The sequence below is a fragment of the Aeromonas sp. MdU4 genome (assembly GCF_041929505.1).
Lineage (GTDB): Bacteria > Pseudomonadota > Gammaproteobacteria > Enterobacterales > Aeromonadaceae > Aeromonas.
The window spans coordinates 1-56838 of the sequence record NZ_JBHFMW010000018.1; the positions used below are offsets into that span (position 1 = coordinate 1).

Annotated in this window: 54 protein-coding genes (1 of these 54 only partly in view); 20 read left to right on the forward strand and 34 right to left on the reverse strand. The window is 58.5% G+C overall.

Translation table 11 applies throughout. From position 1 onward, the window contains the following. The coding region (locus ACE1BR_RS09285; protein ID WP_374869577.1) for a hypothetical protein at nt 1–191 on the forward strand (191 nt) is incomplete at its 5' end. 132 nt (nt 192–323) lie between these two features. Here ACE1BR_RS09285 and ACE1BR_RS09290 read toward each other — a convergent pair. The 3 genes from ACE1BR_RS09290 to ACE1BR_RS09300 all read right to left on the reverse strand — a co-directional run bounded on the left by ACE1BR_RS09290 (nt 324) and on the right by ACE1BR_RS09300 (nt 2354). Further along, nucleotides 324–1367, reverse strand: coding sequence for an NAD(P)H-dependent flavin oxidoreductase (locus tag ACE1BR_RS09290; RefSeq protein ID WP_374869579.1), 1044 nt, complete (start codon nt 1365–1367; stop codon nt 324–326). Then, nucleotides 1364–1642 (reverse strand): helix-hairpin-helix domain-containing protein, encoded by a 279-nt coding sequence (locus tag ACE1BR_RS09295; protein WP_374869581.1) that lies wholly within the window; start codon nt 1640–1642, stop codon nt 1364–1366. Before ACE1BR_RS09295 ends, ACE1BR_RS09290 begins: the two co-directional genes overlap by 4 nt. Before the next feature lie 70 nt (nt 1643–1712). Continuing rightward, nucleotides 1713–2354 (reverse strand): ribonuclease, encoded by a 642-nt coding sequence (locus tag ACE1BR_RS09300; protein WP_374869583.1) that lies wholly within the window; start codon nt 2352–2354, stop codon nt 1713–1715. A 203-nt stretch (nt 2355–2557) separates the two neighbouring features. On the opposite strand from ACE1BR_RS09300, the gene ACE1BR_RS09305 reads away from it, so the two are divergent. Beyond that, nucleotides 2558–3118, forward strand: coding sequence for a carbonate dehydratase (locus ACE1BR_RS09305; protein ID WP_005343397.1), 561 nt, complete (start codon nt 2558–2560; stop codon nt 3116–3118). A 71-nt stretch (nt 3119–3189) separates the two neighbouring features. On the opposite strand, the gene ACE1BR_RS09310 is transcribed toward ACE1BR_RS09305, so the two are convergent. Next, entirely contained in the window at nt 3190–6228 is a 3039-nt protein-coding gene (locus ACE1BR_RS09310; RefSeq protein ID WP_374869585.1) for a cytochrome c peroxidase, read from the reverse strand. 191 nt (nt 6229–6419) lie between these two features. Further along, a complete protein-coding gene (locus ACE1BR_RS09315) occupies nt 6420–7328 on the reverse strand; it encodes an S-adenosyl-l-methionine hydroxide adenosyltransferase family protein (RefSeq protein WP_374869587.1) in 909 nt (302 codons plus the stop codon). Nucleotides 7329–7524: 196 nt separating this feature from the next. On the opposite strand from ACE1BR_RS09315, the gene ACE1BR_RS09320 reads away from it, so the two are divergent. From ACE1BR_RS09320 to ACE1BR_RS09330, 3 genes are all read left to right on the forward strand, one after another. Next, nucleotides 7525–7992 (forward strand): hypothetical protein, encoded by a 468-nt coding sequence (locus ACE1BR_RS09320; protein ID WP_374869589.1) that lies wholly within the window; start codon nt 7525–7527, stop codon nt 7990–7992. 240 nt (nt 7993–8232) lie between these two features. Further along, on the forward strand, nt 8233–9624 hold the full coding sequence (locus tag ACE1BR_RS09325) for a GGDEF domain-containing protein (RefSeq protein ID WP_374869591.1): 1392 nt from the start codon (nt 8233–8235) through the stop codon (nt 9622–9624). Between the two features lie 98 nt (nt 9625–9722). Next, nucleotides 9723–10973: a DEAD/DEAH box helicase gene (locus ACE1BR_RS09330; protein ID WP_374869593.1), complete on the forward strand. Its 1251-nt coding sequence runs from the start codon at nt 9723–9725 to the stop codon at nt 10971–10973. Between the two features lie 291 nt (nt 10974–11264). On the opposite strand, the gene ACE1BR_RS09335 is transcribed toward ACE1BR_RS09330, so the two are convergent. Then, a complete protein-coding gene (locus ACE1BR_RS09335) occupies nt 11265–12539 on the reverse strand; it encodes a hypothetical protein (RefSeq protein ID WP_374869595.1) in 1275 nt (424 codons plus the stop codon). Between the two features lie 215 nt (nt 12540–12754). Continuing rightward, nucleotides 12755–13516, reverse strand: a complete 762-nt coding sequence (locus ACE1BR_RS09340; RefSeq protein WP_374869597.1) for a CphA family subclass B2 metallo-beta-lactamase — start codon at nt 13514–13516, stop codon at nt 12755–12757. A gap of 465 nt (nt 13517–13981) precedes the next feature. On the opposite strand from ACE1BR_RS09340, the gene ACE1BR_RS09345 reads away from it, so the two are divergent. Next, on the forward strand, nt 13982–15115 hold the full coding sequence (locus ACE1BR_RS09345; protein WP_374869599.1) for a hypothetical protein: 1134 nt from the start codon (nt 13982–13984) through the stop codon (nt 15113–15115). A gap of 203 nt (nt 15116–15318) precedes the next feature. Here ACE1BR_RS09345 and ACE1BR_RS09350 read toward each other — a convergent pair whose 3' ends face one another. Both ACE1BR_RS09350 and aguA read right to left on the reverse strand, forming a co-directional pair. Then, complete coding sequence (locus ACE1BR_RS09350) at nt 15319–17022, reverse strand: amidase (RefSeq protein ID WP_374869601.1); 1704 nt, start codon at nt 17020–17022, stop codon at nt 15319–15321. Between the two features lie 124 nt (nt 17023–17146). Further along, nucleotides 17147–18244: an agmatine deiminase gene (aguA, locus tag ACE1BR_RS09355; RefSeq protein WP_374869603.1), complete on the reverse strand. Its 1098-nt coding sequence runs from the start codon at nt 18242–18244 to the stop codon at nt 17147–17149. A gap of 155 nt (nt 18245–18399) precedes the next feature. Here aguA and ACE1BR_RS09360 point away from each other — a divergent pair, with 155 nt between their 5' ends. Further along, nucleotides 18400–19353 carry a LysR family transcriptional regulator gene (locus ACE1BR_RS09360; protein ID WP_374869605.1) on the forward strand — a complete coding sequence of 318 codons (954 nt, stop codon included), beginning with the start codon at nt 18400–18402 and terminating at the stop codon, nt 19351–19353. Nucleotides 19354–19421: 68 nt separating this feature from the next. Here ACE1BR_RS09360 and ACE1BR_RS09365 read toward each other — a convergent pair whose 3' ends face one another. Next, nucleotides 19422–19988, reverse strand: coding sequence for a TetR/AcrR family transcriptional regulator (locus tag ACE1BR_RS09365; RefSeq protein ID WP_374869607.1), 567 nt, complete (start codon nt 19986–19988; stop codon nt 19422–19424). A 199-nt stretch (nt 19989–20187) separates the two neighbouring features. On the opposite strand from ACE1BR_RS09365, the gene ACE1BR_RS09370 reads away from it, so the two are divergent. Then, a complete protein-coding gene (locus ACE1BR_RS09370; protein ID WP_374869609.1) occupies nt 20188–21225 on the forward strand; it encodes an alkene reductase in 1038 nt (345 codons plus the stop codon). 121 nt (nt 21226–21346) lie between these two features. On the opposite strand, the gene rpoS is transcribed toward ACE1BR_RS09370, so the two are convergent. The 10 genes from rpoS to putP all read right to left on the reverse strand — a co-directional run bounded on the left by rpoS (nt 21347) and on the right by putP (nt 29719). Next, on the reverse strand, nt 21347–22339 hold the full coding sequence (gene rpoS / locus ACE1BR_RS09375; protein ID WP_374869611.1) for an RNA polymerase sigma factor RpoS: 993 nt from the start codon (nt 22337–22339) through the stop codon (nt 21347–21349). Nucleotides 22340–22389: 50 nt separating this feature from the next. Beyond that, on the reverse strand, nt 22390–23463 hold the full coding sequence (locus ACE1BR_RS09380; protein ID WP_374869613.1) for a peptidoglycan DD-metalloendopeptidase family protein: 1074 nt from the start codon (nt 23461–23463) through the stop codon (nt 22390–22392). Nucleotides 23464–23472: 9 nt separating this feature from the next. Next, nucleotides 23473–24054: a YqaA family protein gene (locus ACE1BR_RS09385; RefSeq protein ID WP_374869615.1), complete on the reverse strand. Its 582-nt coding sequence runs from the start codon at nt 24052–24054 to the stop codon at nt 23473–23475. After that, on the reverse strand, nt 24051–24668 hold the full coding sequence (locus tag ACE1BR_RS09390) for a protein-L-isoaspartate(D-aspartate) O-methyltransferase (protein WP_005335507.1): 618 nt from the start codon (nt 24666–24668) through the stop codon (nt 24051–24053). The genes ACE1BR_RS09385 and ACE1BR_RS09390 overlap by 4 nt, the downstream gene beginning before the upstream one ends. A 7-nt stretch (nt 24669–24675) precedes the next feature. Continuing rightward, entirely contained in the window at nt 24676–25422 is a 747-nt protein-coding gene (gene surE, locus ACE1BR_RS09395) for a 5'/3'-nucleotidase SurE (RefSeq protein ID WP_374869617.1), read from the reverse strand. Beyond that, nucleotides 25403–26461 (reverse strand): tRNA pseudouridine(13) synthase TruD, encoded by a 1059-nt coding sequence (truD, locus tag ACE1BR_RS09400; protein WP_374869619.1) that lies wholly within the window; start codon nt 26459–26461, stop codon nt 25403–25405. Before truD ends, surE begins: the two co-directional genes overlap by 20 nt. Next, nucleotides 26461–26937 carry a 2-C-methyl-D-erythritol 2,4-cyclodiphosphate synthase gene (ispF, locus tag ACE1BR_RS09405; protein ID WP_374869621.1) on the reverse strand — a complete coding sequence of 159 codons (477 nt, stop codon included), beginning with the start codon at nt 26935–26937 and terminating at the stop codon, nt 26461–26463. Before ispF ends, truD begins: the two co-directional genes overlap by 1 nt. Nucleotides 26938–26991: 54 nt before the next feature. Continuing rightward, nucleotides 26992–27684 (reverse strand): 2-C-methyl-D-erythritol 4-phosphate cytidylyltransferase, encoded by a 693-nt coding sequence (gene ispD, locus ACE1BR_RS09410; protein ID WP_374869623.1) that lies wholly within the window; start codon nt 27682–27684, stop codon nt 26992–26994. Next, nucleotides 27677–27994, reverse strand: coding sequence for a cell division protein FtsB (gene ftsB, locus ACE1BR_RS09415; protein WP_203132727.1), 318 nt, complete (start codon nt 27992–27994; stop codon nt 27677–27679). The genes ispD and ftsB overlap by 8 nt, the downstream gene beginning before the upstream one ends. Nucleotides 27995–28198: 204 nt before the next feature. Next, nucleotides 28199–29719, reverse strand: coding sequence for a sodium/proline symporter PutP (gene putP, locus ACE1BR_RS09420; protein ID WP_374869625.1), 1521 nt, complete (start codon nt 29717–29719; stop codon nt 28199–28201). A gap of 316 nt (nt 29720–30035) precedes the next feature. Between putP and ACE1BR_RS09425 the strand changes: the two genes are divergently transcribed. Continuing rightward, nucleotides 30036–30929 (forward strand): VirK/YbjX family protein, encoded by an 894-nt coding sequence (locus ACE1BR_RS09425; RefSeq protein WP_374869627.1) that lies wholly within the window; start codon nt 30036–30038, stop codon nt 30927–30929. Between the two features lie 68 nt (nt 30930–30997). Here the strand turns inward: ACE1BR_RS09425 and ACE1BR_RS09430 are convergent, their stop codons facing one another. The 8 genes from ACE1BR_RS09430 to ACE1BR_RS09465 form a co-directional block, all read right to left on the reverse strand. Continuing rightward, nucleotides 30998–31924, reverse strand: a complete 927-nt coding sequence (locus ACE1BR_RS09430) for a L,D-transpeptidase family protein (protein ID WP_374869629.1) — start codon at nt 31922–31924, stop codon at nt 30998–31000. 187 nt (nt 31925–32111) lie between these two features. Next, the gene (locus ACE1BR_RS09435; RefSeq protein ID WP_374869631.1) at nt 32112–33353 is read right to left on the reverse strand and encodes a mechanosensitive ion channel family protein; all 1242 of its coding nucleotides are present in this window, start codon (nt 33351–33353) and stop codon (nt 32112–32114) included. 143 nt (nt 33354–33496) lie between these two features. Then, nucleotides 33497–34696 carry an acetate kinase gene (locus ACE1BR_RS09440; protein ID WP_374869633.1) on the reverse strand — a complete coding sequence of 400 codons (1200 nt, stop codon included), beginning with the start codon at nt 34694–34696 and terminating at the stop codon, nt 33497–33499. Nucleotides 34697–35028: 332 nt separating this feature from the next. Further along, the gene (locus ACE1BR_RS09445) at nt 35029–35499 is read right to left on the reverse strand and encodes a YhcH/YjgK/YiaL family protein (RefSeq protein WP_374869635.1); all 471 of its coding nucleotides are present in this window, start codon (nt 35497–35499) and stop codon (nt 35029–35031) included. Between the two features lie 314 nt (nt 35500–35813). Further along, nucleotides 35814–36920, reverse strand: coding sequence for a 1-acyl-sn-glycerol-3-phosphate acyltransferase (locus ACE1BR_RS09450; RefSeq protein ID WP_374869637.1), 1107 nt, complete (start codon nt 36918–36920; stop codon nt 35814–35816). A 129-nt stretch (nt 36921–37049) separates the two neighbouring features. Then, nucleotides 37050–37748 (reverse strand): aspartate/glutamate racemase family protein, encoded by a 699-nt coding sequence (locus tag ACE1BR_RS09455; RefSeq protein WP_374869639.1) that lies wholly within the window; start codon nt 37746–37748, stop codon nt 37050–37052. A 56-nt stretch (nt 37749–37804) separates the two neighbouring features. Next, nucleotides 37805–38395, reverse strand: coding sequence for a LysE family translocator (locus ACE1BR_RS09460; RefSeq protein WP_374869641.1), 591 nt, complete (start codon nt 38393–38395; stop codon nt 37805–37807). A 124-nt stretch (nt 38396–38519) separates the two neighbouring features. Continuing rightward, nucleotides 38520–39116, reverse strand: coding sequence for a LysE family translocator (locus ACE1BR_RS09465; protein ID WP_374869643.1), 597 nt, complete (start codon nt 39114–39116; stop codon nt 38520–38522). 116 nt (nt 39117–39232) lie between these two features. Here ACE1BR_RS09465 and ACE1BR_RS09470 point away from each other — a divergent pair, with 116 nt between their 5' ends. From ACE1BR_RS09470 to ACE1BR_RS09480, 3 genes are all read left to right on the forward strand, one after another. Continuing rightward, nucleotides 39233–40624, forward strand: a complete 1392-nt coding sequence (locus tag ACE1BR_RS09470; RefSeq protein ID WP_374869645.1) for a PLP-dependent aminotransferase family protein — start codon at nt 39233–39235, stop codon at nt 40622–40624. Between the two features lie 34 nt (nt 40625–40658). Continuing rightward, nucleotides 40659–41123 (forward strand): hypothetical protein, encoded by a 465-nt coding sequence (locus tag ACE1BR_RS09475; RefSeq protein ID WP_374869646.1) that lies wholly within the window; start codon nt 40659–40661, stop codon nt 41121–41123. Between the two features lie 126 nt (nt 41124–41249). Then, nucleotides 41250–42911 carry a hypothetical protein gene (locus ACE1BR_RS09480; RefSeq protein ID WP_374869648.1) on the forward strand — a complete coding sequence of 554 codons (1662 nt, stop codon included), beginning with the start codon at nt 41250–41252 and terminating at the stop codon, nt 42909–42911. 152 nt (nt 42912–43063) lie between these two features. Here the strand turns inward: ACE1BR_RS09480 and ACE1BR_RS09485 are convergent, their stop codons facing one another. After that, a complete protein-coding gene (locus tag ACE1BR_RS09485; RefSeq protein ID WP_374869650.1) occupies nt 43064–43477 on the reverse strand; it encodes a CBS domain-containing protein in 414 nt (137 codons plus the stop codon). A gap of 153 nt (nt 43478–43630) precedes the next feature. Here ACE1BR_RS09485 and ACE1BR_RS09490 point away from each other — a divergent pair, with 153 nt between their 5' ends. From ACE1BR_RS09490 to ACE1BR_RS09525, 8 genes are all read left to right on the forward strand, one after another. Next, complete coding sequence (locus ACE1BR_RS09490) at nt 43631–45541, forward strand: ABC transporter ATP-binding protein (protein WP_374869652.1); 1911 nt, start codon at nt 43631–43633, stop codon at nt 45539–45541. Continuing rightward, nucleotides 45534–45995, forward strand: coding sequence for a DUF2390 domain-containing protein (locus ACE1BR_RS09495; RefSeq protein ID WP_374869654.1), 462 nt, complete (start codon nt 45534–45536; stop codon nt 45993–45995). The genes ACE1BR_RS09490 and ACE1BR_RS09495 overlap by 8 nt, the downstream gene beginning before the upstream one ends. Next, a complete protein-coding gene (locus tag ACE1BR_RS09500; RefSeq protein ID WP_374869656.1) occupies nt 45989–46843 on the forward strand; it encodes a 23S rRNA (adenine(2030)-N(6))-methyltransferase RlmJ in 855 nt (284 codons plus the stop codon). Before ACE1BR_RS09495 ends, ACE1BR_RS09500 begins: the two co-directional genes overlap by 7 nt. A gap of 580 nt (nt 46844–47423) precedes the next feature. Beyond that, a complete protein-coding gene (locus ACE1BR_RS09505; RefSeq protein WP_374869658.1) occupies nt 47424–47972 on the forward strand; it encodes a hypothetical protein in 549 nt (182 codons plus the stop codon). Between the two features lie 239 nt (nt 47973–48211). Then, nucleotides 48212–48829: a nucleotidyltransferase domain-containing protein gene (locus ACE1BR_RS09510; RefSeq protein ID WP_374869660.1), complete on the forward strand. Its 618-nt coding sequence runs from the start codon at nt 48212–48214 to the stop codon at nt 48827–48829. Nucleotides 48830–49310: 481 nt separating this feature from the next. After that, on the forward strand, nt 49311–50129 hold the full coding sequence (locus ACE1BR_RS09515; protein WP_374869662.1) for an alpha/beta fold hydrolase: 819 nt from the start codon (nt 49311–49313) through the stop codon (nt 50127–50129). 51 nt (nt 50130–50180) lie between these two features. Beyond that, complete coding sequence (locus ACE1BR_RS09520) at nt 50181–50642, forward strand: NUDIX pyrophosphatase (protein ID WP_374869664.1); 462 nt, start codon at nt 50181–50183, stop codon at nt 50640–50642. Nucleotides 50643–51276: 634 nt separating this feature from the next. Next, nucleotides 51277–52182 (forward strand): LysR substrate-binding domain-containing protein, encoded by a 906-nt coding sequence (locus ACE1BR_RS09525; RefSeq protein WP_374869666.1) that lies wholly within the window; start codon nt 51277–51279, stop codon nt 52180–52182. Nucleotides 52183–52337: 155 nt separating this feature from the next. Here ACE1BR_RS09525 and cobO read toward each other — a convergent pair whose 3' ends face one another. From cobO to ACE1BR_RS09550, 5 genes are all read right to left on the reverse strand, one after another. Beyond that, nucleotides 52338–52940: a cob(I)yrinic acid a,c-diamide adenosyltransferase gene (gene cobO / locus ACE1BR_RS09530; RefSeq protein WP_374869668.1), complete on the reverse strand. Its 603-nt coding sequence runs from the start codon at nt 52938–52940 to the stop codon at nt 52338–52340. A 141-nt stretch (nt 52941–53081) separates the two neighbouring features. Then, nucleotides 53082–54386 (reverse strand): dicarboxylate/amino acid:cation symporter, encoded by a 1305-nt coding sequence (locus ACE1BR_RS09535; protein ID WP_374869810.1) that lies wholly within the window; start codon nt 54384–54386, stop codon nt 53082–53084. A 181-nt stretch (nt 54387–54567) separates the two neighbouring features. Beyond that, the gene (locus ACE1BR_RS09540; protein ID WP_374869670.1) at nt 54568–54885 is read right to left on the reverse strand and encodes a DUF4387 domain-containing protein; all 318 of its coding nucleotides are present in this window, start codon (nt 54883–54885) and stop codon (nt 54568–54570) included. Continuing rightward, nucleotides 54882–56252, reverse strand: coding sequence for an acyclic terpene utilization AtuA family protein (locus ACE1BR_RS09545; RefSeq protein WP_374869672.1), 1371 nt, complete (start codon nt 56250–56252; stop codon nt 54882–54884). The genes ACE1BR_RS09540 and ACE1BR_RS09545 overlap by 4 nt, the downstream gene beginning before the upstream one ends. A 3-nt stretch (nt 56253–56255) precedes the next feature. Beyond that, a protein-coding gene (locus ACE1BR_RS09550; protein WP_374869674.1) for a methylaspartate ammonia-lyase crosses the window boundary here: on the reverse strand, nt 56256–56838 show its 3' end. It continues 659 nt past the right edge of the window; the window shows 583 of its 1242 coding nt (coding positions 660–1242); the start codon falls outside the window, past its right edge; its stop codon occupies nt 56256–56258.

Here is a 56838-nt window from a genome sequence, read left to right on the forward strand (position 1 = left end):
TTTTCAAAGGCTTTTCGAGGCTACCGACGAGGTTGTTTGCGTTGCCGCTTGCCCTGTCGATGTGGCGCATTATAGAGATCCAGCTCACATTGGCAAGGCTTTACCGCAATAAAATTGCAAAAAAGTGCAATTTATTAGTTATTCATATCAATACACAGCCTTTATACAGACTTATCCACAGACAAGGGTGAGGTGCGGGGTTTTGTCTCCGGATATGCGCCTCAAAACGGTACAAGCCCCCATCCATCATCGCCGCACCGTCGCGTCTGACGCACAGCACCAACGGCCTCTTCTATATAAAGAGGCATATATAGAGGCGCTTATCACAATCCAGCCTCTTTGACCCAGCACGCCATCAGCTCGCTGGCGGGAAGATCCCGGCAGCCCGATACATTCTGCCCAGCCCACAGCGGAGAGAACCCGCTATCGCCCCGGGACTCGGCGGCGGTGCGCAGCGGTGCCAGTGCGCCACTGGCATAGGGGAAGTGAGGGGCAAACTCCGAGAGTGGGCCCAGATCCCGCATCAGACGGTTGACGATACCCCGCGCAGGACGGCCGCTGAACAGATTGGTCAATGCCGTCTGCTGGCCCTGTGGCGAATGTAGGACGGCGCGATGCAGCGCCGAGGTTGTCGCTTCATGGCTGCAGAGAAAGGCAGTGCCCATCTGCACGGCGCTAGCCCCCAGCATCAGCGCGTTGGCGATCCCCTTGCCATCGACGATACCGCCAGCGGCAATCACCGGCAGATCGGTTGCCGCGAGGATCTGTGCCAGCAGGGTCAAGGTGCTCTGCTGCAAAGCGAGATCATTAGAGAGGAAGTGGCCACGATGACCACCCGCCTCCAATCCCTGGGCGATGATGGCATCGGCGCCATGGTGAGCGAGCCATACGGCCTCCGCCACCGTGGTGGCACTGGCAAATACCTTGGCCCCCGCATCCTTCACTTGGACAAGCAGCTCGGGCGCGGGCAAGCCGAAGTGAAAGCTGACCACCGCCGGTCTGAACTCAGCCACCATGTCTGCATGATCCTCATTGAAGGGGGCACGGCTTGGCGCCATCGTAACGGCTGGAGGCTGTACGCCGAACTCGGCGTAGTAGGGAGCAAGGCGCTGCTGCCAGCAGGCCAGTGCAACGGGCTCCGGTTCCCGTTGCCGGTGGCAGAAGAAGTTGATGTTAAATGGCCCAAGGCCGCTTTGGGAAAGACACTCCAATTCGCCGCGCAGCTCCGCAGGCGTGAGCATGGCGGCAGGCAAGGAGCCCAAGCCGCCCGCACGGCTCACGGCCAGAGCAAGATCGCTTCCCTGCACACCAGCCATCGGCGCCTGAATAATGGGATAACGCATTCCCAGCTCGGTAAAGAGGCTCATCCATTCACCCCGTTTGTCGCGTCCGCCGCCAGATGTGCGCGGGCCAGCGCAATGGCGCCGTCGATGGCACTGCGGGCCTGTGGGCTGTTCTGCCAACAGGTCGAGCCCAGCATGCTGGCCACCAGCTGGACGATATGGGTAGTATCGACCTCGGCCAAGCTGGCCAGGGTATGGTAGCCCAGCTGTTCGAGCCGCCCGATAACGGTCGGCCCCACCCCTTTCACGCTGAGCAGCAGGGCCCGCTCTGTCGGGCCAAACCGGTTGTTGCCATCCATCTGTCAGACTCCTTTCCGATAGCCGTGGTTGTACATCAGGCCCGCAAGGGGCCCAATGGTGAGTGAAGACTTAACGCACGCTGCGCAGCAGGAAGTCCGGCTGACCACAGGAGCGGCGCTCGCGCTTTTGCATCTCGGCAGAGCAGGTGACCGCATCCGCCCCCTCTTTATTGACGCAGATATAGATCTCCCGCAGGAAGCGGCCACCATCGGCACAAGCCACTGTAATGTTGTCGGGGGCCAGCCACTCGTTGGCGCTCGCCAGATCGGCCTTGAGCTGGAAGCTGCTCTTGCGCAACGGCTCTTCCGGCGATTGATAGGCCGCCGGGATCTTCACCTTCTGGCGCAAATCGCTCGCCAGCTGATGGAAGGCCTGCTGGCTCAGCCCGGAGCAAGTGCCGTGCTTCTCCCACTCATGGCGATAGAGAAAACGGCTGGGGTAGAGGTCGGCAAACTCGCTCTCCATATCGGGATCGAGCCGTTCGCGGGTGCAGTTGCTGGGGTAACCGCGATCGTACTGGGGCCAAAGACCGTGCAGCACAAAGCCCAGCTTGCGAGAACACTGGTCCCGATCGGCCGGTTTGACGGCGCAATGCTCGGGCGACCAGGAGAGCGCCATGGCGTAATAGTCAAACTCCCCCGCCTCCCCTTTGGCCTGCACGGCCGAGGAGAGCAACAAACCACCCGCCAACAGGGCAATCATCTTCTTCATCTATATATGTCCATCTAATGCGACTCGGGATGACAGCCATGCTCCCATATTCTGACGGCGGGAAACAGCCATGCCGAGACGGCGCGCGACAAGGGTCAGACCAGTCAGGGGGTTTCACCAGAGGGCGAGCGGGGGTAAGCTGACCGACCGGTAGGCTCCTCGCCCACCACCAGATAATCCTCTTGGCAACCACAGGATGTAACATGATCCGCAAGAATCCCTCCGGCCACCTGCCTGTCATCGACGAATCCGCCTATATCGACAAGACCGCCATCATCTGCGGCAAGGTGATCATCAAAGAGAATGTCTTTGTCGGCCCCTATGCGGTGATCCGCGCCGACGAGGTGGATGCCAACGGCGAGATGGAGCCCATCGTCATCGGCGCCAACTCCAACATCCAGGATGGCGTGGTGATCCACTCCAAATCCGGCGCCGCCGTCACCATCGGCGAGTACACCTCCATCGCCCACCGCTCCATCGTCCACGGGCCCTGCGAAGTAGGGAACCGGGTCTTTATCGGTTTCAACAGCGTGCTGTTCAACTGTCATATCGGCGACGGTGCCGTGGTGCGTCATAACTCGGTGATCGATGGCTGTGATCTGCCGCCGGAGTTCTACGTCCCCTCCACCACCCGCATCAACCAGCAGAGCGATCTGACCCATATTCCGCGGGTTTCGGTCGACGCCGCCGAATTTTCCGAGGACGTAGCCCACACCAACATCGATCTGGTCAAAGGGTACAAGGCGCTCTCCAACGAGTTCTAAGCCCTTCTTTTATTACCAGAGAACAAAACGGGCGCCGAGGCGCCCGTTTTTCATCTGACTATATATGAAGGCTAGATGGCCCTGACGCAGGTGGCGGCATGGGCCTCATCCGCCAGATCCCACAGCGGGTCGCCAGTGCTCAGATCGAGCAGCGGCAGCTCACCAGTCTCGTTAGCAGTAGCATCGCTGCTCCAGTAGCGGTTGTAGAGCGGCCACCCCTGCTGCTGGAGCAACTGATCCGTCGTTCCATCCTTGTTGTAGGCGGCAAACAGCACCTCCAACTCGGCCCGGGTCGGAAGACGCCAGTCATCATGACCGCGCGCCACCAGCTGCTGGCAGTAATCCCGCGCCCGCGCCTGACCCATGGTCACATACTCCAGCGGGAAGGGGTTGTAGTCACCATCGCTGTCACTGCTCACACCGTCATAGGAGATGGACAGACGCTCCGCCTCGTCCCTGGTCAACTGGCAGACAAAGGCAAGCTTGCCCGCAACCAGCTCGGGTTGACGGCAGCCCCGGGCAAAATCGGGCTGGGCATCCACCACCTGCACCGTCACGGTCAAGGTGTGACGAGCCGTGGTCGCCACCAGTCGTGCCGTACCGACCGCCACACCGCGCACCTCACCCTCCGGGCTCACGGTGACGAACTCCGGCTGTTCGCTGCGCCACGCCACTGGCGCATCAAGCGGGCTGAGAGAGCCATCGCTCAGTTGCCACTGCAGTTGCAGAGGGAGTGAGCGCCCCACTTCCAGCTGTGGCTGGGCAGGCAGCACCGCCAAGCCGGTGATCACGGCTCCCACCGGGGTCGGATCATCCGCCTCACTCACCCCCAGCTCAGCGACCGTGGCCGGGATGCGGCGCGGCTCGGCCGAGGCACTGCGCAGAAACTCGCCGATGGCATCCAGCTCGTCATTGCTAAGGCCAAGAGCATGCAGGTGATCGGAGGCTTTGGGGAAGAAGGGATCGTATTGATCCGCGCCGGTCGGGAAGCCGACCCCGCTGCTCCACTTGGTCACGCCAAAGTTGTACATGGCCACCACCCCCTGCACCGAACCACCGATGCGCTGAGCCAGGATCGGGAAGATGCCGTTGTGCATATAGGGGCCGGTAAAAGCGACGTCCCGCAAGCTGGGGGTCTTGAAGCGACCGATATCTGCTTTGTCACGGGTCTGCAGGAAGCGCCCGCGATCTTCCAGCTTGCCACGACCGTAATAGGTGAGCCCCACACTCTCGAACCCGTGCTGACTCAGCAGCGGGCCGGAGTGGCAGTTCATGCAGCGGCCATCGGTACGGTAGAGGTGCATCCCCCACAGCGCCTTGTCACTGAGCGCCTGACTATCCCCTTTGACGAAACGCTCAAAATCGCTGTCGCGGCTGATGATGGTGCGCTCGAAAGTGGCGATCGCCTTGGCGATCCGCTCCAGCGTGATCCCCTGATCGCCAAAGGCGGTGGCAAAAGCAGCCTGATAGTCGGGGCTGGCCTGCAAGCGAGCCAGCAGCTCGTCATGACTCAGCGCCATTTCGATGGGATTCTGGATCGGATGAAGCGACTGCTCCTCCAGCGTGGCGACCCGCCCGTCCCAGAACTGGGTCGAGCTGAAAGCGCTGTTGAGAATAGAGGGGGCGTTGCGATTGCCCTTCTGACCCAGATGACCGACCGATACGCTCAGGCCGTCGCTCCACCCTTTTTGCGGATCGTGGCAACTGGCACAGCTGATGTCCCGCCCCCTGGAGAGCTGCTTGTCGAAAAAGAGCTGTTGACCCAACACCACCTTGGCCCGGCTATAGGGGTTGTCGGCCGGGAAGGGAACGGCCGGTAGCGGCCCCAGCTCCTGCCATTCCACCCCTTCATCCACCCGGGCGGCGGGCCATTGGGCTGACGCGCCGCTGTATTGGGCACGCAGAACCGCCATGTCCGGCTTGCTGCTGTCGCGCACCACGGAGGGTCGCACCGGATAAGGAGCCAACGCATACCAGAGCAGACTGCCCTCCCCCTCATCCAGCCAGGTTCGGGTCGCCAGCTGATAGAGACGGGGCTGACCCGCACCATCCTGCAGCCAGAGCTGGGCAGGCAGGGTGACGGCAAAGGTGTTGGGGTAACGCCATGCCGACTTGTCACTGCTCAGCAATCGCTCGAATTCGGAGAGGGTCGGCAGGCGCCAGTCGCTGCGGCCGCAACCGCTCGGCACCGCCGCCACTTGTGTCTGATTGGCAATCGTCAACGCATTGGAGTCACTGCCATAAAGCCAGTACTGGCTGCCCTTGACCCCGCTGACCGTGCGCACATCGTGCAGGCACTGCCAGGAGCCCCGCACCACCAGCTGACCCTGCTCATCGAGGCGAAGCAGATCCGCCGTCTCCGGCTCGTCCGGCTGACTGGGATTGGCAGGATAGAGCTGGGTGCGAGCGGACTGGATCTGGGCGCTGTTGCTGCGCTGATACCAGCTGCGCGCCTGCTTGTCATCGCGCAGGACCAACAGCATCTGCCAGCTGTCGGCATAGTCGAGCACAGCGCCCGGCTGGCGTTGGGCCAACAGGAAAGCGGCGTAATCCTGAATAACAGCCTGTTGTTGCAGGCGGATCTCCTCTGCTCTGCCCCACTCGGCCTGATTGAGAGAACCATCTCCGCTCTGATCCGCCAGCAGGAAGAGCGCAGTCTCCTCCTCGTTCAACACCAGCCGCGGTACGCTGTTGCGGCGCGCCAGAGTGATCCCGGCCGAGAGATCCGCCACCCGCACCGATACCGCACGCAGCAGATAGCCCTCGTCGCTACCGAGCAGCTCCAGCGGCTGATCCAGTTGCAGACCCGCAGGCAAGGTGATGCTGACAGGCTGGCCCGGTTCGATGATCTGTTGCACGCTGATCCCGGTTGCCACCTGTTTCACCTCGAGCCGTGCCCCCGCCCCCAGCCGATCGGCCACATTGATCTCTATGGTCAGGGGCACCCGGGTATGGGTTTCTGGCGGCACGATTGGTGGCGTTATGGGCGGTTCGGTCGGCTTGACGACCGGCGGGGTCACCTCGAGTGAGGGGGCCACCGACGTATTGCTGTGATTGTCATTACATGCGGTCAGTGCCAGCAGGCTGAGCAGTAAAAGGCTGGTTTTCATTCGTTATGGTTAGGTGGTCAGACAAGTGCGCGATTATCCAATCAAACGCCAATCATTATCAATTGCATTTAATTAATATGCTTTTTAACAACAACGCCTTATCAGCAACTCCTTATCAGCCAATGAGAGAGGGCAGCCTCTTTGGCTGCCCTCGCTTGCTTCAAACCCGCTTGTCGAAAGTCCGACAATCTTCAGGAGCACTTCTTCAGGCTGATATGCCAGTTGGCACCGGATTGCACCTGATGTTTGGCGGCGAAACTGTCCATGTTCAGCGCCACCGACACCTGCAGCAGGCTGTTTAGATAGACCAGCGGTTGCCCTTCCGCCACATCGCCAAAGCTGCTGACGTAGGGGGCCTTGCCGTCGTATTTCAGCGCAGACCCTTCGCTGATCTTGATGCAGGCGGTATCCCCCTTGTTGATCCCCGCCTTGGTCAGCAGTGCATCGTCGATGTTGGTCCAGACGTTGCCGTACTGCACATCGAGGATCGGGATAGTGCCCTTGAGTGTGCCATCCTTCTCGGCCACCGCTGGCTGATAGGGGATCTTCACCACCTCGGCAGGCAGTTTCGGGCCTACCTGCTCGTAGCTGATGGCGCCGGAGGCGAGCCGTGCGCCGGTGTAGGCATACACATCGCGGCCATGGAAGGTGTAGGACTTCTCGGAGCCCTTGAGGCGGTTGGTCTTCTCGTCGATCTGGCGCACGGTGTCGATGCCGAAGTGCTCCGCCACCAGAGTCAGGGTGCCGTTATCCGGGCTGACGATGTAGTGGCCGCTCTTGGTCTTGATCACCACCGACTTGCGATCGGTGCCGACACCCGGATCCACCACGCTGACGAATACAGTGCCCTTGGGCCAATACTGCAGGGTCTGATAGAGGCGGTAGGAGGCTTCCCAGATGTTGTAGGCCGGGATCTCGTGGGTCAGGTCATAGAGCGGCAGGGTACGATCCACCCCGAAGGCGACCCCCTTCATGGCCGAAACGGCACCATCTTTCAGGCCGAAATCGGTCTGGATCACCAGCGCCTCATTGGCGGCAGCGATGCCGCTGGCCAACATGAGGGCGAGCGCAATGGCGCGGGGAGCGGTACGAATATCCATATCTGAACTCCTGAATCGTATAAGGATGAACAACAAAACAGCCATTTAGACATCCAGACTGCCATTAATGGATTTTTTTGCAAGAGGTTTGCACCAAAGTGAGCCACGGCTCGCAGAAAATGTGCTCGCCAAACGGCGACAGCGGGGGTATCAAAGACAGAATGGGAAAACGTTTACAATACAGGAGCCCAGCACCATGACACAACCCGTACCGGAGATGATGACCCTGCTGCTGGAAATTGGTGAACAGCGCAGTCAGGTCTGGCTGAGCCAGCCAGATGCAACGACGCCACAGGCATATCCGCTGGCGTTCGGTACCCACGCCATCCAGCCAGGGCCGTTTCGCAACGCGCCGCCCACCCCGCTCGAACTGGAGCGGGCCATCATGGTGGTGGAAGATGAGCTGATGCGCATTGCTCCCCAGATCCCGTCCGGCTTGCAGCTCACCCTGCACAGCCAGCCTTCACTGGCAGAAGTATTGGGGGGGAATCTGCTCAGCCGGGATCTGGTGGAGCAGGCCTTCGGTCAACTGGCCGCCATGGCAGAAGGAGATCCCCTCGCCGCCAGCCAGTTGCCGCGTGATGAGTGCTTTGCTGCCGTGCTGCTGATCGTCAGAGAGTGGCTGCACCATCTGGCGAGCGAGAGCGTGCTGATCGTGGAGTAAAACGAAACCAAGTGATCAAGGCTTCAGCTTCTGGCAAGGGTTGTCGGCGGATCCTATCGGGATTTCTTTCGCATATACTTCGTTCGTATGGCGCCAGCGCCTCTATCGGTACCGCACTCAAAGCCTATGACCACACCTTCAGGATCCTCTCCAGTTATTCACTGGCCACCTGCTTTTGCTCGTCAGTTCATGCTCAAAATACTGGGCTTGCTCCTCTTGGCGCTGACCGGGTTAGGGAGCTTGTTCTATTACACCTACCTCAACGTCCAGCACGATATGGATCTCATCACCGCCAAACAGAAGAACGTGTTCGAAGTCTTCTATCAACGGGCCAAGATCCTCGAGGTGGAGAACATCACCCGCTATCTCGCATCCCATTACTCCCCGAGAACCCCTACCCACGTCCTCCATAACGGACCGGACACCGACTACCTCTATGGCTACGACCTGAGAAACCAGCAGCGCTTTGCCGATATTCCGCTGCAATCCCCGGCCGCCAATATCCTCAACACCTTTCGTTATGCCCTCTCCTATCCGGAGGTGGTCAACATCTACACCATCTGGAACGACTACCGGTTGCTCGGGATGGTCGCCGATCACAATGTACTGCCCACCAAGCTGGCGCAGCTCAAGGTGGATCTGATAACGCAACCCGCCTGGTATCACTACTTCGGTTGCATCGGCTTTGCCGCCAACCGCACCTTCTGCAGCACCGACGAAGCCTATGTCTCTGATATCGAGTTCGACAACTTCAGCATGCGCAACACCATAACGATGTACTTCCCCTTCCTCCACCAGGCGAGGTATGGCGTTGCCAAATACGGGCTGCTCGGGATCGACATCGCCGTCGATGAGGCGTTTCAGGATGTGCTGCGCCCCTTCGATACCGTCAACCCGACCCGAACCAGCATCTCGTTTAATGCCGCCGAACCTTGCTATCGCTGGCACCTCTGCCTGAACAAACCCTTTATGCGCACCAAGGCGGGGGAAGATCTCTATCTGAAGTGGTCCTACTCCGGGCTCGATTTCGTCAAGTTGACGCTGCACAGCCCCGCCTTCAAGGTCTATCTCATCGTCCTGCTGCTGGGCATGGTCGCCTGGAAACAGCTTTACCAGCGACTGCGCACCCTGGCCCATACCGACCACCTGACCCGCTTGCCACGGCGGGACATTCTCACCCAGAGGATACTGCACGAGCACGACTACCTGATGCTCCTCGATATCGACAATTTCAAGTCAATCAACGACCGCCATGGCCACACCGTGGGCGATGCGGCGCTGGCCGCTTTTGCCCAGCACCTCAGGCATAACCTGCGCAAGGTCGATAGCGCCATCCGCTGGGGTGGCGAGGAGTTTCTGGTGCTGTTTCGGGGGATGGAGGATGACGAGATGATGATCCACTCCGCTGCCCGTCTGCTGGATCGGCCATTGCGGATCCCCGAGTTGCCAGCCCCCATCACCTTCTCCGCCGGGGTGATCCGCATTCGCGACTACCTCACCGTCACTGAGGCGGTGCATCTGGCCGACGAGTTGCTCTACCACGTCAAACAGCACGGCAAGCACAACATCGCCTGCTACGAGGGCAAAACGATCCGGCTGATCCGCCCGTTGCCGGACGACGCAGAGGCATAGCCGCCTTCTGCCGATCCCCCTGCTTCTGTTACCATCGCGGCCACGATGATTGTGTCGTTGTGGCCGCTGGCCGCGATAACCCCATACTGGTGCCTTCTATGTCCATTGCCTCCTTTGCCGAACTGGCCCTCTCCCCTCGTCTGCAGCAGACCCTGAGCGAACTCGGCTATGCCGCGCCCACCCCCATTCAGGCTCGCGCCATCCCGGTCATTCTGGCAGGTCGCGATCTGATGGCTGGCGCCCAGACCGGCACCGGCAAGACCGCCGCCTTCGTGCTGCCGCTGCTTGAGCAGTTGCTGCAAAACCCGACGAGCGATGCCCTCCGCCCGATCCGCGCACTGGTACTGGTGCCGACCCGCGAGCTGGCGGTGCAGGTCGCCGAGAGCGTGGCGCGTTACGGCCAAGGCACCGGCCTCACCAGCACGCAAGTCTACGGCGGGGTGAGCATAGCGGCTCAGGTAGAGGCGCTGAAAAACGGAGTGGATATCCTGATCGCCACCCCGGGTCGGCTGCTCGACCATCTGCGGCAGGGGGCGTTGAGTCTGGCGGCGCTGCGTCATCTGGTGTTTGACGAGGCGGACCGGATGCTCGACATGGGCTTTATGGACGAGATCAAGGCGCTGCTCAAACAGATCCCGGCGGATCGCCAGACCCTGCTCTTCTCCGCCACCTGCGATGACAACCTGTTTGCCCTCTGCAAGGTGCTGCTACGCGACCCGGAACTGATTGAAGTGGCGCCGCGCAACACCACCGCGGCCGAGGTGGAGCAGCGGGTCTATACGGTGGACAGCGATCGCAAGCTGGCGCTGGTCGAACACATGCTGAAAGTGAAAGGCTGGGCACCGGCGCTGATCTTCAGCCGCACCCGGCAGGGGGCTGACAAGCTGGCCCAACAGCTCGGCAAGGCGGGCATCAATGCCCTCGCCTTCCACGGCGATCTGTCGCAAAGCGCGCGGGAAAAAGTGCTGCTGGAGTTTCGCGCTGGCACTCTGCAGGCGCTGGTCGCCACCGACGTGGCAGCCCGCGGCCTCGATATCACGGATCTCAACTATGTGATTAACCTCGAGTTCCCGTTTGTGGCGGAGGATTACGTCCACCGTATCGGTCGCACCGGCCGCGCGGGCAACAAGGGGCTCGCCATCACATTGTTCAGTCCGGAAGATGCGCCGCTGCTGGAGAAGGTGGAAGCAGTGCTCGACACCCGTTTACCCCAGCAGTGGTTCCCGGGCTTTGAGCCGGATCTGACCCGCTTTGAGCCCGAGCCGCGCCGCAACAGCAAGGCGGCCCAGAAGCAGCGCGCCAGAAAGCAGGCGCTGGCGGGCAATAAAGGCAGCAAGGGCAAGCGCTAACCCCATCCCCCCTGGATCGGAAGATCCCCTGATAGGGCCTCTCTTGGCCACTGACAGGGTTCGCCAGCGGGAAAATGGTCACTATAAGCTGAATTTATGGGTTTTCCCGAAATGACCCAACTTTAGCTTATACCACTGCCCCCAAGGCCCATCTGACGGCCAAGAGCCAAATCCAGGCCGCCAGAGGCCATAAAAAGAGCACGCCCGATCGGGCGTGCTCTTTTTCTCAGGCGGTTCACTCCGACCGCTTGTTCCAGCCATTGTCACGCCAGCCAACAGGCGCTGCCGAACCTAGGGCGCCGCCGCCAGTTCCGGTGGCAAAGCACGCAGGATCTGCCGCTCTGCCAGAGTCGAGAGGATAAACATCACCAGATAACCGATGCCCAGCGCCACGATAATCGCCACCACGTTGGCGGTGAACTCGGCCACCAGATAGTAGGCCGCAACCAGCGCCACTATGCCCGCCAGCCGGATCAACAAACTCTGGGTAAAGTGACCGTGGGCCTTGATATAGGCGAGCTGATAGCCGTTGAGCATCATAAAGATAAAGAAGATGGATAAGTGGAACAGCACCGGCACCGCCCCCACGTAGTCGGCGGGGAAGAACAACAGCACCAGCGGCTTGCCCGCCAGCAGCATCAGGCCAAAGAACGCCAGACTGACGATGGCGGAGAGACGGAAGATCCAGCGGCGAATAAGCCTGATCTGGCGGTGATCGCCGTTGCGCAGATTGACTGCCAGCTCCGGCAGCACAAAGCGGTAGATGGGGAAGACAAACAGAGTGGTCATATAGGTGAAGATGGGGCGCACCACCACCTGAAAATCCCCCAGCTCGTCGATGCTGAAGTGGCGGATGGTGAGCAGCACTGTGATATAGATCATCAGGATGCTGGCCCCCGCCTCCAGCGAGGCGGTAAAGCTCTTCTTCACATAGCTCACCATCTCGGGGCCAAGCTCAACTTTAGCCAGCGGCTTGGTGGCGATGGCCCGACGGCGCGCAACATACATAAAACCGGCGATGGCGAGCGAGGAGAAGGTCAGCCCGTAGAAGAGCGAAGGGAGCGCATCCATCCCCAATCCGAAATAACAGGCCATAAACAGCAGGCCATTGGCCAGCGGCTCCAGCCAGGTGACCCGGTTGGAGAGCTGATACATCCGGTACATGGCCACCAGATTGGTGAAGTAGACCTTGAGCCCCAGCCCGAAGATGACCCCCACCAGTTGCAGATACTCCACCCGGATATGGAGCCCGTGCTTGATATAGGGGATCACCGCCCCCCAGGTGAGCAGCACGATGCCGATCAGGAAGTAGCGAAAGATATTGATGATGTCCCGATCGTTTTTGGTCTGGGAGTAGCTCACCACCATGGAGGAGCGAAAACCGGTCATCAGGATAAAGGAGAGGGAGATCAAATCCACCACGCTGTTGAACAGCGCCAGCTCCCCCTTGGCGACCCACTGCGCCAACCACACCTTGAAGGCGAAGCCGATAACGATGCTGACCAGCGAGGCCCACATCCCGGTGATAAAGGCCTGCTTGAGGCGCGCGAGAGAGGCGTATTGCATAACGAAAATTGATGGCTTTCAGGGAAAAGAGAGAAGGCCATCTTATGAAAGCCTCCCTCCCTTGAACAGCGTTAATGCCACGCACTCACAGCCACCAAAAAAACCGCAACCGCAAAACCCCCGCTCATTCCCAGAAAGCAGGTGTTTTGTGGTGTGCCGTTATGGCCGCTGCTTGCAGCAATGGCAAGGCTTGCAAGCGGTCTGTCATGCGGCGGTTATGACTGCGGCGCCGCCTTGATCAGCTCCTCGTAGTGATCAATCAGCTCGGGGCCGTGCAGCGGCGAGTCGTGGCCGCCGATCACCGTCTTGATCGGCAGCTTCATCGCCTTGAGCCGCTCGATGGTCTGCGGATACTCCTTCACATTGGCAAAGCTCAGGTTGCCCAGCTTCTCCTTGAGGATGCAGTTGCCATAGAGCACCTGCTCGTCGGGGAAGTAGACAAAGATGCCGTCCGGCGTATGGGCCGGGCCCGCATAGAAGGCGCGCACCTTGCCCTCTTGCAGCTTGAAGTCGCCATCGTGCACCACGTTGGGCAGCACCAGCGGCAGATCCGGATACTCCGGCAGCCCCTTGCGGGTAAAGGCGACAATCTCGGCCCAGTCGCTCTTCATCAGATCCCGGGTCTGGCGCGTCGCCACCACCTTGGCCCCGATGGACTTCCAGTAGGCGTTACCGCCCGCCCGATCGGTGTGGTAGTTGGTGTTGATCACCTCCAGCACCGGCTTGCTGCTGACCCGTTTGATCAGCTTGTGCAGCTCGCGGGCGGTATCCGGCGTCCAGGTCGCCCCCACCACAGTCACCCCCTTGGCCCCGAAATAGACCATGGAGTTCTCTTTGACGTAGTAGTTGTCCTCCACCACATAGACCGGGCCGCTCACCTGCTTGAGGGAGATCCCCGCCGCCCGCACGCTGCCACCCCAGAAACTCGCCATCAGCACCACGGCCCCGGCCAGCCCGCACTTTATCCAACCTTTCATCATCTTGCTCCCTCGAACCAACCGCCCCCTCGCCACCCCTGTGGCAAGCCGGGCCCATTTATCAGTGGGCAGAAAATACGGGGGATTTGTGAAGGGAAAATGAGGTTGTGTGAAGAGAAGGTGAAGTCTGGGGGAAGTCCGGCAAAATCAGCAGCGAACCAAGACCAAGATGGCGATTGGCAGTACGGGAAATGGAAAGAGGTACATGGTCAAAACATGCAGTCTCTGCGGCTTCTCGGTAACCTCCCTTTCGCGATCACTCGAATACCTTTCGCCATAAAGACATACCGTTCAATCCACATGATTTTATTTAAAAATTCACAAGCAGCACATTGAATATGCAAAGACATTCCACATGCAGTTTTTTTCAAATCCATATAATATATGGATGACATTTAAGTTAAATATCAGCACAACACAAAGAGCCTCGATTGAGGCACTCTTGCACTTACTAGGGAAAATGTAATGAATGATATTTACACTGTTGTAGACAAATTGCTAGAAAGTGATTTAGCCAAACAACCTTTATTAGCGCCTAATACATCATCCTATAGGGATGACCTAGAGTTAAAGCTAAATAATTTCATCACCATAGTCAAAACTTTATCTCCCCAAGGGGGCATCATAGAAAAAACTTTATATGAAGCCTCTAGCGAATTAGAGAATATAACAAAGAAAATTCTTTCCGCTTTAGATGAATATCTATCTGGAAATGCAGGGGAAGCATATCGCCATATCGCCGACCTATTGGAGATGGAGATAATAACTAGGCATATATTTAAACTATGCAGCTCAATGGACAAATATAGTGGCAAAAATGACAGCAACTCATTATATAGAGTTAGATTATCTGAAAAACCTCTTTTCAAAAAACATGATATGTTTCACATTCCATTTAACTCCAGACACTTAGTCGGAACACAACGTTATTCAATTGCAGGTGTTCCATGCTTATATTTGGGTTCATCACTTTATGTTTGCTGGCATGAAATGGGTAGCCCTGATCTTAATAAGTTGTACTTATCTAGATTTGGATGTCGTAAAAAAAATGTGCAGTACTTAAATCTTGCATACTCATTAAAGATGATGAAACCTGAAGGCCTTGATACATTCATTGATAATACATCTGAAATTGAAAGAGACCTTGCACGTATTATCTTCCTCCCTATATTGATAGCTTGCAGCTATAAAAAAGCTCACTCCCCCGCTAACTTTAACGAGGAATATATAATCCCCAACCTATTACTTCAGTGGGTTAGTAAAAAGAGCCCAGATATATCAGGAATATCATATTTATCGACAAACACCCCTCAGATGAAGCATCATGACATTAACATTAATTTTGTATTTCCACCGAAAACATATACCTCACGGAAGAGTTTTTATTGCCAAACACTCTCTGATATATTCGAACTTTCAGATCCTGTATCATGGCAGCTACTAGATACTGTTAGCATAGAGAATAAATATAATAATATCGACACATTAATAAGCATCAATAACATGCATGAGGATTATATAAAATACTATCACACGACAAAGTTCAAGGATCAAGAAAACAAACTAAAGAAAATGGTAGTAAAAAAAGTACATAATTAAGAGATGTAGCGTTATTTAGCTATACTGTTGAACCATAGAATACGTTTCATCAATTAATGAAAGTGGCTATCAACATCATCAACCAGATTATATCTATAACGATGTACTTGCCGACTCATTAAAGAAATGAAAGCCCAGCCGCATAACGGGTGGGCTTTTTATTATCTCAGAATGAACCCGATAGCTTTAACTCACACCACCGCTCATCCCAACGGTGGCGTCCGCGGCGGCACCATACGCTTGCTGCCGGTGGACTCGAAGGCCGAGGCGAAGCACAGCAGGTTGTTGTCGTCATAGGCGCGACCGGCGAAGGTCAGGCCCACCGGCATACCGATATCGGCCATCACCCCCATGGGGACGGTGACGGTCGGCACGCCGAGGTGGCGGATAGCGAGGTTGCCGTTGGCAACCCAGATGCCGTTGCTCCAGGCGATATCGGCGGAGGCCGGATTCACATCCGCATCAGCCGGGGCGACGTCGGCGACGGTGGGGAACAGCACGGCGTCGAGCTTGAGCCCGTCCATCCAGTCCTCCAGATCCAGCTTGCGGGTCTTCTCCAGACCGCGCAGGCCGTCCGGCACTGTGGGGATCTCGTCAAAGCGCTTGAGGCCGCGCTTGGCCATATTGACGTACTCGTCCATGCCCGCCGCCAGATCGCCCTCGCGATTCGGCAGGGTGCCCGGATCGTGGGGGAAGATCTTCGGCCCATCGACATCGGCCAGCTTGTTGAGCTTGGGGTCGCCGTTGGCGCGCAGGAAGTCGTCGAACGCCCAGCCGGAGAGCTCCCACAGCTCGTCGTTGAGAAACTCCGGGCTCACGATGCCGCGATTGAACACGGTCGGCGCGCCGGGTCGGTCCCCTTCGCAGTTGGAGACCAGCGGGAAGTCCACTTCGATGACTTCGGCGCCAGCGGCTTCCAGCGCCTTGCGCGCATCTTCCCACAGGGCGATCACGGTCTCGCGGGTATGGATGCGCTGACCGGTCGGGCCACCGATGCCGGGGTTTTCGCTGGTGCCGGCCAGTTCATCCTTGTTGATAAACATGCGCGGCACGCCGAGGCGCTTGCCCTTGAGGGCATCGGCCTTGGCAGCCAGATCCAGATAGGAAGCCGGACGCACTTCAGAGGCCTTGGGCAGCTGCACCCAGGGCTGCATGCGCCACAGATCGCCACGGGTATCGGCATCGTCGGCGACCACTACGTCGAGCACTTCTAGCAGATCATTCATGGTGCGGGCGTAGGGCACCACCACATCCATGGTCGGAGTCAGCGGCCAGTTGCCACGCACCGAGATGACACCACGGGACGGGGTGTAGGCACACAGGCCGTTGTTGGAAGCCGGGCCACGGCCGCTCGACCAGGTCTCTTCGGCGAGACCAAAGGCGGAGAAGCTGGCGGCGGTGGCGGTACCGGCCCCGTTGGAGGAGCCGGAGGCAAACGGCGCGGTCAGGTAGTCGGCGTTGTAGGGGCTCTCGGCACGGCCATAGACGCCGCGCTGCATGCCGCCATTGGCCATCGGCGGCATATTGGTTTTGCCGAGGCAGATGGCACCGGCGGCGCGCAGGCGCTCAACGGTAAAGGCATCGCGCTGGGCCACCAGATCCTTGAAGGCCGGGCTGCCGGAGGCGGCAGTCAGCCCCTTGACCAGATAGCTGTCTTTGGCGGTGTAGGGGATGCCGTCGAGCGGGCTCAGGGTCTCGCCACGGGCACGGCGGGCATCGGAAGCTTCGGCCTCTTTCAGCGCATCGGGATTGGCGACCACCACGGCGTTGAGTTTGGTGGCAGTCTCGGGGCCGTTGTAAGCCTCGATCCGGGCCAGATAGGCCTTGACCAGTTCGACCGCTGTGGTGCGGCCTGATTCGAGCGCAGCACGCAGCTCGGCAATGGAAACCTCGGTCACTTCGATCATTTTGATCTCCTGTAAAGGGTGACTGTTTGTCATGATGTTCGCCGCATCAGCGCCGGCGACCATCACACCATCAAGAGAGAAAACCCCACTGAGTGGGGTTTTGAATACTCACCGGAACCGGTTCTTATTTGCCGGAGGGGATCTGTTGTGTAATGCAGTGGATATTGCCACCGCCCAGCAGGATCTCGCGGGCCGGCACGCCGATCACGGTGTGATCCGGGAAGATCTCTTCCAGAATGCGCTGGGCTTCGCCATCGGTGGCGGCATCCAGCAGCGGATAGACGATGCGATCGTTGGTGATGAGGAAGTTCACGTAGGAACCGGCCAGACGACCTTCAGCCTCGCGCGGCACACCGGTACCGCTCTCGACACCGGCAGACTCCTCTTCAGTGCAGAACAGCGGGCCCGGCTGGGGCAGCTTCCACACTTTCAGCTTGCGACCCTTGGCATCGACCGCCGCTTCCAGCACCTTGAGGGCAGCCACGGAGCGGGCGTACTGGGGATCGTTCTGGTCATCAGTCCAGTGCAGCGCCACTTCACCCGGACGGACGAAGCAGCACATGTTGTCGATGTGGCCATCGGTTTCATCCATGTAGACACCTTCGTCCAGCCAGATAAAGCTGGTGACGCCCAGATAGTCGCGCAGGTGAGCTTCGATCTGCTCTTTGCTCAGGTGCGGGTTGCGGTTTTCGTTGAGCAGGCACTCGGCGCTGGTCAGGCAGGTGCCTTCGCCATCGACGTGGATGGAGCCCCCTTCCAGAATCAGCGGCGCGTCGTAACGAGCCATGCCGTGCTGGGCCAGCATCTGGGCCGCCACTTCTTCATCCTGATTCCACGGGTAGTAGAGACCGCCCTTGTGGCCGCCCCAGGCGTTGAAGCCCCAATCCACGCCACGGCACTCGCCTGCGGCGTTGGTAACGATGGTCGGGCCTGTGTCGCGGGCCCAGCAGTCATCGCTGTCCATTTCGACCAGAGTGACGTGGGCGGGCATGATGGCGCGGGCCTGCTCCATAAACTGGGCTGGCACTCCCATAAAGACCGGGGTGGCTTGCCCAATGGCATCGGCTACCTTGGCAAAAGTGGGCTGGGCGAAGCGACCGGCTTCACGCCAGTTGTCAGGGCGAAACGGCCAGATCATCCAGACGGCCTGCTGATGCGCCCACTCGGCGGGCATGGTGAAGCCGTCAGCGGCCGGTGTGGAATGAATGGTCTTGATGCTCATCGCAAGGCTCCTTGCATGGATTGAGGCCCCCATTTACGCCAAAACGGCGCGGGAATCCTGAAAAAATAACAGTGGGTCGCAGAGTAAGACGTTGCGCCCCCATCCATCAAATGAATAGGATGGATTGTCCCATAAACACGGCGAATAATCCCCCCATGAAACTGCACCAGCTCGACCTCAATCTGCTGCTCGCTTTTGACGCCCTGATGACGCAAGGGAGCGTCACCCGTGCCGCCGAGGCGCTCTTTATCAGCCAGCCCGCCATGAGCCACTCTCTTAACCGGCTGCGCACCTTTCTCGGCGACCCGCTTTTGGTGCGCACCCCGCAGGGGATGCTGCCGACCCCGCGCGCCCAGCGGCTGCATCTCGGGGTGCAGCAGGCGCTGCGGCTACTGGAGCAGCAGCTCACCGAAGAGGAGGAGTTTGAGCCGATCCATTCCAGGCGCCGTTTCGTGCTCTGCACCACCGACTACGTGGAGTGCGTGCTGATCCCGCCGCTTATTCAGCGGCTCAGGCGGCTGGCGCCGGGGATCACCATCGAGATCAGGATCCTGCGCGACACCCTGCCAGAGGCGGAGCTAGCGAGCGGCGAGATCGATCTGGTGCTGGGCTTTGACGAGTACATGCAGGTGCCGGGGTATCTGGGCAAGGAGACCTGGCTCACCGAGCCGCTGGCCGGACTGGTGCGCGCCGATCTGCCCATTGCCAAATCGGCCCCCGCCGGGGCCGAGGATGATCCCTCCCAGTGGCAAGAGCGCATCACCCTGCAGCAGCTGATCGCCATGCCCCATGTGTTCCACTCGCCGCTGGGCACCTCGGAGGCGAGCCTCGACCGCTATCTGAAAAGTCAGGGTTTTAGCCGCACCATCTCGGTTAACAGCCAGAGCTATATGTCCGCCGCCGCCATCGTCAGCCAGAGCGATCACCTCTTGGTACTGCCCAGCATGGTGGCCGAGCTGCTCGCCACCCACTGGCCGCTGAAAAGCCTGCCGCTGCCCGCAGACGTGCCCGACTATCACCTCAACTGCGTCTGGCACCCCGTGCACGCCCAGCAACCCGCACTGGTATGGCTCAAGGATTTGATGAAGGAGCTGGTGGGGCCGAGGTAAGGCGGAATGCACCTCGCGAAAACAACAGTGGCTCCCGAGGGAGCCACTGTTGTTTCTGCGGTATCGCGCTACGCCCGCAGGGCCCGCATCAGCTGGGCGACCACGTCGTCGAGCAGGGGGCGATCGGGGCGGCACTGGGCGAAGGTGACCAGACCTTGCAGGTTGATCAGCAGCAGGGCGGTTAGGGTGCGGATATTGCGATCCGGGGCCAGTTCGCCCTTGGCCTGCGCCTGTGTCAGCAACTCGGCCAGATCCTGCTCCAGCTCGCCGTAGATCCCCTTGACCCGCTGGGTCAGCTCCTCGTCCTGCTCGCTCAACTCCATCATGGTGCGGGTCACCAGACAGGAGCCGCAAAGCGCCTCCCCCACAATCCCGTCAAGATAGGCTGCAAGTCCCGCCAGCGGGCTCGGGTTGTCGAGCAGGGCGCGGCGCAGGGTGCGTTTGCCCTCGACATAGTGATCCACCGCAGCCAGCAGCAGGCCGCGCTTGTTGCCAAAGGCGCCGTAAATGCTGCCCGGATGCAGACCGGTGGCGGCCACCAGCTCCTGCATGGTGGTCTTGGCATACCCCTTGGCGCGAAACGCTTCCATGGCATTTCGCAGCACCTCGTCCCGATCAAACTCGGCTATGCGCATGGTTCCTCCCGTGGGAAATGATTCACCGGCAAGGGGCAAGCAGGCCCGCCGATAAAGAGTGGCTGGAAAGGGCGGCAAGTTTACCCCAGCCACCCGCTCGGGCCAACCTTCTTGAACGCGCATTCAAAAAAAGCTTGCGCCCGACGCAAAAAACGTCTTGAATGCACGTTCAAGAATAACCCATTCAGGACACACTATCATGAATACCCTGTTTCAGCCGTATCGCCTTAATGACACTCTGACCCTGGCCAACCGCTTCATGATGGCCCCGCTCACCCGCTGCATGGCCGGCCCCGGTCTGGTGCCGACCGAGCAGATGGCTGCCTATTACGGCCGCCGTGCCGACATCGGCCTGATTGTCTCCGAAGCTGTCATCATCCGCCCCGATGCGCAGGGCTACCCCAATACCCCGGGCCTCTTCACCCAGGCGCAGATCGATGGCTGGAAGAAAGTGACCAGCGCCGTGCACGCCAAGGGCGGCAAGATCTTCGCCCAGCTGTGGCACGTCGGCCGCCTCTCCCACCCCTTCTTCCATCAGGCTGAAGTGCTGGCCCCCTCTGCCGTGGCGCACGAGGGCACAGTGCCCCGCATGCGCGAGCTGACCTATCAGGTGCCGCGCGCCCTGACCGAAGCCGAAATCGCCCAGCTGGTACAGGATTACGCCCAAGCCGGTGCCAACGCCATCGAGGCAGGCTTTGACGGGGTGGAGATCCATGGTGCCAACGGCTACCTGATCGACCAGTTCCTGCACCACTCCACCAACCTGCGCACCGACAATTACGGTGGCAGCCCGGAAAATATGAGCCGCTTCGCGCTGGAAGTGGTGGATGCCATCAGCGCCCGCATTGGCGGTGATCGGGTTGGCCTGCGCCTATCCCCCGGTGCCTATGTCCATCTGGCGGGCAGCCCGGAAGATCGCGCCGTGTTCGACTACCTGCTGGGCAAGCTGAACGATCGCCCGCTGGCCTATATCCACCTCGGCATCTTCGATGACAACCTCACCTTCGATTATCTGGGTGGCCGCGCCTCCGACTATCTGCGCGCCCACTACAAGGGCAATCTGGTCGGGGTGGGCAACTACGACGCCGAGCGCGCCGCTGCGGCCATCGAGGCCAACCGCTTCGATCTGGTGGCCATCGGTCGTCCGCTTATCGCCAACCCGGACTACCTCACCAAGGTGAAGAAGGGTGAAGCGCTGGTGCCCTACGCCGACACCATGCTGGCTGAGCTGGTATAACCACACCGCCATCGCCAGACGACAGGCAATAAAAAACGAGGGGAGCTGTTGCTCCCCTCGTGCTATCTGTCTGGCGTTACAGCCCTGATGCGGTTGTTCCGCTAATCAGTTGGTTCTGGACTCAGTTTGTTCTAAACAGGGCCTCGATGGAGAGCCCCTGGCTCAGCAGGATCTCCCGCAGACGGCGCAGCCCCTCGACCTGGATCTGGCGTACCCGCTCGCGGGTCAGGCCAATCTCGGCCCCCACATCCTCAAGGGTGGCTGGCTCGTAACCCAGCAAGCCGAACCGGCGAGCCAGTACTTCCCGCTGCTTGGGATTGAGCTCTTCCAGCCAGTGGACGATGCTGGCGCGCATGTCGTCATCCTGAGATTCCAGCTCGGGCCCCATGCCGCGCTCGTCGGAGAGCACATCCAGCAGCGCCTTGTCGCGATCGCCACCGATGGGGGTATCCACCGAGGTGATCTTCTCGTTGAGCTTGAGCATGCGATTCACGTCGTCCACCGAACGATCCAGCGCGAAGGCGATATCCTCGGCGGTCGGTTCATGATCGAGACGATGAGAGAGCTCGCGCGCAGTGCGCAGGTAAACGTTCAACTCCTTGACCACATGAATGGGCAGACGGATGGTGCGGGTCTGGTTCATGATGGCCCGCTCAATGGTCTGGCGGATCCACCAGGTGGCATAAGTAGAGAAACGGAAGCCGCGCTCGGGGTCGAACTTCTCGACCGCGCGGATAAGACCGAGGTTGCCCTCTTCGATAAGATCCAGCAGCACCAGGCCGCGGTTGTTGTAGCGACGGGCGATTTTAACCACCAGTCGCAGGTTGGACTCGATCATGCGCTTGCGGGCTGCTTTGTCACCCCGCAAGGCACGACGGGCGTAGTAGACTTCCTCTTCGGCAGTGAGCAGGGGAGAAAAACCTATCTCTCCCAGATAGAGTTGCGTGGCATCCATCACCTTGTTCAGTTCCGGTGCCAGCAACTCATCGGAGATACTCTCTTCCGCCTCGGCGGTGACCTCCTGCAACTCTTCTACTTCTTCGTCTTCGTGGGACTCGGATTCAGCGTCAAACTCTAACTCTGCATCCTGCATTACCAGCTGTTCTTGGCTCATGGTGTGTCTCCCTGACGTTACCAGATTCCAGGTCCCGGATTAAACCGGGGTTAACGCTTTGGCAAATAGCTCATCGGGTTAATCGACTTGCCTCTATACCGGATCTCGAAATGCAATCGCACATCCGGCGCGTCCGTGCTCCCCATGTTGGCAATGACCGAGCCCCCCTTGACGCTGTCCCCTTCCTTCACCCGCAACTCGTCGTTGTGTGCGTAGGCGGAGAGATAGTCATCATCATGCTTGAGGATGATCAGCTTGCCATACCCCCTTAAAGCGCTACCGGCGTATACCACTTTACCGCTGCTGGCGGCGTAGACGGGTTGCCCCTTCTGCCCGGCTATGTCGATACCCTTGTTACCCTGTTCTGCAACAGAGAACCCCTCGACGATCCGGCCTTTTGCAGGCCAGTGCCAAGCAAGTCTCGACTGGGAGTTGTTTGTTTTTTGTTCTTGAGTCTGAGCGTATTCCTTCGGTGCCGCCGCAGCAACGGATTTTTGAGAGATGAATGGCGTGGTCTGACCAGATCCGCTCGGTTCCGCCAAAGGACGCAGTCCGCTGCTGGGTCGGGTGGTCGTGGTCTGAACCGGAACCGGCGTCACCGGACGGGTCGCGGCTACCATTTGGCTACTGCTACCAGTTGTCTGGACGTTGAGTACCTGACCCGGCTGCAGGGCGTAGGGGGCGCTCAGATTATTGCTCTGGGCCAACACCTGCGGGGTCATGCCGAACTGACGACCAATGCTGCTCAGGGTATCGCCACGGCGTACCTGATAGGTGCTGGCACTTCTGCTGCTGGTGACCGTAGAACCGGATGCATCGAGCCGCAGCTGCTGTCCCGGGTAGATGTTGTAGGGCGGGCTGATGTTATTGAGGCTGGCCAGCGAGGGGACATCGTTACCCGAATTGAAGGCGATGGAGTAGAGGGTATCACCCCGCTTCACCACATAGTTGCCACCCTGAATGGGGGCGCTAACCTGGGCCCCACTCTGGCGCACCGGAATGGTCGAAACGAAGGGAGCATCACCCACGCCATCCACCGGAGCTGCATTTTTACTAGAGGAGCAGGCAAGCAGCAGCCATGAAAGAACGACGACACCGCTTCCTTGCCAAATACGCGCACGCATAATGGATCCTTAACGACTAAACCAGAAATAGGCCACGACGGCCAGACCAATACAGAGCCAACCCAGCACATCCACATAGTGCATCAGTTTGCGTTCCATCTTCTCGCCGCCCCAGCGCATCAGGCCCGCAACCAGGAAAAAGCGCATGCCACGACCGATAAGCGAGGTGATGATGAAGGGCAGCAGAGCCATTTGCAACAGCCCCGCCGTCACGGTAAACACCTTGTAAGGGATGGGAGTAAAGCTGGCAATAAAAATGACCCAGATACCCCACTGTTCAAACCAGTGGCGAGCGATGGCAATCTTGCCATCATAACCAACCGAAGCCACCAGCGGCTGTACCACCGGATCCCACAGGGCATAGCCAAGGGCGTAACCGAACAGCGCCCCCAACACCGAAAAGGTCGTTGCCAACCCGGCGTAGTGCCACGCTTTGTGCGGTTTGCCGAGCGCCATTGGCGCCAGCATCACATCGACCGGGATGGGCCAGAAGACGGATTCAATAAAGGCGGTGATGGAGAGATACCAGGGAGCGTATTTATGGCGCGCCCACTGCATTACCAATACATACAAACGGGAAAACAACTTCACTCAACATCTCCGTCGATCAGGGGAACAAAGCGCACCGGTTCCAGAATCCGGCTGGTCAGCTGGGAGCCGGAGCGTTCAATCAGTTGCAGGGTCTGCTGGCTGTCACCCACCGGCAATACCAGTCGCCCCCCTTCAGCCAGCTGATCGGTCAGTGCCGTCGGGATCTCGCTCGCCGCAGCCGTCACCAGAATGGCGTCATAAGGCCCCTTGTTGGGCCACCCCAACCAGCCGTTGCCGTGCTTGGCCGAGACATTGTGCAGATCGAGCTGGCGCAGTCGGCGCCGGGCCTGGAACTGCAGCGACTTGATCCGCTCAACGGTATACACATGCTCCACCAGGTGGGCGAGGATCGCCGTCTGGTAACCGGAGCCAGTGCCAATCTCCAGCACGTGGGCCGGATTATTTTGCATCAGCAACTCAGTCATTCGCGCCACCATGTAGGGCTGCGAAATGGTCTGACCGTGGCCAATGGGCAAGGCGGTGTTGTCCCATGCCTTGTGGGCCATGGCCTCGTCCACGAACAGCTGGCGCGGCACTTTCGCGATGGTCGCCAGCACGCGAAAATCGCGAATATCCTGCGCAATGAGCTGATTTAACAGGCGCTGTACTATCACACCACCCTCATCCCTGCAGATCTAACCAGGCTCCCAGACCGGCGAGACTGTCATAGGCAGTCATGTCGATGGTCAGGGGAGTAATCGAGACATAACCCTGCGCGATGGCAGCAAAATCGGTGCCTTCTCCGGCATCTTGCTGACTGCCGGGAGGGCCGATCCAGTAGATGGGCTGACCACGAGGATCCTCGGCGCGGATCACCGACTCCGCCCGATGGCGATTGCCAAGGCGAGTCACCTTGATCCCCTTGATCTGCTCGAGGGGCAAATCCGGCACATTGACGTTGAGGATCTGATCGGCAGGCAGGGGGTGTTTCATCAGCCCCGTTACCAGCAGGGCCGCATAGTGGGCCGCCGTAGCGAAGTGGGTCTTGCCCACCAGCGAAATAGCAATGGAGGGGTAGCCAAGATGGCGACCCTCGGTGGCCGCGGCGACCGTTCCCGAGTAGATGACATCATCCCCCAGGTTGGCGCCGTGGTTGATACCGGCCACCACCATGTCCGGCTCCGGGCGTACCAGCTCGTTGACCGCCAAATGCACGCAGTCGGTCGGCGTGCCCTTCACCGCATAGTAACCGCTTTGGGCAATGTGTGTGACCCGCAGCGGCACTTCCAGCGTCAGAGAGTGACTCGCACCGCTACGGTTGCGATCCGGCGCCACCACAATGACCTCGCCGCAGGCGCACAGCGCCTCGCTGAGGGCTCGAATGCCCTCGGCATGCACACCATCATCATTACTGACCAGAATTCGCATCGGTCTGATTCCTGAAACCATGATCGGCCTCTTCGGCCAGCATTAACTCGCGCACCACGCTGGTAGCAAACGCACCCGCAGGCAAGAAGAAGGAGAGGGTCAGTACCCCGCCATCCAGCTGCCAGCTCATCTGCTCCGGCTTGAGTAGCAGCGGACGGCGATCCTGATCCAGCCCGGCTTTCTCCAGCCCATCACACCACTCGGCGTAAGGGGCCAGTACAGCCTGTTCAAATTCGGCAGCAGCCCCCTGACTGGCCAGACGGCCACGACCCCACTGGGGGGCGGTGAGCTGCACGTCGCCGGAGGCAAGACGCGCTTCCAACTCGGGAGTCAGCCCCTCTTCGCTAAAGATGGAGTGGCTGCCCTTGAGCATCACGCAATCACCGGCCAGCAGCTGATGGGCCAAGCCTTGTTCGATGCGGGCGCTGACAATGGCGTTGAACAGCATGCTGCGCGCGGCAGAGAGGTAGAGAGAGCGCTTGTTGCGATCCTTGATCCGCTTGCCGGCAAACATCGCCTTGGCTGCTTCCAGGTTGTTACCATCTCGGCCGAAGCGCTGCTCGCCGTAGTAGTTGGGCACGCCCTGGGCGGCGATGGCCTGCAGGCGGGACTCCAGCCCATCGGCCAGCTCCAGACCGGTGAGACGCAGGGTGAAGTAATTGCCTTTGAGGTAGCCGACCCGCAATTTGCGGTTGTGACGCTTGGCTTGCAGGATCTGGATGCTGTCGCTCTCGATGACCGACAAGTCCGGTTCGGCCTTGCCTGGCAGATGGATGCCAAACCACTGCTCGGTCACCGCGTGGCGATCTTTCAGGCCCGCCCAGGTCACCGCATTGCGGTTGACCCCGGCCGCATCGGCCAGCAGGCCCGCCACCCAGGCGGTGTTCTCGCCGGTTTTGCGCACCCGGACGAAGATGTGCTCCCCTTCCCCGCAGGGTTCGAAGCCGAGATCTTCATTGACCACGAAGTCGGCGGCCTCGGCCTTGAGGATACCGCGGGCGGTAGGCGCCCCGTGCAGATAGGCAAGTTGTTCCAGCATTATTGTTTCACCAGTAGGACGACGGCTTCGGTGGCGATCCCTTCCTTGCGCCCCGTAAACCCAAGCTGTTCGGTGGTGGTCGCCTTGACGTTCACCCGGTTCAAATCACATTGCAGATCGGCGGCCAACACGGCGCACATGGCGTCGATATGGGGCGCCATCTTGGGCGCCTGAGCGATGATGGTCACATCCAGATTGCCGATGGCATAACCCGCTTGCTGTACCCGGGCAAAGACATCACGCAGCAGGATGCGGCTGTCGATACCCTTGAATTCGGCGGCGGTATCGGGGAAGTGGCGACCGATGTCACCGGCGCCGATGGCACCCAGCAGGGCATCGCTCACCGCGTGCAGCACTACGTCACCATCAGAGTGGGCGATCAATCCCTGTTCGTAGGGAACCGGTACCCCGCCCAGCATGCAGGGGCCAACCCCACCAAATTTGTGTACGTCAAAACCATGTCCAATCCGGATCATGCTCGCTCCTTGTTCGGCCTGTCTGTTCAGACCTGTCTGTTCTGATAGGTGGGCTTATGCCTGCTGGCTTAAAAACAGTCCCGCCAAAGAGAGATCCTCCGGCCGGGTCACCTTGATATTGTCGGCACGCCCCTCCACCATCCGCACCACAAAACCGGCGCGCTCCATGGCGGAGGCCTCATCGGTAATGGTGGCTCCGAGCGCCAGCCCCTCCTCCAATGCCCGCTTGAGTGGGCCGGTGGGGAACATTTGCGGCGTCAGGGCATGCCAGAGCTGTTCGCGCTCGACGGTGGCAATGATATTGCCGGCCGCATCGGAGCGCTTCATGGTGTCGCGCACCCGGCTGCCGAGGATGGCGCCGTCGCTCGCCATGGCGGTGGCAATCAGGGCGTCGAGATCGCCGTGAGTCAGACAGGGGCGGGCCGCATCGTGCACCAGCACCCACTCCCCTTGCGCCACATGGAGGGCATTGAGGACGGAAAAGGCGCGCTCGGCGCCCCCCTCGACCCGCAGGATCCGCGCATCCTGCGCCACCAGAAGGGTATCAAACCAGCGGTCATGAGGTGCCAGTGCCACGATCACCTGTACGATGGCGGGGTGTGTGAGCAGCCGCTCCAGGGTGTGCTCGAGAATGGTCTTACCCGCCAATAACAGATACTGTTTGGGACAGTCAGCCCCCATCCGGCTGCCAATACCGGCAGCAGGCACAATCGCCGTTAGGGCTGGAGTGCGGTTCGCATCAGTCATCGTAAGGGGCATCCGCTGGCACATTCTCTTTTTCTTTCTCTTTGGGAATGATCCGGTAGAAGGTCTCACCCTGCTTGATATAGCCCAGATCGTTGCGCGACAGCTCTTCGATGGCCTCAAGGCCAGAGGTGAGATCATCGATCTCGCGATAAATCAGGTCGTTGCGATCCTTGAGGCTCTGGTTGTCCCGCTGCTGCTGCGAGATGGCCTCCGACAGACTCTGATAGTCGGACAGCCCGTTCTTCCCCAGCCAGAGGTCATATTGCAGACCTCCCAGCAGGAGGATCAGGATCAGGGTGAATAGGCGCATGCACTAGGTCTCCTTCAAGCGGCCTAGTGTCCCATATTCGGTGCCAAGACAAAAGAAAGCCAACACCCGGGAACGACCAGCCAAACATAAAAAAGTGCCCAAGAGTGAATCAGATAGCACAAAGCCCCGCCAAAACGGTGCAAGGATAGCCAACAAAGGCAAACCTCGACCGGGGCGGGGCTAATTGTGACAGCGCTGAACGGGTTATCCGTTAACGGTGAGCGGTTCTCCCTCCAGTTCGGCAGGGGTGTTGTACTCCTCCTCGGCCTCGCGGAAACGCTCCAGCATCGCTTTTGATGGCGCCTCACCCAACAGACTGCCCGCCACAATAGCGATACAGGCAAACAGGAAGCCCGGGATGATCTCGTAAAGCCCCAGCCAACCGAACTGCTTCCAGACGATGACGGTAATGGCCGCGACCAGCATGCCCGCCAGCGCACCATTGCGGGTCATCCGCGGCCAGAGCACCGAGAGCAGCACCACCGGGCCGAACGCGGCACCAAAACCGGCCCAGGCATAGCTCACCAGCCCAAGCACCCGGTTCTCCGGATTCATGGCAACGGCGATGGCGATCAGAGCGATAGCCAGCACCATCAGCCGACCCACCCACACCAGTTCACGCTGGGAGGCATTCTTGCGCAGGAACGGCTTGTAGAGATCCTCGGTGATGGCGCTGGAGCAGACCAGCAGCTGGCAACTGAGGGTACTCATCACCGCAGCCAGAATGGCGGAGAGCAGCACACCGGCAATCCAGGGGTTGAACAGGATCTTGGAGAGCTCGATAAAGACCCGCTCCGGGTTGCCAGTCACGCCGCCCGCCACTTCCGGGAAACGGGCGAAGTAGGCCAGGCCAAAGAAACCGATGGCCACCGCGCCAGCGAGACAGAACACCATCCAGGTCATGCTGATGCGACGGGCATTGGCCATGGAGTGGTGGGAGTCGGCCGCCATGAAGCGGGCCAGAATATGGGGCTGACCGAAGTAGCCAAGGCCCCAGGCCATCAGGGAGATGATGGCGATGAAATCCAGATTCTTGAACAGGTCGAGGTTGCTGGCGCTCTTGGCCGCTACCTCGATCATGGCGCTGTCCACCCCGCCCACGGCGATGATGACGAACACCGGGGTGAGGATCAGGGCGAAGATCATCAGGGTCGCCTGCACCGTATCGGTCCAGCTCACCGCGAGGAAACCGCCGAAGAAGGTGTAGGTGATGGTGGCGGCCGCACCGACCCAGAGGGCGGTGTTGTAATCCATGCCGAAGGTGCTCTCGAACAGACGGGCACCGGCCACCACGCCAGAGGCGCAATAGATGGTGAAGAAGAGCAGGATCACCAGCGCCGAGAGGATGCGCAGTACCTTGCTGTGATCTTCAAAGCGGTAGGTGAAGTAGTCCGGCAGGGTCAGGGCGTTGCGGTTCTTCTCGGTATGAACGCGCAGGCGGCCAGCCACCCAGCGCCAGTTGAGGTAGGCCCCGATGACCAGACCGATGGCGATCCAGCTCTCGGAGATGCCGCTGATGAAGATGGCGCCGGGCAAGCCCATCAGCAGCCATCCGCTCATGTCGGAGGCGCCGGCGGAGAGGGCGGTGACCCAGCTCCCCATCCGGCGGCCGCCAAGGATGTAGTCGTCAAAGTTGCGGGTGGCGCGATAGGCAACAAAGCCGATCAATACCATCCCGAGGATGTACACCAGAAAGGTGATTAACATGGGTGTGCTGGCTGTCATGCAAAGCTCCGTTTTGTGTCATGTTTTGCCCGCTCTGATGACGGGCTCGTCCCTAAAAAACCGGCCTAGCTTAATCAGCCATTCGCGCCAGCTCAATCATTTTTAACAGCCACGAAACACAATAAAAACCTTTGCGCATCAAATCATCTTCTGCATCAAGAGGATGGAACCAGATATCCTGCCGTGACGATCACTGCCGCCCCGGCGCTATTGAGCGTTATGTTTTCACATTTTGTTACTATCCATTTTTTACATGGACCCGCCCCCCTCCTACACTCGACGCCTTGCATCACCACACAAACCAAAAGCCTGCATTATGTCCTCACATTTGTCACAACTGCGTACCCTCGCCCGCCGTCTCCATCCGGTAGAAGAGTCGGGCCATCTCGTCAGAAGAGCCAAGTATGTGGGCCGCCTCTGGCTCAACCCGGGGGCCCGCGCCCTCTATCGCCAGCAACAGGAGCAGCCGTTGCTGGCGCAGGCGATCAGCCGCTTCCCCGACATTCTGGAAAAGCCGATCCACCCCTATCGCCACAAAGGGCTGCGCAAGGGGCTGCGCGCCGGGCTGATCAGCGGCCACTACCAGCAGCTGGCACGGGCGCTACCCGAAGCGCAGCAACAGGCGATCTACAGCAAGAGCGGCTTGCAGCTCGCCAGCTGGCAGAGCGACAAGCTGACAGCACCGCTCACCCTGCTACTCGACTATCAAACCCATATGGCCAAGGAGGGGGAGATGAGCCTGACCCTCAAGCTGGGTGACGTCGAACTCTATCACATGGCCCTCAATCTGCGGCCAGCCCCCACACCCACCCTCGAGCTCTGTTCATTGCAGGGGGGCAAGGGGCTTAGCGAAGAGATCAAGCTGGTCACCAAGGCATGTGGCGGATTGCGGCCCATGTCACTGCTGGTCTATATGGCCGCCGAACTGGCCCAGGGGCTGGCCTGCCAGCAACTGCTGGGGATCCGGACCCAAAGCCACGTCTACCAGTCCAGCAAGCGCACCGCCAGCCGGGTCAAGTTCGATCTGGATGGTCTGTGGCAAGAGCATCAGGGCGCCGTCATGGATGAACTCTGGATGAGCCTGCCGCTGCAGATACCACGCAAGACGCTGGAGGAGATCCCCTCCCGCAAGCGGGCCAGCTACAAGGTGCGTTACCAGATGCTCGATCAGCTTGGCAGCGAGCTGCAGGCAAATCTGCTGCGAAGCTGAGTCAACCCGGCAGAAACAAAAAGGGCGAACAGCATGCTGTTCGCCCTTTTTGATGATCACATTACCAATTAGCGGTTGATCGCCATCGGCATACCGTTGCGCTGTTCCAGAGCCTGCTTGACCAGCTGGGAGTCGCTGTCGGCGTGAGCAATGAAACGAGTGACCGCTGGCGTCATCGGCAGCGGCGCTGGCAGGCTGGAGTTGAACTCCTCCTCGCTGCGCGAAAGCGGCTGATGCACTTCCAGATAGCGGTGGCCATTGGGCTCGAGAGATGCCTTGATTGGCTGGTTGACGAACTGGACACGTGTGCCGACCGGCACCTGCTTGAACAGGTACTCGATATCTTCGTTACGCAGACGCACACAGCCGTGACTCACCCGCAGACCGATACCGAAGTTGGCGTTGGTGCCGTGGATGGCGTACATCTTACCGATGTAGAGGGCAAACAGACCCATGGGGTTGTCCGGGCCAGCTGGCCATACCGCAGGCAGGCTCTCGCCACGGGCGGCATATTCGGCATGCATCTTGGCGGTCGGGGTCCAGGTCGGGCCCGCTTTCTTGCGCTGCACGCTGGTCACCCAGTTTTCCGGGGTATCGGTGCCGAGCTGGCCGATGCCGATGGGCAGCACTTCCACCACTTTTTTACCCTTGGGATAGTAGTAGAGGCGCATCTCGGCCACGTTGAGCACCACCCCTTCCCGCGGAGCATCCGGCAGGATCAGCTGTTGGGGGATCACCAGCTTCTCGCCGGTCTGTACCAGCAGGGGATCTGCATCGGGGTTGGCTTCGGTCATGTTGGTAAGCCCCAGCTGGAATTTCGCCGCAATGGCCTCCAGCGGTTGGCCGTTCTCTTCGGCCGGAACCACATATTCCAGATTTTCCCCCACCAGACGGCTATTGGCCGCAGGCAGAGCATATTCAACAGCGAAAACCGGCGCAGCGGTCAGCAGCAGGCTGTAGCAGAGTGTTGCCACACTATTGCGAAGGAGCTTCATAACTTTCCCATGATGATGACTTGAAGTGACATCTCTGAGCTGGCAGCTGATCAGACGGGGATCAGGGGCGCGAAGAGAAGGCCGCCATTTTTCTCCTCTGCACGCCAAATTTCAACTGACAAGTGGTGACGGGTCGATGATTAATATGTGGATTTCCCCGCCGACTTGCGCCGTCAAATGCCTCCGCTTATTCGCTTCGCCAGCCACGCATATCGTAACCCGTTGGGGATTGATGCAACCGCAGATGAAATTGCTCAATGATGGCAAATATATGGTCAAAAATATCGGCCTGGATCCCTTCGTAATCGGCCCAGGCGGTGGTTGCGGTAAAGCAGTAAATTTCCAGCGGCAAGCCGTCAGAGGTGGGGGCCAGCTGGCGCACCATCAGTGTCATGTCTTTGCGAATACCGGAGTGGGCACGCAGATAGGCATCCAGATAGGCGCGCAGGGTGCCGAGGTTGGTGAGGTGACGACCATTGATGGGGCAGCTCAAGGCATCGCTCAGCTGCTGGTTGTAACTGCTCAGCTCATGCTCCTTGCGACTGAGATAAGGAGCCAACAGCTGGGCCTGTTTGAGCTGCAACTGCTCATCGGCAGTCAGGAAACGCACACTGGTCATGTCGATATTGACGCTGCGCTTGATGCGGCGGCCACCCGATTCGGTCATCCCCTGCCAGTTCTTGAAAGAATCCGAGATCAGGGCGTAGGTGGGGATAGTGGTGATGGTCTTGTCCCAATTTGACACTTTGACCGTGGTAAGCCCGATATCGGTCACTTCGCCATCGGCGCCATATTTATCCATCTGCAGCCAGTCACCGACACTCAACATCCGGTTGGCGGAGAGCTGGATCCCCGCTACCAGCCCGAGGATGGGGTCCTTGAACACCAGCATCAGCACCGCGGTCATGGCCCCCAGACCGCTGAACAGGAACAGCGGTGACTTGCCGAGCAGCAGGGCAATCATCAGGATGCCGACCAGAATGCTGCCCACCAGTTTGGCCCCCTGGAAGATGCCACGCAGAGGCAGATCCCGGCCCAGCCGAGTGTAACGACTCACCGACAGCAAGCAGTCGAGCAGGGCGAAGAAGGCCAGCAGCAGGAACAGCAAAATCCAGAGCTGGGCCACCAGCTCGATAAGTTTGAGACTATCCGATTGACGCGGCAGCCAGATCTCCGCCTGCCCGAGCAGCACGGCCCCCTGCAAGACGAAGGCGAGCCGGTTGAAGAGGCGCTGTTGCAGCTGGGGTGGCAACCACACCTGCTTGGCCTTGCCGAGGATCCCCACCAGCCGCACCAATAGAACGCGGTGCAACATCATGTGCAGCAGCAACGAGGTGACGATGATAAAGCCCAATGCGATCACCAGCGCCATCAGGCTGGTTACTTCCACCCCGAGGCCAGACAACCAGTTAAAAAATGCCTCTTTCATTCCCCTCTCCAAGACCTTGCAGCACCACGGCTGCGAAAACAGTGGGGGTCAGGGTACTGTGCCCCTCCCTCATGTCAAATCGGTGGACGCCGGAAACGACAACGCCCGGCACAGGCCGGGCGTTGTTTCAAAGCAAGGCTGACTTAGCAGACCAGGCTCAGGGCATCGCGAGCGATAACCAGCTCTTCGTTGGTCGGGATCACCATGGCACAACGGCTGTCGGCGGTAGTGATACGACCTTCGCCACCCAGTACCGCGGCGTTGTTGGCCTCTTTATCCACCTTGAAGCCGAACAGGGCCAGACGCGCCAGCACCATCTCGCGCACCATGGCGGCGTTCTCACCGATACCACCGGTGAAGACAACTGCGTCCAGACGACCATCCATAGCGGCAGCATAAGCGCCGACATACTTGGCTACACGGTAGGTGAAGACATCCAGTGCACGCTTGGCACCCGCGTCGGTGGCGTAGTTGGTGGTGACGTAACGGCAGTCGCTGCTCACTTCAGTCATCCCCAGCAGACCGGACTCACGGGTCAGGGTGTGGTTGATCTGCTCCACGCTGTAACCAAGCTGGTCATGCATGAAGAAGACCACGGCCGGGTCGATATCACCGGAGCGGGTGCCCATCGCCAGACCTTCCAGCGGAGTCAGACCCATGGAGGTGTCAACGGATTCGCCGTTCTTGATGGCGCAAACAGAGGCACCGTTACCCAGGTGGCAGTTGATGATGTTCAGTTCATTCAACGGTTTGCCCAGCTCTTTTGCCGCTTCTTCCGCAATATAGCGGTGAGAAGTACCGTGGGCACCGTAACGACGGATACCGTGTTCACGATAGAGCTTGTGCGGCAGCGCATAGAGGTAGGCCTCTTGCGGCAGAGTCTGGTGGAAGGCGGTGTCAAAAACGGCCACGTTCTTGTCAGCCAGCTGCGGGAACACCTTCAGTGCGGCACGGATGCCGATAAGGTGGGCCGGGTTGTGCAGCGGAGCGAACGGAATGGCCGCTTCGATACCGGCAATCACGCCGTCATCAATGCGCACGGAGCGGGAGAACTGCTCGCCACCGTGTACGATACGGTGACCGATAGCTACCAGTTGCTCGGCAAGAGTCGGATCCTGCGGCAGGATGTGACCCACGATATGGTCGAGCGCTTCCTGGTGAGCGGCACCCGCTCCCAGCATGGCTTCGCCCTTGACCCCGTGGAGTTTCCATTTAATACGTGCATCATCCAGATTGAAGCATTCGGCCAGGCCGGACAGCATGTCCTCACCTGTTTCGGCGTCCATTACGGCAAATTTCAGGGAAGAGCTACCGCAATTAAGGATCAATACCAACTTGCTCATGTTCTACATCTTCCTGTGCTTCGGCTTTATGCCGACAGTGTCGTGTCATCCAAAAGAGGATGGGATTCCCCTGCCGGGGGCTTATGGTCGCAGGAGGGTGCGCCCAATTTTTAAATTCTTGATCTTGAAAGAGTCATCGCACCTTGAAGTGCGTATCATTCGTTTCAATTCTTGATCTTGAAAGAGTCATCGCAACTTGAAGCGCGTATCACTCGTTTCAATTCTTGATCTTGCAAGAGTCATCGCATCTTGAAGTGCGTATCACTCTCTTCAATTCATCACAGGGCAAGTGGCCCTGTAGCGGTCGGGTGGCTGACACCCAAGGATAGCGTTCAGCAGTTGGCCAGCAGATCCCGGTGCACCTTGACCACCAGCTTCTTTACCTTGGCCGGTTGGTTGAAGGTGCAGAGCGGGCGATGCAGTTCGCCCGGCCAGAAGATGGCGAAATCACCGGGTTGCAGCGCCAGATAGCTGGTCTGCTCATCATCGACAAACCAGAGATCGGGATGGGGATGGTCGGCGCCGTCGCTCACGTAGTCGTGGGGGCCCACACCTATCCACTCTTCACCGCGCAGCAGCAACTGGATATCGAGATAGTGCTGATGAAACTCGCCACGGCGATCCGCGGCTGGCTCGGTCATATCTTCGCTCACCAGACAGAACAGGTTCAGGCCATCGATCTCGGTCTTGCCAAGAGGCGCGTCATCCCAGTGAGCCACGCTCTTCACCACCTCGGCCATGATACGGGCCAGCGGCGCGGGCAGCGGCGTACGCTGCAGGGTGTTGAGGCTTCCGGTGATCATGGCGTCTGCTTCCTGTTAGATATATCTGCGCGGCATCTTTGCCAGCCAATGAAAAAGGACCCGTGACAGGTCCTTCAATAACACCGCCTGCGATCCGTGCAAACCGGCTTAGAGCTTTTGCTCATGTTCAGCGATAGAGGCACTGTTACACACTAGTCAGCACCTTGCCAAGAGGCATAAGCCTATTTTCACAGTGATCGTACCAGCTGAAACCATATTATTCACCACCCTTTTGCCATCGACTTTGACCAGACGCAAAAACGGGAGCATCAGCTCCCGTTTTTTTCGTCAAACCGCATTACAAACGGTTTCATTCAAACCTTTTCTGCATTTTCCACCGGTTTGGCATACATGGCACGCCAGATCGCCTTGTGCTCTTGTGGCACCTCTGACTGACGAGTCAGGAAGGCAGACTGTTCGATGGTATTGGCCTTGCCAGAGACATCCGCCGCCAGATAGTTGCTGGGGAAGAGGTGGTAACTGCTCCAGATCGCCTTGTCGATCAGCGCGGCCAATTCGTCCGGATCGTTGAACCCCTCGGTAATGGGTGCACCAAAGGAGACGTGTACCCGCCCCTTCATGCCGACGATACCGGCGACAATGCTCTCTATATCCTCGAACTCTCCCTTCTCGTAGCAACCGTTGACCGACTTCTCGTAGAGCTCGCGCGCCTTGGCTTTATCGGTGGGGTCGAGCTCATAGCTGATACTGACCGGCACGATATTGAGGCTGCGCATGTAGTCGACGAAGTCGATCTTCTGCTTCTTGCCGTCGACATAAAACATTTTGAGGATGGCGGGGTCGGTCTTGTCATCGCCATTCTTGGCGCGCCCCTCTTTCTGGGCGATCCAGATGGAGTGACCTTCGTGCACCGACTGACCGATGTAGGCCGACAGCTCGCCGAGCGCCTTCATCATCTCACGCGGGCCCTTGGCGGAACGCTTGACGATAAAGCTCTTGTTGAGCTTCATCAACTCGGTGGCACAGGGTTTGCGCAGCAGATTGTCACCGATGGCGATGCGCACTGTGTCGAAACCGTGGGTATGCAGTCCCCAGTTGACGAACGCCGGATCCATGGCGATGTCCCTGTGGTTGGAGACAAACAGATAGCCCTGCTCTTTCTTCAGATGCTCGATCCCGGAGAAGGTCACCCCCTTGGTTGAGGTGGCGATCATGCGGGCCATATAGCGGGTCACCCCGAGTTGTACCTGACGCACCGTGGTCACTTTTGACCACTTGCGGCGCAGGAACAAGCGGATCAGCGGGCGGATAGCCCAGCCCAGCCAGCTCATCAGGGAACCGAAACGATACTTGGCGATAGCACCGATAAATTCATCATCCTGGATCAGCCGTTCGATGGCGGCAGGCACTTCTTCATCGCGATAAGGGCGAATATCCGCGAATCTATCTACTTCAGTCACAATGTCAGCCTTGCATGCTAGGGAGTCGCGGCCAACCCGCGTTGGCCGGAAGAATTCAGGGCGCAATTTTACACGCTTTTATGGCAAGGGGTATGTGGCAAGCAAGAATAGTGAGATCTGACCAGTTAATTAATCACAAGATAGCGCCAACGCGACCGCAGCCTCGGCATGAATGGCAGTGGTATCGTAGAGCGGCACCGCCGCCCGAGCCTCGCCCACCAACAGGGCAATCTCGGTGCAACCAAGGATCACTGCCTCAGCCCCGGCTGCCGCCAGCGCGTCGATAATGGTCAGATATTCGCTGCGCGACGCGTCGCGGATCTCTCCCTGACATAGCTCGTCATAGATGATGCGATGCACCCGCTCACGCTGTATCTCATCAGGGACCAGCACCTCCAGCCCGAAGCGTTGTTGCAACCGCCCCTTGTAAAAATCCTGCTCCATGGTGAAGCGGGTGCCAAGCAGGCCGACTCGTGTTACCCCGTCAGCCATCAATTTGGCAGCAGTGGCATCGGCGATATGCAGCAGCGGGATGTCGATGGCCGCCTCAATCTCGGGAGCCACCTTGTGCATGGTGTTGGTACCGATCAACAGAAAGTCGGCGCCGCCATCCTGCAGCTTGCGCGCCTCGGCGGCCAGCAAACGGGCGGTGGCGGGCCAGTCACCGGCATGCTGCAACCGCTCTATTACCGCAAAATCGACGCTGTTGAGCAGCACCCGCGCCGAGTGCAGGCCGCCAAGCTGAGCCCGAACCCCGCGGTTAAGCGCCTGATAGTAACTGACGGTGGACTCCCAACTCATGCCCCCCAGCAAACCAATACACTTCATACCCACTCCTTACCTATCCCCGGTTGCCAGAACGTGCTGACGGGATCCTGCAACCACTAGATCCAGATCATCGCCACACAAGCAGCCGTCGCCAGTCCCATGCCCAGATTGAAACGGCGCCAGCCTCGGGCGGTACGAATAATTTGCCGAACCTGAGCACCAAAAAGCACCCAGAAGGCCCCGGTATAAAGGCCGGTAATAAAGAAGATGGCGATAACCCAGACAGCAGAAGGCCAGTAGGCCTCCCCCGCCAGGGTGAAACCGCTGATGGCGGAGAGCGCCATCATCCATGCCTTGGGGTTGAGCAGTTGCAGCATGGCCCCTTGATGGGGCGGGATCAGCGACCTGTTACCCTCGGCCGGACCGCTGGCGGTTGCTACCTTCCACGCCAGCCAGAGCAGGTAGACAGAGCCGATGAGCCTGAGGCCATCATGCAGCAGCGGCACTTTCTCAAATACCACCCCAAGCCCCAGCGCCGTGGCCAGGATCATCAGATTGATCCCCGCCACCACCCCCACCAATAGCGGGATCGTGCGGCGAAACCCCTGCGCCGCCCCGGCACTGGTGAGCAACATATTGTTAGGACCCGGCGTACCACAGGTGACCAACGCAAATCCCGCCAGGGGCAGTAACCAGTTCAGATCCATCTCAACCTCTTGTCGATGCACAGCCCCGTGATGGGGAAAGCCTTCTAATATGCAGAGCCTGCACTGTGACGACAAGGCCGAAATCACCCTTTCTTGCCACCCTCTTCCACCTGCGCGGTGCAACTCAATACCAGAGCATCACTACGCAGAGTGCCGTCAGTAACCCAAGCGAGCCATTGAGTCGTCGCCAGCCCCGATCCGTGCAGATCCAGTTGCTCAGTTGATGGCCAAAGAGCACCCAGACAAAGCAGGTTGGCAACGCCACCAGCACAAACATGGTCATTACCGCCAGCTGACTCGGCCAGTAGCTGGTACCGGAGAGGCTGAACAGACTGATGGCGGAGATCCCCATCATCCACGCCTTGGGGTTGAGAAACTGGAACCCCAACCCCTCCAGCAGGGTCAGTGGTCGCGCCCGCCGCGCCGGATCGCTTGGGGCCCCCGCCACCGCAATGCGCCACGCCAGCCAGAGCAAATAGAGGCTGCCAAAGATCTGCAGACCGAGCCGCAGCAGTGGCCAACGCTCGAACAGCGGATAGAGCCCCAGCGCCAACACCAACTGCAGTACCGGTTGCCCCACCCCCACCCCGATCAGATGTGGCAGGGTGCGGCGCACCCCGAAGTTGGCGCCCGAGGCCGTCAGCATCAGGTTATTGGGCCCCGGCGTACCGCAGGTGAGCACGGCAAAACCGAACAGGGTGACATACCACTCCATCGTCATTTTATTACTCCTAGCCCGCCACATTGTATCGATACAATGTGACCATCGATGTTGTTTGAGGTGTGAAATTCACGCTATATTGGGAGCAAATTTGGATCAATGGATTTATTGTCACCATGACAATCTGGACTCCGGACCTTGCCGCTTTTGATGGCCCCCTCTACCTGAAACTGGTCAAGGCGATCGAACTCGCCATTTGCGATGGCTCGCTGCCCGCAAAAACACGATTGCCAACCCACAGAGCCCTGGCGGATCGGCTGGGCGTAACGGTTGGCACCATCACCCGAGCTTATAGCGAGGCGGAACGGCGCGGCCTGCTGGCCGCCAGAGTGGGCCACGGCACTTGGGTTAAGGAGAGCGGGGGCAAGGGGGTCAGTTCAGACCCTGCCAATGAGTGGGTGATACGCACCGAGGAGGGGCCGCGCATCGAGTTGTGGCAAAACCTGCCGGTCCAGCTTGACCGAGCCGCCCTGATCAACCCCTTGCTGGCGGAGTTGGGTCAGGGCGACCTCAACGCACTGCTGGGCTATGACAAGGAGGCTGGTCGCCCGGATCAGCGGCAACGCTTTATCGACTGGCTGACCAGACAAGGGATTGCGGCGCAAGAGGAACGTCTGCTATTCAGCCACGGCGCCCAGCACGGCATCATGCTGGCACTGCTGGCTACCAGCAGCGTGGGAGAGACCATTCTGTGCGAGGGGCTCAGCTACCCCGGCATGCTGGGCAGTGCCCGTCAGCTGAAAAATAAGGTGGTCGGGCTGGCGATGGATGACGAGGGGCTACTGCCCGATGCGCTGGAAGCGTCCTGCCGCACCCGTCGCGCCAAGCTGCTCTATCTCACCCCCACCCTGCAAAATCCAACCACAGCCATCATGAGCCCGGCACGGCGAGAGGCCATCATCGCCATTGCCCGTCGCCATGACCTGCTGATCATCGAGGATGACGTCAACGGTCTGCTACCCGAGCCACACCATGTCCCGCTGGTCAATCTGGCGCCGGAACGGGTCATCTATCTGGGCAGTCTGGCCAAGATTGCCTGTGGCGGCATGCGGGTCGGCTTTGTGCTGGCTCCGGCACATCTGCAACAACCCCTTGCCCAGGCGATGCGATTATCGAGCTGGATGGTGAGCCCGCTGCTGGTCGAGCTGGCCTGTAAACTGGTGAGTCAGCCCGGCATTGACCAGCTGATCCGCGAGCAACGGCAGATCCTGGCACGTCGTGGCGAACTGCTCCGTCACTTGTTGCCCGCAGCCCGCTGGCAACAAGGGGCAATGCACGCCTGGCTTCCCCTGCCGGAGCCCTGGCGCAGTCAGGAATTTGCGGCCGCCGCCGATGCCCTTGACGTCGGGGTAGCGAGCGGGGAACACTTCGCCGCCGGCCAGTTTGCCGCCCCGCAAGGGGTACGCCTGAGCCTGAGCCAGCCCGCAACCGATGCCCGGGTAGGGGAAGGACTGGCTCGTCTGGCGCAACTGCTGCAAGGAACGCCCCCCTGCAATCCCCTGCTATAGTCAGGGCCAGCTCACTGGCCGCCGAGGAGAAACCATGCCCCCGTTCAAAACCGCCCTGCTCGTCTCGACCCTGCTGCTGGGAGGGTGCGCCTCTCAGGCCCATCAACAGCTGGGCAACGTCATCAGCGGTCTGGAGGGGGAGATGCAGCGGCTGGAAGAGGAGCTGGCCGCCATGAATGGCCTCAACTATCAGAAGGCGATCGATGCGCCATTGAGCCTGCGCCGCTATCTGCAAACCCCTACCCCGACACCGGAGGGGCTGGTGCCGGTGCACAGCCAGTTACAGGATGGGCCTCGGCTCAGTTATGACTACCGGTTGCCGGAAGGGATGAGCACACTGCCGCTGGACAACCCCTGCCAGCGCTATGAGTTCGAGTTGCGCCACCTTGGTCATCTCGGAACGCTGGTACTCGCCTGGCAGGGGCAACAGGGCAATGGCTCCTGGCAGATCCGCCAAGCCGACTGCCCCTTTTCTTCCGGGGCAAACACGACGCAATAACGGCTCATCATGCCCGCGCCGCCACTCAGTCTGCTACTGTCAACTTTTCACTCATGAAGCACTGTGCCTATGTTCCTCTTGGGTCTACCATAATCAACTCTATGGCTTGTCACAGGAAGTGCGTGCATGACGATACTACTGCTTGGAGAGGATCCCCTGCTCCGTAACGCCATCACCAAAGAACTGACCGAACAGGGCGTGGCCGCCGACCGGATCCACTACCACAGCAACTTGAGCCATGAACGCACTGGCCTGCTGGCCCTGCTGCAACAACAGCCGTTCACCGCCATTATCTGCCAGCAAGACAAGCAACAGGGGCAGGAGGGAGCCCGCCTGCTGCACGAAGCCCACTATCTCGGCCTGCTACAACCCGCTTGCGTGCTGCTGTTGCTGGACGCCGACCAAAGCGAGCGAGAGTTTCTCCCCTCGGATCTCTATTTCTCCCTCTATCTGCCGCTCCCCTTCATGACCCTGCAGTTCACCCAGGTGCTGAGCCAACTGGTAGAGCTAAGCGCGCTGACTCGCTCACTGGCCGCCCCCATCCTGCTGCGAGAGTGGCTGCTGGCCACCACCCTGTGTGAAGATCTGCTGTTTCAGCGCAAAAACCGCTCACTGACCCCCTGGCTGGATCGACTCAAAGGTTACCTGTTGCTGCAATCGACGGAACGGGTCACCGCCGCCCAGCACTATGCCCTCTGCGCCAACGAGTATCAGGCAAGCTGGCCAAGGGCCGGACTCTTCTATGCCATGCTGGGGCTGAATAAATTGCAAAGTGCCCAGACCGACTTCCAGCGCCATCAGGCAAAACTGCCAACTGCCACCCGGCTGGAGCTGCAACTTGCCAGTCAGCTGCATCAACATCAGTGGCACCCAGCCTGGGAGACCATGAACGAGTTGCAGCAGGTGCGCCCCCACCAGCCCCGCTGGCACCAGTTGGCCATGCTGCTCGGATTGATGTTGCAAGATGAAGAGAAGGCGCTGGAACAGGCCAGCAGCCTGACCCTGCGTTATTTCGGCGAGCAGCGCATCCGGCTCGCTATCGACAACTTTATGCTCAGTGCCAGTCTGGCGGTGCTGTGGCACGCCCCCTCCAGCAACCGGATCCGCTCCTTGCAACAGGAGTGGGATCACCTTAAACGCACCGTCCACCTGCATCCCTACGAATATGAACTACTGCAGGCACTGATGCTGGGGCTGGATTACCGCTTCGATGAAGCACTGCTGCTGATTGCCCACCATCAACCGGACGAGGCAAACACCAGCCACCTCGCCCTGCTGCTGGGCTTTGCGGTCAGTCAGTTCTGTGGTCTGCCTCACCACGCCCAGCGCTACCTGACCCAGCTGACCCACTACCGCAGCAGAGTGGCCCCCCACCCGCTCACTCACCAGCTCTTTCACCATCTGGTCGCCGAGCTGGGGCATCGCCTGACAGCCCGGGAACAGCGCCTGAGCGAGCTGCGTCAGGCCCGCCACAAGGCGATCCAGACCAAGCAGTATCAGGCCGCCCTGCAAGCCGGGCTGAAACTGCTGGAGGAGTTTCCCGCCCTGCCCGGCGATGCCTGGCAACTGCTGGAGCTGCTGCAACACTGCTGGCCAGCAGGCATGGCGGCCCCCAAGGTAGCGCTGCTGGTCGACACCCTGGAGCGGCGCCTGCGCCACAGCCCGGCCTTTCTGGAACAACATGCACAGCAGTACCATCATACGCTGCACGAGATCCGCACCCACCTGCAGCCTCATCTGTCGGGCAGTGGTCCCTCCAGCCTGCTCGACGGACGACCCGAACAGTGATCGCGATGGTGTAGGCCGTCTCCCGCCAGATCCCACCCGGCATCATGACCTGCGCCGAAATAGAGAGAGGGGAGCCGATGCTCCCCTCTCTGCTTGCCATGTATCTTGCAATCAACGATACGGTGGCTGCTGGCGGTTATCTCTCGCCGGGCTCAGGCCAGCGCGTCACTCTCCAGCGCCACTTTCAGAAAATCCTTCCAGCTGATGATGCCGACCAGGGCACCATTTTCCAGCACCGGCAGGCAGGAGACATTATTCTCCAGCATCAGTTTGACGCCAGCACGTACCGACAGGGTCGGCGCTATGGTAATAAGCTGGCGGCTCATAATCTGGTGGGCCCGCTTGGCGAGGGTTTCGGTGTCGCGAGTCATCTCGGCTTCGGAGTCGAGATAGGGGCTGATGGCGCGGAACAGATCCCGATCCGAGATAACCCCCACCAGCTCCCCCTCCTCCAGCACCAGCAGGTGGCGAAAGTGAGCCTGCTCGAAGATATCTCTGACGACATTGAGCCGATCATCCATAGAAACGGTGGCGACTCGGGTCGTCATGATGTCCCTGATAAGCATGCTAACCTCCGGTATCCGAACTGGTTTCTCTGTTATGGCATGTTTTTGCCCTGCCAGCCAGTGGTCAGCCCTTCACCAAAGTGCAAATCCGCGCCTTTTCACGTAAGATCCGCGCCAGTTTTTCTCCTCCATTTGAGCCAAGCAGACCAATCCATGATAGTTGCCAGTCAAATCGAACTGATCCGCGGCGGCCGCAAGCTGCTGGACAACGCTTCCGCCACCATTCACCCCGGCCACAAGGTGGGGCTGGTCGGTAAAAACGGCTGTGGCAAGTCCACCTTTTTTGCACTGGTACGGGGCGAGCTGGCCATCGACAGCGGCACCTTCAGCCTCCCCGCTGGCTGGCAGATCGCTGGCGTGGCGCAGGAGACCCCGGCGCTGGATTGCTCCGCCCTCGACTACGTGATCGACGGCGACAAGGAGTTTCGCGCACTGGAAGCCCAGCTGGCCCAGGCCGAGCAGGATGACAATGGCTTGCTGGTAGCCGAGCTGCACGGTCGTCTCGATACCATCGGCGCCTACAGCATTCGCGCCCGCGCCGCCGAGCTGCTGCACGGCCTCGGCTTTGCCGACGAGCAGCTGAGCTCTCCGGTACGCAGCTTCTCCGGCGGCTGGCGCATGCGCTTAAACCTTGCCCAGGCGCTGCTCTGCCGCTCCGATCTGCTGCTGCTCGATGAACCGACCAACCACCTGGATCTCGACGCCGTCATCTGGCTGGAGAAGTGGCTCAAGGGCTATCAGGGCACGCTGGTGCTGATCTCTCACGACCGCGATTTCCTCGATTCGGTCATCAGCCGCATCATTCACATCGAGAACGGCAAGCTCAACGAATACACCGGCGGCTACTCCGACTTCGAACTGCAGCGCGCCGAGCACCTGGCCCAGCAGCAGTCGATGTACGAGAAGCAGCAGCGCGAGATGTCCCACATGCAGGCGTATGTGGACCGCTTCCGCTACAAGGCCTCCAAGGCCCGTCAGGCCCAGAGCCGCCTGAAAGCGATGGAGCGGATGGAGAAGATCCTGCCCGCCCACGCCGACTCCGAGTTCAGCTTCGAGTTTCGCGAGCCGTCGGCCCTGCCGACCCCGCTCATCGCCATGGAGAACCTCTCTGCCGGTTACGGCGACAAGGTGATCCTGGAGAAGATCAAACTCAATCTGGTACCGGGTTCGCGCATCGGTTTGCTCGGTCGCAACGGCGCCGGTAAATCCACCTTTATCAAGATGTTGTCGGGCTCCAACCCACCGCTCTCCGGCAAGCTCGAAGTAAGCGCCGGGGTGAGCATCGGCTACTTCGCCCAGCATCAGCTGGAGACCCTGCGTCTCGACGACACCCCGCTCGATCATCTGGCCCGCCTCGCGCCGGACAAATCGGAGCAGGAGCTGCGCAACTATCTGGGCAGCTTCGGCTTTCACGGTGACAAGGCGCTCGACAAGGTGGCCCCCTTCTCCGGCGGTGAAAAGGCGCGGCTGGTGCTGGCCCTCATCACCTGGCAAAAGCCCAACCTCTTGCTGCTCGATGAACCGACCAACCACCTGGATCTGGAGATGCGCCACGCCCTGACCATGGCGCTGCAGGGCTTCGAAGGGGCCATGGTGGTGGTATCACACGACCGCCACCTGCTGCGCACCACCACCGACGACTTCTATCTGGTGCACGGTGGCCGGGTCGAGCCGTTCGACGGCGATCTCGACGACTACCACAAGTGGCTCGGCGAGCAGGAGAAAGAGGCCAACGCCAAACCGGCCGATGGCCCCGCCTCTGCCAACTCGGCGGTCGCGCGCAAGGATCAGAAACGGCGCGAGGCGGAGTTCCGCCAGCAAACCCGTCCGCTGCGCCAGAAGCTGGAAAAGCTCGAAGCGAGCATGGAGAAGCTGCAGGGCAAGCTGGCCGACATCGAGAGCCAGCTGGCCGATCCGGCTATCTACGAGGAGAGCGCCAAGCAGAAGCTCTCCGAGCTGCTCAAGTCCCAGGGCCCCATCAAGGAGGAGCTGGAGAACGTCGAGATGGAGTGGATGAGCCTCTGTGAAGAGCTGGAAACCATGGAGCAGGAATTCCTTGCGTGACGAGATGCTGATGGCCCCGGAGCGGGTCGCGGCCCATGAACTACCCTCCCCGCGCGGCTTCTGGCAGTGGAGCGGCGAGGTGTACGGCGCCCGCAGCCACGACTGGCTCACCGTGCAGGAGCTGGGGGGCAACGTCAATCTGGCCCTGCTGCTGCATCGCCTCGATAAGCTCATGATCCCGGTCGATCTGCTCGACCTGCAGCCCGCGCTGCTGCAAACCGAAGCCGTGCTGACCCCCTGGCGCGCCCTGCGCCAAAATGCCAAGGGGCGGCTCGGCGAATCCGAATATCAGGCCATGCTGGCCCACGAGCTGGAGCTGGAACGGCTCCAGCAGGGGGTGCTGCTGCAAACCCTGCGCAGCCTCACCCTGGTGCGCGGCAAGAGCCAGAATCTGTTGAACTATCTATCGCTACTGGGGGCCACGCAGGGCCCCCTCAGAGACCTAATATGCTGAGTTATCGCCACGCCTTTCACGCCGGCAACCACGCCGACGTGCTGAAACACACCGTTCAGGCCCTGATCATCGAGTCCCTCAAGAAGAAGGAGAAACCCTTCATCGTGCTGGATACCCATGCCGGTGGCGGTCTCTACGACCTGCGCGGCGAGTGGTCACAGAAGAAGGCGGAGTATGCTGACGGCATCGGCCGCCTGTGGGGCGAACGCGGCCAGTGGCCCGCCATGGCCCCCTATTTCTCTGTCATCGACGAGATGAATAGCGATGGTCAGCTCCACTACTACCCCGGCTCACCGGAGCTCTCCCGCCGCCTCACCCGCGAGCAGGACAAGCTGGCGCTGATGGAGCTGCACAACAACGAAGTGGAAGATCTGCGCGCCAATATGGGTTACGACCCGCGCGTTGCCGTCCACCATCGTGACGGCTTCGAAGGGCTGGTCGCCCTGCTGCCGCCCACCCCGCGCCGCGGGCTGGTGCTGATCGACCCGCCCTATGAGCTCAAAGAAGATTACTTTGCCGTAGTCGATACCCTGAAAAAGGCGCAGAAGCGCTGGGCCACCGGTATCTACGCCCTCTGGTATCCCATTCTGGGTGAAGAGGCGGACAAATCCCGCGACATGCTGCGCGCCATCAAGCGCGAGAACTTCGGCAACGTCCTGGTCGCCGAGCTGGAAGTGGCCGGTCAGACCAAGGATTGGGGCATGAACGGCTCAGGGATGCTGATCATCAGCCCGCCCTGGATGCTGGCCGAGCAGATTGAAGCCTTCCTCAAACCCCTCTGTGCCAAGCTGGCGCAGGGCGCCGGAGCCCAGTACAAGGTCGAGTGGCTCAACAAGGTCGAAGAGTAAGCCTTCGCCAGCCTGCTCTGGCGCCCGTTCAACGCGCCAGCGAGGCGGCCAGCCCAGCCGTTCACCGTGGCGGCATGGCCAGCAAAGAGAAGCCCCGTTCAGGGGCTTCTTGTTTTTTACCCGCCACTGCTTTTACCTACCGACACTTTTACCCGTCAACACTTTTGCCCCAACAGCGACCTTGCGTCCCATCTGCACACCAGACCAGCCGTTATTGATTAATTAGTTGATCTCGCTCAGGAATTCCCCGCATCCCCCTTTCCCTTGGCCAAGGTGTCGGTACTATAGCCAATTGGCAACACGCGCCTCGTCGGAGTCACCCCATGAGCCATACCAGCCACACCCCGTTGGTTAAAAGCAGCAGACTGGAGGCTGAAATTCAGGGGCGGTAGCCATACCGGTGCCATCCATGAAAAATAAATTAACCGATTTTTATACAGCAGTAATTATTGTGCTAAAAGAGAAAGTCAAAAAAACAAATTCCACTTCGAATTTTTCCAGTAAAAAATAATTTAAACCAGATTGTTAATGATAATAAATCACGCTGAATAATAATTATATTAAATGATAAGGAAAGGGAATGGAGCATTTGATCACAACAGTAATAACGAGTGCACTTGTGGCTACAGTAGTTGGGGCCTTAATTAACGCTTGGCTCGATAGTCGGAAATCGAAACATGCTACAAGATTTGATGCACTAAGCACAGCTGTCGCACTTGAAGGATATGCACTAACCTGCGCGGAAAGAATAGCTGACCATGATCTAGCCATTAGCTCAAATGGTCACGCTGGAACATTTCTAAGTGGCATTCCTGAGCTACCAGAATTATCTGTAGTAGCAGGATTTCTTCACCCAAAGAAGGCATCAGTTGCCAATCGGCTGATGATTTTCCATCAGGAAATTCGCCAGTCAGATCAATACATTTCATTTATGTGGGATGTTGGTGCAGATGTAGAAGTAACACGTAGTATTGCAGTTAGTGAGGTTGCACACATCGGCCTCAAGGCCTTGGTTTTAGCAACCGAAATCCGCTCAGTCTTTAGATTGCCTATCCGTGAATTAGTATTTGGAGAATTTAATGTACGGCAAACTCTGGAAAGTAGTTCTAAGGAGCAGGTAAATGGGTAGGGCCGTAGGCTCGATTAGCGAAGCGTAATCGGGCATTCTCGAAAAGGGTTCCGGGTTCAGCGTATTTCGCCACCAAGGGAAAGGAACGTGGCCTAAAAAGTTGGTGTCCCAGATTTTCGTGCTACGATTCAGGTTTGTCTGTGTGGTAAGTAACGGAAATTCGGTGGATGCAGCTAACAAGATAAGGCCGCAGATGCTTACCACACAGCGGCTTGGGGAATTATATGCTTGGAGAAAAAATGGACGACATCATATATTTAGCAATGGAAGAGCTGAAAGAAAAATATGCACCTCATACAATCATTCTTTATGGCTCTCATGCTCGTAATGAAGCAACGGAAACGAGTGATATAGACATTGCGTGTTTCTGTGACTGCCCGAATGAGCAGAAAGATGCAAGGTTATTTCACGGTATTTATCTTGATGTATGGGTTTACCCAACCGATTATCTAGACTCAATACCTGATGAGGCACTTCGCTTCGGTGACGGAAAAATAATTTATGATACACAAGGTTTAGGGATCGACTACTTAGCTAAAGTGAAGAAAAAGCTCGCAGATGGTAAACCGGCAATGTCTGCTGCGGATAAAGTACACCTTCAAGAGTGGGCAATGAAGATGCTAGAGCGTGCGCATGATAAAGACTTAGATGGTACTTATCGTCGTACATGGCTTCAACATGACCTTCTAGAGATATATTTTGAAATTCGTGGCTTGTGGTATTTAGGCTCAAAGAAAAGTTTCCAATATTTACAGCAGCACGACAAACCCATTTTAACTTTATTTGACAAAATGTATAAAGACCCCTTAAACCTTGACTTGTTGGCAGCTTTAACAAAACAAGTGGTATGTATATAACAAACCCTTCAAAAGGGTTCGCAATAGCTCGTAGGTTCGATTAGCTAAGCGTAATCGGACATTCGCAAATAAGTTATCGACCACAAGGGAGATACTTGATATACATCGCTCTGAATTTATTTCGGCGATCACTTCTATATTAAATAGCTGCCACAGGTGGCTGGATAATATGCCCGCCAGACACCATCCGACGACGCTCCCCCACGAACGTCTGATTACGCTGCGCTAATCAGACCGACCAAAGAGAGATGCTCATAACAAGCTATCAGGATCGGGGGTTCCCCTTGCGGGGCCATAATTGGCCTTTCCATAAAGGTGCAAAAGGTCTGTGGTTCGCTATAAGTTGAATTTATGGGTTTCCCACTAATGACCAAACTTTTGCTTATAGTGGCTATCGCTGGCCTGAAAACGCCCACTTACCGGCCGCAGGGCGCTTGTCATATACTCTTCCGCTCTTATGACACGCCGGGGAGGCGTTGATATGCCGTCACAGACTCACACTTTTATCGTCAATGGCAGCGCGCAGCCCTGCCTGCGGGCGGGCAGCGGCGAGCCGCTGCTGCTGATCCACGGTGCGCTGGCCAACCACACCCTCTGGCTCGAACATATCGAGCTGCTCTCGCAGCACTACACCGTCTATGCCCCCACCCTGCGCCACTTTGGCGAGGCGGGCAAAGAGGGGCAGTTTGGCCTTGAGACCCATGCCGGCGATCTGCTTGCCCTGCTGGAGCAGTTGCCGTGCGGGCCAGTGCATCTGGCGGGCTGGTCATACGGGGCGGATGTCGCCCTGACCGCCGCCCTGATGGCGCCCGAGCTGTTTCGCTCACTCTGTCTGGTGGAGCCGGGTTGTCCCGGCGCCCTCGATGAGCAGGGTCTTGCCGCCTTTATGGCCGATGCCGGTGCCATGTTCGGCCCGCTGTTTGGACAGGTGCAGGAGGGCAAGTTGCCGCAGGCAGTCGCCAGTCTGATCGATGGCTCGAGTGGCCGCGGCGGCTATTTTGCCAGCCAGCCCGCCAGGTGGCAGCAGGCGCAGCTGGTCGAGGCCGCCAGCCTGCCCAAGCAGTTGAGCCAGAGCGAGCGCCCCGACTGGTCGCCCACACGCCTTGCCACCCTGACCCTGCCCGCCTGCGTGATGCTGGGAGCGGCGACCCGCCCGCTGTTCACGCTGGTCGGCGAGGCTCTTGCTGCGCAGCTGCCGCACTGCCAGCTCAAGCGGATCGAGGGGGCCAACCACCTCTACCCCATTGAGGAACCCGTGGCCTTTGCCAGTAGGTTGCAGGAGTGGCTGACAACACAGTAAAAAACCGCAGCATCATGGTTCCGGTTTGGCATTATCTATTTGGGAACAAATATGAGAACAGCAAAGCAGGTCTTGGTCATTCCCTTTGTGATTCGCGATGCCGTGTTGCAGCTGGTGATATTAAAACGTGCGGATCTCGAGATATGGCAATGGGTGGCAGGTGGTGTCGAGGAGAACGAATCGCTTGATGAGGCCGCGCGACGCGAGTGCAGCGAAGAGCTCGGTATCGCATGTCGTGACAATCCACTCTTGCCGCTCGAATCGCACTGCACAATCCCCAAGTGTCACTTTGATTTACAGGGTGCCGCTTATGATCATATTTATACCGTCACCGAGCATGCCTTTGCCATCGAGTTGAAGGTGAGTGACAAAATTGCGCTGAGCGAAGAACATTCAGAATATATGTTTATTGCCTACCCGCAGTTAACAGATCTAAAAACATGGGACAGCAATAGCAACGCTGCCTGGGAATTACGCCAGCGTTTGCTGGATAACCATCTGATCGTGGCCTGATGTCATCTTGAATAATCGCGTCTATCACAGCCGTAATGTACTTGCTTGTTGGCAGTGACTGCGGGTCGCAATCTTGCCTGCCCTCTTTGATGGGAGAGTGCTCGCTGCAGTGCAGAGGCCCCCTGATACTGGCGGAACGGATAAATCTGTGTAATGACTGGTACCGCTGGCATTGGGGTGCATGGCCACACTCAATCAGCCCCCCGGCCACTATGCCCCCTCTGTCATCCCCCGCACGCCTTGATACTCAACCTCGCAGGGAAGGCATCATTTACCCCTCGATGCCAATTATTCGATACAGGTATCGCATTAATTAATTTGTTGATCTTGGCCCGCAAATTTCCCTCTCAGCCTTCCCCTCCTTGCCATACCCGCTACCATACCCGCCAGACATAGATGCTTCGCTGACGCCCCCATGATTCATTCTCTCCAGCTGCAGCCAAAACGTGCCGACAGGGAGGGAAATATAGGACGAGCCTTGGCAAGAAAAAAAGCGCACGGTCTGGCCAGCAGGTGTATGCAATAACCCGCCTGAGCCACACCGACATAACCAGAAGCGCACGATCTTATCGCCCTGAAGTAGAGTTGCTTGCTTCATGAATTTGTCTGTTACCCTGCATGAATGGAAGTTCTCATGAGAGGAAAAATACCCAAAACCGAGCTCCTGGTGACATTTGAAGTGGTTGCTCGTCACGAAAGCTATACACGCGCCGCAGAGGAACTTTCACTCACCCAGAGTGCGGTGTTCAGACAAATATCGGCATTGGAAGATTTTCTGCACACCCCATTATTTAGTCACGCCAAGAAACGCATTTTTCTCAATGCTGCGGGTAAGCATTATCTGACGATTGTTAAGGAGACCCTTAACAAACTGGAGCGCGATACCAGCATGATAATGACCTGGCAACCCGCCGTTCAAGTGGTTGAGTTGGCGGTCAATCCTACCTTCAGCACCCATTGGTTGATCCCCAATCTGTGTGAGTTCAATGCAATAAACCCCGATATCACGGTCAATATTCACTCGTTGGCCAATACCGGTGATTTTTTAAATCGTGAATATGATGCGGCCATTATGCGGGCAGATTTTTGTCCGCCTTGGTCAGAGGTGGAGTATTTGTTTGAAGAGGAAATTTTGCCGGTATGCAGCATGAGCCTGTTACCAAAGGCAGGGCAAAAACTGGGGGTCGAGGAATTGCTCAGCGAATTTCCGCTACTGCACCAAAGTACCCGCACCAATAGCTGGCAAGAGTGGTTCGCCCTTTCCGGCATCACCAACCAGCAGGTCAATGTTGGCCCTCGCTTTGATCTGCTGTCGATGCTGATTGCCGCAGTGCGCTCCAATCTTGGCGTGGCGCTGCTACCCCGCTTTGCCATTCAGCACGATCTGGATTGTGGCGAGATGGTGATCCCCTGCGATGTGCCGATCCGCACCGGCAATCGTTTCATCATGACCTGGCGAGAGGAGAAGTCACATTCGCCGCAGCTGCAAATTTTCCGCAAGTGGTTGTTGGATAAATCGGCTATGTCAGCCATCGCTTGATGCGTCAACGCCGCCATTTCGCCACCATTAGGGGCATGGATGCCTCTTGCCATTACCCGGCCAACGAAGGTCAGTCTCTTGCTGACCCCTGTTGTACTACCTGATGTTTGGGGAGCGAAAGCAATACCTGCGCAGCATGCCACGACCCGGCATGCTCACCAGTCAATCCCGGCCTGCGCCTGAATACCACTGTCAAAGGCATGTTTCACCGGACGCAACTCACTGACCGTATCGGCCAGCTCCAGCAAGCGGGCATGGCAACCGCGTCCGGTCACGATCACGCTTTGCTGAGACGGGCGATTGGTAATGGCATCAATCACTTCCTGTGTATCGAGATAGTGATAGGCCAGCATGTAGGTGAGCTCGTCAAGCACCACCAGATCGTAACGGGCATCGGCCAGCATGCGTTTGCTCTCCTGCCAGACCTCCGTGGCAGCCTGAATATCGGTCTCGCGATTTTGCGTCTCCCAGGTAAAACCGGTTCCCATGATGTGAAACTCAACCCCGAGCGGATGCAGGGTGTTGTATTCCCCATTATCCCACTGACCTTTGATGAACTGGGCGACACCCACGGTTTTACCGTGGCCGATGGCACGCGTCGCCGTCCCGAATGCCGCCGTGGATTTCCCTTTGCCATTCCCGGTAAAGATGATGAGGATCCCTTTCTGCTCCGTCGCCGCAGCCACTCGGGTATCGACCTGCTCTTTCAACTTTTGCTGACGCTGGCGGTGCCGCTCTGCATTGGATTGCGCTTCCATAAATGCTCCTTAAATGTCTCGCCGGGCAACATGCACCGCGATGTTAGCTGTTCGATTTACGATGCTCGCGTCAAAAAGGTTGCGCTCATGGTGCAATCCATCGAGAAGAAACAAAGGCCAATTTTCATTGGCCTTTTGTGTTCACTGCATGGCGACTTCAGCGTCGGTCACCGGCTCTTCTTGCACCGGCGTTTTCACCTGCGCCTCACCGCGACAGCCTGTGCCGAAGTGCTCCCCTTCCCAGCGACTGACAATGGCCGCCCCCATGGCATTGCTCATCACATTGGTGGCGGAACGCCCCATATCGAGGAACGGATCAACCCCCATCAGCAAAACCAACCCCGCTTCCGGGATGTTGAACTGACTGAGGGTTGCGGCAATCACCACCATGGACGCACGCGGTACACCCGCCATCCCTTTCGAGGTCAACATCAGGATCAGCAGCATGGTGATTTGCTCGCCCATGGTCAATTCGATATTGCATGCCTGAGCGATAAACACCGCGGCAAACGAGCAGTAGGCCATAGAGCCGACCAGATTGAAGGAGTAACCAATCGGCAAGACGAAGCTGGCAATTTTGGAAGAGACGCCAAATTTTTCCAGCTTGTTCAGCGTACCGGGGAAGGCAGCCTCCGAACTGGCCGTAGTAAATGCCAGCAGTGCCGGCTCCATAATTGACCGGGTCAAGCGGCGAATGCAGGGGCCGACAATGACCGTCGCCAAACCAATCAGGATCACCCACAACAAGCCCAGAGTCAGGTAAAACTCACCCATAAAGATACCCGCGCTGACCATGACGCCCAGACCCCGCTCGGCAATCAGCCCGGAAATGGCGGCGAAAACGGTCAATGGCGCAAACAGCATGACGTAGCCTGTGAGCTTCAACATCACATAAACCAGGCAGTCGAGCACCTTCACGATCGGCTCGGCCTTTTCGCCAATGGCCGCCAGACTGCAGCCGAGGAAAATCGAGAACACCACGATTTGCAGGATTTCGTTGCGTGCCATGGCGTCCACCACGCTGGTCGGCACCGCATGGGAGATAAATACCTTCAGCGTAAAGGGCTCAGACTTGATGGCATCGACGACACCGGCATCATGGGCAACAAAGTTAATACCGACACCGGGCTGGAACAAATTGACGATCACCAGACCCAGGGCAATGGAAACCAGCGAGGCACAAATAAAGAGGAAGAAGGTTTTCGAAAAGATACGACCCAGCGTTTTGGCATCCCCCATTTTGGCAATTCCGACCACCAGGGTAGAAATAACCAATGGGGCAATAATCATTTTAATCAAGCGCAAGAATATGGTGGTAAAAATGGATATTTCCTGAGCATACACCTTTGCTGTATCTACCGTTGCCATCTCATTAATGGCAACCCCGGCGATCATGCCTAGCATCAAGCCGACAACGATCATTTTGGTTAAACTTATTTTCTTCATGTTTACTCCATCGGGTAAAGGCTGGCGACGGTGCAGGATTTTACTATGCAGGGGAGACCACACCTGACCTGGAACAGCGGCGCAGGTGTGATCTGATTGTGACCAACCTCATGAATTATCTGGCTATACAGTGATACAGCAAATATCTGTATACCAATGGATATTATTATATTTGTAGTTACTAGAGGTCGAACTCAATACTGAGCAATGGTGCATGTTGCTGCGCACCATAAACATCATTGTCACCGACGCTGCCGGAAACAATATCCCGTGGCATGATAATTTTCACCGCATTGGCGGGCTCGAACCAGATAATACGGTGAATCATGTCAGGTTTTACGTTATATAACTTGGCAATAAGCTGCGGGGTTAATTGCTCCGCATATTTCACCCGTTGATAGTCCTCCCTGGTTTTAAACATAATATCCAGCACCAGTTCATACGGACCGGCATTTTTGGAACGAATCACCTGCGCCAGTGAGCAAATCGGGTATTTCATGGTTGAACTCCTTCTGGCGTCACCTGCTCCATGCGGAAATCAAAGCGCAGCTCATCGCTCGCCTTAATCAGGTGATAAATCGAGAACTCATAGACAGGGCCGCTCGGTATATCAGAGGGCGAGAACGGGAAGGCCAGGTTACCCGCTGTCGCAATCCGGTTTTCATAGCCGTAGTGCAGCAGGGTGGAACGCACCAGCGAACAGACGCTATTGGCGATATCCTGGGTCGGTGCCACCACGTCCAGCACGATACCCAGTTCGTGGCCGGCAGACTGCATCGGTTCATGGTTGCCCATCACGCCGTTCTTGCCGTACAGGTGGAACGTCATGCGGATACTGTCGTCGTTAAGCGAGAGGTTACGCTTTACGCTGGCCTGCACCTCTTCGAGGATATTGTCTATCCCGGCAATCATGATCGGGTCGCGCGCCCCGGCGATGGTCAGGCAGCGGAAGCCAACCTGCCGTGCCCCTTCCAGTTTGAGCGTGTATGGCGTGGTCTCATGACGGGAGCCACTGACATAGACCTCCCCCTCGTTGACTGCCTTGAAGCGACAATCCTTGAGGTTCAGCACGCCACCCGGCCCCGGCAGGAAGTAGGGATCGGACTTCTCATACAGGGTGTGCGCGGCGGCAGAGGTCTCGGTGAATTTGCGCTTCGGGTTGAAGGTCTTCAGGGTAAAGCCGTTGTCATCGATGATCCCCATCGCACAATCGGAACCGGACCCCGGTGTGGCGGCAATCGCGGCACACTCCAGGATCTTGCCGCAGTGCAGGGCCAATCCTTCATCGAAACCCTGCATAATCGGCAACGCCGCGAAGCAGACCGGATCATACGCACGGCCGCCCAGAACCACTTGCGCCCCGGCAGCCAGTGCACGCTGGAACGGCTCAACCCCCATCTGCGCCACTATGTAGGTGCTCTGTTCGATCGCCTCGTGGGTCAACTCCGGGACAAAATCCAGCGCCGTGATGTTGCCGTTATCCAGTGCCTGATGAACGATCGCTTTATCAACATCCGACGGGATCAATGCCATCGAAAAGGAGAGCTGCTCTTCCCGGGCGATCTCGAGGATGATTTGGCGACACCACTCAAGGTGTGGTGCCGCACCAGACCCACCAGCGGTACCAATCACCACGGGTATGTTGTTTTTGACGCCAGCCGTGATCATGTAGCGCAGATCGCGCTTCACCCCGGCCCGATCGGTGAAGGGTTTGCCTGCGCCCAGATAGTGGGGGCCGGGATCCGATGAACCGGCGTCCACCGCAATCAGATCCGGCGCCTCTGCCATGGCTTTCAAAAAGCTCTCTTCCGGAAAACCGTAACCCAGGATCGCCGTCGGCGATAAGATCTTGAAGGTACGTGCCATCTCTTAATCCTTAGCCTGCAACAGCGCGATGGTGCGGTTCATTTCGTTAAACACTATGTTCAGACCTTCGTCGAACCCCATACCCGGCTTGATCAACATCCGCATCGGACGGGCAGCCAGCGCCACATGGACACAGGTACGGGCACTGATCTCGGTCTCGTTGCAGGTACCGCCCTGATAGGCTTCCATGTTGTGCTGGTTGCAATAGAGCACTGCATCAACGATGTTGTGAATGCTGCCAAGATCCGGCGTCTTGATCTGCACCATGTGGCAGCTGCCAGCATCGGTGAAATCAACGATGTCCTGATAGGTGTTGCACCATTCGTCAGCGACAATCTTCACGCCAGAGCCCAGACGGGTCAGCTCTTGGGTGATCTCGGTCAACAGGCGGATCTGATCGGGTTTGTTACCTGCATCCACCGGGCCTTCAATGTAGAGCGGCAGCCCCTGCGCTTCCGGCTCCAGGCTGGCGATGTACTCGGCGCAACGCACCGGATCCATGTCAAAGATGAGGCCGATGGTGCCATACACATCGATATGCAGCGTCGGGTGATAGCTCGTGCTGGTGCGCAGAGTGAGGATCCGG

Bases quoted from the DNA above. Each gene is read 5' to 3' on its own strand.
- ACE1BR_RS09290 (WP_374869579.1), bottom strand. From the start codon at position 1,367: ATGAGCCTCTTTACCGAGCTGGGAATGCGTTATCCCATTATTCAGGCG.
- ACE1BR_RS09295 (WP_374869581.1), bottom strand. From the start codon at position 1,642: ATGGATGGCAACAACCGGTTTGGCCCGACAGAGCGGGCCCTGCTGCTC.
- ACE1BR_RS09300 (WP_374869583.1), bottom strand. From the start codon at position 2,354: ATGAAGAAGATGATTGCCCTGTTGGCGGGTGGTTTGTTGCTCTCCTCG.
- ACE1BR_RS09305 (WP_005343397.1), top strand. From the start codon at position 2,558: ATGATCCGCAAGAATCCCTCCGGCCACCTGCCTGTCATCGACGAATCC.
- ACE1BR_RS09310 (WP_374869585.1), bottom strand. From the start codon at position 6,228: ATGAAAACCAGCCTTTTACTGCTCAGCCTGCTGGCACTGACCGCATGT.
- ACE1BR_RS09315 (WP_374869587.1), bottom strand. From the start codon at position 7,328: ATGGATATTCGTACCGCTCCCCGCGCCATTGCGCTCGCCCTCATGTTG.
- ACE1BR_RS09320 (WP_374869589.1), top strand. From the start codon at position 7,525: ATGACACAACCCGTACCGGAGATGATGACCCTGCTGCTGGAAATTGGT.
- ACE1BR_RS09330 (WP_374869593.1), top strand. From the start codon at position 9,723: ATGTCCATTGCCTCCTTTGCCGAACTGGCCCTCTCCCCTCGTCTGCAG.
- ACE1BR_RS09335 (WP_374869595.1), bottom strand. From the start codon at position 12,539: ATGCAATACGCCTCTCTCGCGCGCCTCAAGCAGGCCTTTATCACCGGG.
- ACE1BR_RS09340 (WP_374869597.1), bottom strand. From the start codon at position 13,516: ATGAAAGGTTGGATAAAGTGCGGGCTGGCCGGGGCCGTGGTGCTGATG.
- ACE1BR_RS09345 (WP_374869599.1), top strand. From the start codon at position 13,982: ATGAATGATATTTACACTGTTGTAGACAAATTGCTAGAAAGTGATTTA.
- ACE1BR_RS09350 (WP_374869601.1), bottom strand. From the start codon at position 17,022: ATGATCGAAGTGACCGAGGTTTCCATTGCCGAGCTGCGTGCTGCGCTC.
- aguA (WP_374869603.1), bottom strand. From the start codon at position 18,244: ATGAGCATCAAGACCATTCATTCCACACCGGCCGCTGACGGCTTCACC.
- ACE1BR_RS09360 (WP_374869605.1), top strand. From the start codon at position 18,400: ATGAAACTGCACCAGCTCGACCTCAATCTGCTGCTCGCTTTTGACGCC.
- ACE1BR_RS09365 (WP_374869607.1), bottom strand. From the start codon at position 19,988: ATGCGCATAGCCGAGTTTGATCGGGACGAGGTGCTGCGAAATGCCATG.
- ACE1BR_RS09370 (WP_374869609.1), top strand. From the start codon at position 20,188: ATGAATACCCTGTTTCAGCCGTATCGCCTTAATGACACTCTGACCCTG.
- rpoS (WP_374869611.1), bottom strand. From the start codon at position 22,339: ATGAGCCAAGAACAGCTGGTAATGCAGGATGCAGAGTTAGAGTTTGAC.
- ACE1BR_RS09380 (WP_374869613.1), bottom strand. From the start codon at position 23,463: ATGCGTGCGCGTATTTGGCAAGGAAGCGGTGTCGTCGTTCTTTCATGG.
- surE (WP_374869617.1), bottom strand. From the start codon at position 25,422: ATGCGAATTCTGGTCAGTAATGATGATGGTGTGCATGCCGAGGGCATT.
- truD (WP_374869619.1), bottom strand. From the start codon at position 26,461: ATGCTGGAACAACTTGCCTATCTGCACGGGGCGCCTACCGCCCGCGGT.
- ispF (WP_374869621.1), bottom strand. From the start codon at position 26,937: ATGATCCGGATTGGACATGGTTTTGACGTACACAAATTTGGTGGGGTT.
- ispD (WP_374869623.1), bottom strand. From the start codon at position 27,684: ATGACTGATGCGAACCGCACTCCAGCCCTAACGGCGATTGTGCCTGCT.
- ftsB (WP_203132727.1), bottom strand. From the start codon at position 27,994: ATGCGCCTATTCACCCTGATCCTGATCCTCCTGCTGGGAGGTCTGCAA.
- putP (WP_374869625.1), bottom strand. From the start codon at position 29,719: ATGACAGCCAGCACACCCATGTTAATCACCTTTCTGGTGTACATCCTC.
- ACE1BR_RS09425 (WP_374869627.1), top strand. From the start codon at position 30,036: ATGTCCTCACATTTGTCACAACTGCGTACCCTCGCCCGCCGTCTCCAT.
- ACE1BR_RS09430 (WP_374869629.1), bottom strand. From the start codon at position 31,924: ATGAAGCTCCTTCGCAATAGTGTGGCAACACTCTGCTACAGCCTGCTG.
- ACE1BR_RS09435 (WP_374869631.1), bottom strand. From the start codon at position 33,353: ATGAAAGAGGCATTTTTTAACTGGTTGTCTGGCCTCGGGGTGGAAGTA.
- ACE1BR_RS09440 (WP_374869633.1), bottom strand. From the start codon at position 34,696: ATGAGCAAGTTGGTATTGATCCTTAATTGCGGTAGCTCTTCCCTGAAA.
- ACE1BR_RS09445 (WP_374869635.1), bottom strand. From the start codon at position 35,499: ATGATCACCGGAAGCCTCAACACCCTGCAGCGTACGCCGCTGCCCGCG.
- ACE1BR_RS09455 (WP_374869639.1), bottom strand. From the start codon at position 37,748: ATGAAGTGTATTGGTTTGCTGGGGGGCATGAGTTGGGAGTCCACCGTC.
- ACE1BR_RS09460 (WP_374869641.1), bottom strand. From the start codon at position 38,395: ATGGATCTGAACTGGTTACTGCCCCTGGCGGGATTTGCGTTGGTCACC.
- ACE1BR_RS09465 (WP_374869643.1), bottom strand. From the start codon at position 39,116: ATGACGATGGAGTGGTATGTCACCCTGTTCGGTTTTGCCGTGCTCACC.
- ACE1BR_RS09470 (WP_374869645.1), top strand. From the start codon at position 39,233: ATGACAATCTGGACTCCGGACCTTGCCGCTTTTGATGGCCCCCTCTAC.
- ACE1BR_RS09475 (WP_374869646.1), top strand. From the start codon at position 40,659: ATGCCCCCGTTCAAAACCGCCCTGCTCGTCTCGACCCTGCTGCTGGGA.
- ACE1BR_RS09480 (WP_374869648.1), top strand. From the start codon at position 41,250: ATGACGATACTACTGCTTGGAGAGGATCCCCTGCTCCGTAACGCCATC.
- ACE1BR_RS09485 (WP_374869650.1), bottom strand. From the start codon at position 43,477: ATGCTTATCAGGGACATCATGACGACCCGAGTCGCCACCGTTTCTATG.
- ACE1BR_RS09490 (WP_374869652.1), top strand. From the start codon at position 43,631: ATGATAGTTGCCAGTCAAATCGAACTGATCCGCGGCGGCCGCAAGCTG.
- ACE1BR_RS09500 (WP_374869656.1), top strand. From the start codon at position 45,989: ATGCTGAGTTATCGCCACGCCTTTCACGCCGGCAACCACGCCGACGTG.
- ACE1BR_RS09505 (WP_374869658.1), top strand. From the start codon at position 47,424: ATGGAGCATTTGATCACAACAGTAATAACGAGTGCACTTGTGGCTACA.
- ACE1BR_RS09510 (WP_374869660.1), top strand. From the start codon at position 48,212: ATGGACGACATCATATATTTAGCAATGGAAGAGCTGAAAGAAAAATAT.
- ACE1BR_RS09515 (WP_374869662.1), top strand. From the start codon at position 49,311: ATGCCGTCACAGACTCACACTTTTATCGTCAATGGCAGCGCGCAGCCC.
- ACE1BR_RS09520 (WP_374869664.1), top strand. From the start codon at position 50,181: ATGAGAACAGCAAAGCAGGTCTTGGTCATTCCCTTTGTGATTCGCGAT.
- ACE1BR_RS09525 (WP_374869666.1), top strand. From the start codon at position 51,277: ATGAGAGGAAAAATACCCAAAACCGAGCTCCTGGTGACATTTGAAGTG.
- cobO (WP_374869668.1), bottom strand. From the start codon at position 52,940: ATGGAAGCGCAATCCAATGCAGAGCGGCACCGCCAGCGTCAGCAAAAG.
- ACE1BR_RS09535 (WP_374869810.1), bottom strand. From the start codon at position 54,386: ATGAAGAAAATAAGTTTAACCAAAATGATCGTTGTCGGCTTGATGCTA.
- ACE1BR_RS09540 (WP_374869670.1), bottom strand. From the start codon at position 54,885: ATGAAATACCCGATTTGCTCACTGGCGCAGGTGATTCGTTCCAAAAAT.
- ACE1BR_RS09545 (WP_374869672.1), bottom strand. From the start codon at position 56,252: ATGGCACGTACCTTCAAGATCTTATCGCCGACGGCGATCCTGGGTTAC.